The organism is Veillonella sp. S13054-11, from assembly GCF_002959795.1.
Lineage (GTDB): Bacteria > Bacillota > Negativicutes > Veillonellales > Veillonellaceae > Veillonella > Veillonella parvula_E.
On sequence record NZ_PPCY01000005.1, the window covers coordinates 115,344 to 173,014 of the forward strand.

At 40.7% G+C, this 57,671-nt stretch carries 60 protein-coding genes and 8 tRNA genes (2 of these 68 cut by a window edge); 7 read left to right on the forward strand and 61 right to left on the reverse strand.

Going from position 1 to position 57,671, the window contains the following annotated elements; genetic code table 11:
* The 28 genes from VPHSUH08_RS05950 to VPHSUH08_RS06085 all read right to left on the reverse strand — a co-directional run.
* Positions 1 to 347, reverse strand: the 5' portion of a protein-coding gene (locus VPHSUH08_RS05950) for an adenylate kinase (RefSeq protein ID WP_004695145.1). 217 nt of this gene lie to the left of the window's left edge; 347 of the gene's 564 nt are visible here — the first part of the coding sequence; it begins with the start codon at positions 345 to 347; its stop codon lies off the left edge, out of view.
* Between the two features lie 12 nt (positions 348 to 359).
* Positions 360 to 1,622 carry a preprotein translocase subunit SecY gene (gene secY / locus VPHSUH08_RS05955; protein ID WP_012864761.1) on the reverse strand — a complete coding sequence of 421 codons (1,263 nt, stop codon included), beginning with the start codon at positions 1,620 to 1,622 and terminating at the stop codon, positions 360 to 362.
* Between the two features lies 1 nt (position 1,623).
* Entirely contained in the window at positions 1,624 to 2,070 is a 447-nt protein-coding gene (rplO, locus tag VPHSUH08_RS05960) for a 50S ribosomal protein L15 (RefSeq protein ID WP_004695141.1), read from the reverse strand.
* 22 nt (positions 2,071 to 2,092) lie between these two features.
* Complete coding sequence (rpmD, locus tag VPHSUH08_RS05965) at positions 2,093 to 2,272, reverse strand: 50S ribosomal protein L30 (RefSeq protein WP_004695138.1); 180 nt, start codon at positions 2,270 to 2,272, stop codon at positions 2,093 to 2,095.
* A gap of 14 nt (positions 2,273 to 2,286) precedes the next feature.
* Positions 2,287 to 2,790 (reverse strand): 30S ribosomal protein S5, encoded by a 504-nt coding sequence (gene rpsE, locus VPHSUH08_RS05970; RefSeq protein ID WP_004695136.1) that lies wholly within the window; start codon positions 2,788 to 2,790, stop codon positions 2,287 to 2,289.
* A gap of 18 nt (positions 2,791 to 2,808) precedes the next feature.
* Complete coding sequence (gene rplR / locus VPHSUH08_RS05975) at positions 2,809 to 3,189, reverse strand: 50S ribosomal protein L18 (protein WP_005385510.1); 381 nt, start codon at positions 3,187 to 3,189, stop codon at positions 2,809 to 2,811.
* A gap of 17 nt (positions 3,190 to 3,206) precedes the next feature.
* The gene (gene rplF, locus VPHSUH08_RS05980) at positions 3,207 to 3,752 is read right to left on the reverse strand and encodes a 50S ribosomal protein L6 (protein WP_004695131.1); all 546 of its coding nucleotides are present in this window, start codon (positions 3,750 to 3,752) and stop codon (positions 3,207 to 3,209) included.
* A gap of 24 nt (positions 3,753 to 3,776) precedes the next feature.
* A complete protein-coding gene (rpsH, locus tag VPHSUH08_RS05985) occupies positions 3,777 to 4,163 on the reverse strand; it encodes a 30S ribosomal protein S8 (protein ID WP_004695128.1) in 387 nt (128 codons plus the stop codon).
* A gap of 27 nt (positions 4,164 to 4,190) precedes the next feature.
* Entirely contained in the window at positions 4,191 to 4,460 is a 270-nt protein-coding gene (gene rpsN / locus VPHSUH08_RS05990; protein ID WP_004695122.1) for a 30S ribosomal protein S14, read from the reverse strand.
* 16 nt (positions 4,461 to 4,476) lie between these two features.
* Positions 4,477 to 5,016 (reverse strand): 50S ribosomal protein L5, encoded by a 540-nt coding sequence (gene rplE / locus VPHSUH08_RS05995; protein ID WP_004695119.1) that lies wholly within the window; start codon positions 5,014 to 5,016, stop codon positions 4,477 to 4,479.
* Between the two features lie 23 nt (positions 5,017 to 5,039).
* Entirely contained in the window at positions 5,040 to 5,360 is a 321-nt protein-coding gene (rplX, locus tag VPHSUH08_RS06000) for a 50S ribosomal protein L24 (protein ID WP_004695118.1), read from the reverse strand.
* 18 nt (positions 5,361 to 5,378) lie between these two features.
* The gene (rplN, locus tag VPHSUH08_RS06005) at positions 5,379 to 5,747 is read right to left on the reverse strand and encodes a 50S ribosomal protein L14 (RefSeq protein ID WP_004695117.1); all 369 of its coding nucleotides are present in this window, start codon (positions 5,745 to 5,747) and stop codon (positions 5,379 to 5,381) included.
* A gap of 24 nt (positions 5,748 to 5,771) precedes the next feature.
* Positions 5,772 to 6,032, reverse strand: coding sequence for a 30S ribosomal protein S17 (gene rpsQ, locus VPHSUH08_RS06010; RefSeq protein ID WP_004695116.1), 261 nt, complete (start codon positions 6,030 to 6,032; stop codon positions 5,772 to 5,774).
* A 39-nt stretch (positions 6,033 to 6,071) separates the two neighbouring features.
* Entirely contained in the window at positions 6,072 to 6,275 is a 204-nt protein-coding gene (gene rpmC, locus VPHSUH08_RS06015) for a 50S ribosomal protein L29 (RefSeq protein WP_004695115.1), read from the reverse strand.
* Positions 6,265 to 6,702 carry a 50S ribosomal protein L16 gene (gene rplP, locus VPHSUH08_RS06020; protein ID WP_004695114.1) on the reverse strand — a complete coding sequence of 146 codons (438 nt, stop codon included), beginning with the start codon at positions 6,700 to 6,702 and terminating at the stop codon, positions 6,265 to 6,267. Before rplP ends, rpmC begins: the two co-directional genes overlap by 11 nt.
* Positions 6,702 to 7,370 (reverse strand): 30S ribosomal protein S3, encoded by a 669-nt coding sequence (rpsC, locus tag VPHSUH08_RS06025; RefSeq protein WP_004695113.1) that lies wholly within the window; start codon positions 7,368 to 7,370, stop codon positions 6,702 to 6,704. Before rpsC ends, rplP begins: the two co-directional genes overlap by 1 nt.
* 16 nt (positions 7,371 to 7,386) lie before the next feature.
* Positions 7,387 to 7,722, reverse strand: coding sequence for a 50S ribosomal protein L22 (gene rplV, locus VPHSUH08_RS06030; RefSeq protein ID WP_004695112.1), 336 nt, complete (start codon positions 7,720 to 7,722; stop codon positions 7,387 to 7,389).
* 13 nt (positions 7,723 to 7,735) lie between these two features.
* A complete protein-coding gene (gene rpsS / locus VPHSUH08_RS06035; RefSeq protein WP_004695110.1) occupies positions 7,736 to 8,017 on the reverse strand; it encodes a 30S ribosomal protein S19 in 282 nt (93 codons plus the stop codon).
* A gap of 23 nt (positions 8,018 to 8,040) precedes the next feature.
* On the reverse strand, positions 8,041 to 8,871 hold the full coding sequence (rplB, locus tag VPHSUH08_RS06040) for a 50S ribosomal protein L2 (RefSeq protein ID WP_004695109.1): 831 nt from the start codon (positions 8,869 to 8,871) through the stop codon (positions 8,041 to 8,043).
* A 26-nt stretch (positions 8,872 to 8,897) separates the two neighbouring features.
* Positions 8,898 to 9,182: a 50S ribosomal protein L23 gene (gene rplW / locus VPHSUH08_RS06045; RefSeq protein WP_004695108.1), complete on the reverse strand. Its 285-nt coding sequence runs from the start codon at positions 9,180 to 9,182 to the stop codon at positions 8,898 to 8,900.
* Positions 9,182 to 9,805, reverse strand: a complete 624-nt coding sequence (rplD, locus tag VPHSUH08_RS06050) for a 50S ribosomal protein L4 (RefSeq protein ID WP_004695105.1) — start codon at positions 9,803 to 9,805, stop codon at positions 9,182 to 9,184. Before rplD ends, rplW begins: the two co-directional genes overlap by 1 nt.
* Before the next feature lie 26 nt (positions 9,806 to 9,831).
* Complete coding sequence (gene rplC / locus VPHSUH08_RS06055) at positions 9,832 to 10,473, reverse strand: 50S ribosomal protein L3 (RefSeq protein ID WP_004695102.1); 642 nt, start codon at positions 10,471 to 10,473, stop codon at positions 9,832 to 9,834.
* Between the two features lie 12 nt (positions 10,474 to 10,485).
* Positions 10,486 to 10,797: a 30S ribosomal protein S10 gene (gene rpsJ / locus VPHSUH08_RS06060; protein ID WP_004695100.1), complete on the reverse strand. Its 312-nt coding sequence runs from the start codon at positions 10,795 to 10,797 to the stop codon at positions 10,486 to 10,488.
* Positions 10,798 to 10,977: 180 nt separating this feature from the next.
* The gene (gene tuf, locus VPHSUH08_RS06065) at positions 10,978 to 12,165 is read right to left on the reverse strand and encodes an elongation factor Tu (protein WP_012864763.1); all 1,188 of its coding nucleotides are present in this window, start codon (positions 12,163 to 12,165) and stop codon (positions 10,978 to 10,980) included.
* A gap of 50 nt (positions 12,166 to 12,215) precedes the next feature.
* Entirely contained in the window at positions 12,216 to 14,291 is a 2,076-nt protein-coding gene (gene fusA, locus VPHSUH08_RS06070) for an elongation factor G (RefSeq protein WP_004693557.1), read from the reverse strand.
* A gap of 15 nt (positions 14,292 to 14,306) precedes the next feature.
* Positions 14,307 to 14,777 (reverse strand): 30S ribosomal protein S7, encoded by a 471-nt coding sequence (gene rpsG, locus VPHSUH08_RS06075; protein WP_004693556.1) that lies wholly within the window; start codon positions 14,775 to 14,777, stop codon positions 14,307 to 14,309.
* Positions 14,778 to 14,829: 52 nt separating this feature from the next.
* Positions 14,830 to 15,204, reverse strand: a complete 375-nt coding sequence (gene rpsL, locus VPHSUH08_RS06080; protein WP_004693554.1) for a 30S ribosomal protein S12 — start codon at positions 15,202 to 15,204, stop codon at positions 14,830 to 14,832.
* A 76-nt stretch (positions 15,205 to 15,280) separates the two neighbouring features.
* Positions 15,281 to 15,526 carry a ribosomal L7Ae/L30e/S12e/Gadd45 family protein gene (locus VPHSUH08_RS06085; RefSeq protein ID WP_004693552.1) on the reverse strand — a complete coding sequence of 82 codons (246 nt, stop codon included), beginning with the start codon at positions 15,524 to 15,526 and terminating at the stop codon, positions 15,281 to 15,283.
* Between the two features lie 355 nt (positions 15,527 to 15,881).
* Here VPHSUH08_RS06085 and VPHSUH08_RS06090 point away from each other — a divergent pair, with 355 nt between their 5' ends.
* Complete coding sequence (locus VPHSUH08_RS06090; protein WP_105087011.1) at positions 15,882 to 17,903, forward strand: BCCT family transporter; 2,022 nt, start codon at positions 15,882 to 15,884, stop codon at positions 17,901 to 17,903.
* Between the two features lie 124 nt (positions 17,904 to 18,027).
* Here VPHSUH08_RS06090 and rpoC read toward each other — a convergent pair whose 3' ends face one another.
* The 3 genes from rpoC to VPHSUH08_RS06105 all read right to left on the reverse strand — a co-directional run bounded on the left by rpoC (position 18,028) and on the right by VPHSUH08_RS06105 (position 28,166).
* Positions 18,028 to 22,230, reverse strand: coding sequence for a DNA-directed RNA polymerase subunit beta' (rpoC, locus tag VPHSUH08_RS06095; protein WP_004693548.1), 4,203 nt, complete (start codon positions 22,228 to 22,230; stop codon positions 18,028 to 18,030).
* Between the two features lie 29 nt (positions 22,231 to 22,259).
* Positions 22,260 to 26,420 (reverse strand): DNA-directed RNA polymerase subunit beta, encoded by a 4,161-nt coding sequence (rpoB, locus tag VPHSUH08_RS06100; protein ID WP_060919552.1) that lies wholly within the window; start codon positions 26,418 to 26,420, stop codon positions 22,260 to 22,262.
* A 330-nt stretch (positions 26,421 to 26,750) separates the two neighbouring features.
* On the reverse strand, positions 26,751 to 28,166 hold the full coding sequence (locus tag VPHSUH08_RS06105) for an aspartate ammonia-lyase (protein WP_004696758.1): 1,416 nt from the start codon (positions 28,164 to 28,166) through the stop codon (positions 26,751 to 26,753).
* Between the two features lie 283 nt (positions 28,167 to 28,449).
* On the opposite strand from VPHSUH08_RS06105, the gene VPHSUH08_RS06110 reads away from it, so the two are divergent.
* Positions 28,450 to 30,090 carry a glycosyltransferase family 39 protein gene (locus VPHSUH08_RS06110; protein ID WP_105087012.1) on the forward strand — a complete coding sequence of 547 codons (1,641 nt, stop codon included), beginning with the start codon at positions 28,450 to 28,452 and terminating at the stop codon, positions 30,088 to 30,090.
* Between the two features lie 42 nt (positions 30,091 to 30,132).
* Here the strand turns inward: VPHSUH08_RS06110 and rplL are convergent, their stop codons facing one another.
* The 24 genes from rplL to hcp form a co-directional block, all read right to left on the reverse strand.
* Positions 30,133 to 30,501, reverse strand: coding sequence for a 50S ribosomal protein L7/L12 (gene rplL, locus VPHSUH08_RS06115; protein WP_004693540.1), 369 nt, complete (start codon positions 30,499 to 30,501; stop codon positions 30,133 to 30,135).
* Between the two features lie 70 nt (positions 30,502 to 30,571).
* Positions 30,572 to 31,069, reverse strand: a complete 498-nt coding sequence (gene rplJ / locus VPHSUH08_RS06120) for a 50S ribosomal protein L10 (protein WP_004693539.1) — start codon at positions 31,067 to 31,069, stop codon at positions 30,572 to 30,574.
* A gap of 175 nt (positions 31,070 to 31,244) precedes the next feature.
* Positions 31,245 to 31,955, reverse strand: coding sequence for a 50S ribosomal protein L1 (gene rplA, locus VPHSUH08_RS06125; protein WP_004693536.1), 711 nt, complete (start codon positions 31,953 to 31,955; stop codon positions 31,245 to 31,247).
* A gap of 76 nt (positions 31,956 to 32,031) precedes the next feature.
* A complete protein-coding gene (rplK, locus tag VPHSUH08_RS06130) occupies positions 32,032 to 32,457 on the reverse strand; it encodes a 50S ribosomal protein L11 (protein ID WP_004693535.1) in 426 nt (141 codons plus the stop codon).
* A 101-nt stretch (positions 32,458 to 32,558) separates the two neighbouring features.
* Complete coding sequence (nusG, locus tag VPHSUH08_RS06135; protein ID WP_004696753.1) at positions 32,559 to 33,095, reverse strand: transcription termination/antitermination protein NusG; 537 nt, start codon at positions 33,093 to 33,095, stop codon at positions 32,559 to 32,561.
* A 12-nt stretch (positions 33,096 to 33,107) separates the two neighbouring features.
* Entirely contained in the window at positions 33,108 to 33,329 is a 222-nt protein-coding gene (gene secE / locus VPHSUH08_RS06140) for a preprotein translocase subunit SecE (protein WP_004693531.1), read from the reverse strand.
* 43 nt (positions 33,330 to 33,372) lie between these two features.
* Entirely contained in the window at positions 33,373 to 33,522 is a 150-nt protein-coding gene (gene rpmG, locus VPHSUH08_RS06145) for a 50S ribosomal protein L33 (RefSeq protein ID WP_004693530.1), read from the reverse strand.
* Between the two features lie 272 nt (positions 33,523 to 33,794).
* On the reverse strand, positions 33,795 to 36,032 hold the full coding sequence (locus VPHSUH08_RS06150; protein WP_105087013.1) for a nitric-oxide reductase large subunit: 2,238 nt from the start codon (positions 36,030 to 36,032) through the stop codon (positions 33,795 to 33,797).
* A 335-nt stretch (positions 36,033 to 36,367) separates the two neighbouring features.
* Positions 36,368 to 37,555: an elongation factor Tu gene (gene tuf / locus VPHSUH08_RS06155; protein WP_012864763.1), complete on the reverse strand. Its 1,188-nt coding sequence runs from the start codon at positions 37,553 to 37,555 to the stop codon at positions 36,368 to 36,370.
* A 180-nt stretch (positions 37,556 to 37,735) separates the two neighbouring features.
* Positions 37,736 to 37,812, reverse strand: a tRNA-Met gene (locus VPHSUH08_RS06160).
* 5 nt (positions 37,813 to 37,817) lie between these two features.
* Positions 37,818 to 37,893 (reverse strand) — tRNA-Thr (locus VPHSUH08_RS06165).
* 31 nt (positions 37,894 to 37,924) lie between these two features.
* Positions 37,925 to 38,000 (reverse strand) — tRNA-Met (locus tag VPHSUH08_RS06170).
* Positions 38,001 to 38,005: 5 nt separating this feature from the next.
* Positions 38,006 to 38,090 (reverse strand) — tRNA-Tyr (locus VPHSUH08_RS06175).
* A 10-nt stretch (positions 38,091 to 38,100) separates the two neighbouring features.
* Positions 38,101 to 38,176, reverse strand: a tRNA-Thr gene (locus VPHSUH08_RS06180).
* Between the two features lie 446 nt (positions 38,177 to 38,622).
* Positions 38,623 to 39,087, reverse strand: a complete 465-nt coding sequence (gene brxF, locus VPHSUH08_RS06185; RefSeq protein WP_004695092.1) for a BREX-3 system P-loop-containing protein BrxF — start codon at positions 39,085 to 39,087, stop codon at positions 38,623 to 38,625.
* A gap of 28 nt (positions 39,088 to 39,115) precedes the next feature.
* A complete protein-coding gene (locus tag VPHSUH08_RS06190; RefSeq protein WP_105087014.1) occupies positions 39,116 to 40,537 on the reverse strand; it encodes a hypothetical protein in 1,422 nt (473 codons plus the stop codon).
* Complete coding sequence (gene hypB / locus VPHSUH08_RS06195) at positions 40,534 to 41,187, reverse strand: hydrogenase nickel incorporation protein HypB (RefSeq protein WP_060919012.1); 654 nt, start codon at positions 41,185 to 41,187, stop codon at positions 40,534 to 40,536. Before hypB ends, VPHSUH08_RS06190 begins: the two co-directional genes overlap by 4 nt.
* A 15-nt stretch (positions 41,188 to 41,202) precedes the next feature.
* The gene (locus VPHSUH08_RS06200) at positions 41,203 to 41,544 is read right to left on the reverse strand and encodes a hydrogenase maturation nickel metallochaperone HypA (protein ID WP_008602471.1); all 342 of its coding nucleotides are present in this window, start codon (positions 41,542 to 41,544) and stop codon (positions 41,203 to 41,205) included.
* On the reverse strand, positions 41,537 to 42,364 hold the full coding sequence (locus VPHSUH08_RS06205; protein ID WP_105087015.1) for a bifunctional 5,10-methylenetetrahydrofolate dehydrogenase/5,10-methenyltetrahydrofolate cyclohydrolase: 828 nt from the start codon (positions 42,362 to 42,364) through the stop codon (positions 41,537 to 41,539). The genes VPHSUH08_RS06200 and VPHSUH08_RS06205 overlap by 8 nt, the downstream gene beginning before the upstream one ends.
* 118 nt (positions 42,365 to 42,482) lie before the next feature.
* On the reverse strand, positions 42,483 to 44,450 hold the full coding sequence (locus tag VPHSUH08_RS06210; RefSeq protein ID WP_173015035.1) for a penicillin-binding transpeptidase domain-containing protein: 1,968 nt from the start codon (positions 44,448 to 44,450) through the stop codon (positions 42,483 to 42,485).
* On the reverse strand, positions 44,450 to 45,868 hold the full coding sequence (locus VPHSUH08_RS06215; RefSeq protein WP_060924356.1) for a CCA tRNA nucleotidyltransferase: 1,419 nt from the start codon (positions 45,866 to 45,868) through the stop codon (positions 44,450 to 44,452). Before VPHSUH08_RS06215 ends, VPHSUH08_RS06210 begins: the two co-directional genes overlap by 1 nt.
* Before the next feature lie 68 nt (positions 45,869 to 45,936).
* Positions 45,937 to 46,809 (reverse strand): L-serine ammonia-lyase, iron-sulfur-dependent, subunit alpha, encoded by an 873-nt coding sequence (sdaAA, locus tag VPHSUH08_RS06220; protein WP_005385447.1) that lies wholly within the window; start codon positions 46,807 to 46,809, stop codon positions 45,937 to 45,939.
* Between the two features lie 11 nt (positions 46,810 to 46,820).
* A complete protein-coding gene (gene sdaAB / locus VPHSUH08_RS06225) occupies positions 46,821 to 47,483 on the reverse strand; it encodes an L-serine ammonia-lyase, iron-sulfur-dependent subunit beta (protein WP_005385446.1) in 663 nt (220 codons plus the stop codon).
* A gap of 438 nt (positions 47,484 to 47,921) precedes the next feature.
* Positions 47,922 to 49,487 carry a hydroxylamine reductase gene (gene hcp, locus VPHSUH08_RS06230; protein WP_012864778.1) on the reverse strand — a complete coding sequence of 522 codons (1,566 nt, stop codon included), beginning with the start codon at positions 49,485 to 49,487 and terminating at the stop codon, positions 47,922 to 47,924.
* A gap of 272 nt (positions 49,488 to 49,759) precedes the next feature.
* Here hcp and VPHSUH08_RS06235 point away from each other — a divergent pair, with 272 nt between their 5' ends.
* On the forward strand, positions 49,760 to 50,485 hold the full coding sequence (locus VPHSUH08_RS06235) for a Crp/Fnr family transcriptional regulator (RefSeq protein ID WP_012864779.1): 726 nt from the start codon (positions 49,760 to 49,762) through the stop codon (positions 50,483 to 50,485).
* A 165-nt stretch (positions 50,486 to 50,650) separates the two neighbouring features.
* Here the strand turns inward: VPHSUH08_RS06235 and VPHSUH08_RS06240 are convergent, their stop codons facing one another.
* The 4 genes from VPHSUH08_RS06240 to VPHSUH08_RS06255 form a co-directional block, all read right to left on the reverse strand.
* Entirely contained in the window at positions 50,651 to 52,390 is a 1,740-nt protein-coding gene (locus VPHSUH08_RS06240; RefSeq protein WP_105087016.1) for an LPO_1073/Vpar_1526 family protein, read from the reverse strand.
* Between the two features lie 9 nt (positions 52,391 to 52,399).
* Entirely contained in the window at positions 52,400 to 52,951 is a 552-nt protein-coding gene (locus VPHSUH08_RS06245; RefSeq protein WP_004695074.1) for a TIGR01440 family protein, read from the reverse strand.
* Positions 52,952 to 53,122: 171 nt separating this feature from the next.
* Entirely contained in the window at positions 53,123 to 53,683 is a 561-nt protein-coding gene (locus VPHSUH08_RS06250) for a Fe-S-containing hydro-lyase (RefSeq protein ID WP_004695073.1), read from the reverse strand.
* Between the two features lie 19 nt (positions 53,684 to 53,702).
* Positions 53,703 to 54,545, reverse strand: a complete 843-nt coding sequence (locus VPHSUH08_RS06255; protein WP_004695072.1) for a fumarate hydratase — start codon at positions 54,543 to 54,545, stop codon at positions 53,703 to 53,705.
* Between the two features lie 740 nt (positions 54,546 to 55,285).
* Between VPHSUH08_RS06255 and VPHSUH08_RS06260 the strand changes: the two genes are divergently transcribed.
* The 4 genes from VPHSUH08_RS06260 (at position 55,286) to VPHSUH08_RS06275 (ending at position 56,538) form a co-directional block, all read left to right on the forward strand.
* Positions 55,286 to 55,361 (forward strand) — tRNA-Asn (locus VPHSUH08_RS06260).
* 5 nt (positions 55,362 to 55,366) lie between these two features.
* A tRNA-Glu gene (locus tag VPHSUH08_RS06265) sits at positions 55,367 to 55,441 on the forward strand.
* Positions 55,442 to 55,444: 3 nt separating this feature from the next.
* Positions 55,445 to 55,520 (forward strand) — tRNA-Val (locus VPHSUH08_RS06270).
* A gap of 109 nt (positions 55,521 to 55,629) precedes the next feature.
* On the forward strand, positions 55,630 to 56,538 hold the full coding sequence (locus tag VPHSUH08_RS06275) for a hypothetical protein (RefSeq protein WP_105087017.1): 909 nt from the start codon (positions 55,630 to 55,632) through the stop codon (positions 56,536 to 56,538).
* Positions 56,539 to 56,585: 47 nt separating this feature from the next.
* Here VPHSUH08_RS06275 and atpC read toward each other — a convergent pair whose 3' ends face one another.
* Both atpC and atpD read right to left on the reverse strand, forming a co-directional pair.
* Positions 56,586 to 56,993 (reverse strand): ATP synthase F1 subunit epsilon, encoded by a 408-nt coding sequence (gene atpC / locus VPHSUH08_RS06280; protein WP_024060190.1) that lies wholly within the window; start codon positions 56,991 to 56,993, stop codon positions 56,586 to 56,588.
* A gap of 3 nt (positions 56,994 to 56,996) precedes the next feature.
* On the reverse strand, positions 56,997 to 57,671 hold the final stretch of the coding sequence (gene atpD, locus VPHSUH08_RS06285) for a F0F1 ATP synthase subunit beta (RefSeq protein ID WP_105087018.1). It continues 750 nt past the right edge of the window; only the last 675 of its 1,425 coding nucleotides appear in the window; the start codon falls outside the window, past its right edge; it ends in the stop codon at positions 56,997 to 56,999.

Consider the following 57,671-nt stretch of genomic DNA (forward strand, 5'->3'; position numbering starts at 1 on the left):
GGAACGTTTAAATTAAGTACAGCGTCCAAAGAAATTCCTAATTCTTTAAGGATTGCATCCAAGGATACAGCTTGCGCTGTAGTTCTTGGAAATCCATCAAGAATAAATCCAGATTTGCAGTCATCTTTCACCAAGCGATCACGTACGATACCAACAGTTACACTGTCTGGTACCAATTGACCAGCATCGATGTATTTCTTAGCCTCAACTCCAAGAGGTGTTTCGTTCTTAATCGCAGCGCGGAACATATCACCTGTTGAAATTTGGGGAATACCGTATTTTTCAATAAGTCGAGCTGCCTGAGTGCCTTTACCAGCACCAGGAGGTCCCATTAATAAAATATACATATCGTTTCCCTCCTATTTCACAAAGCCTTTATAGTGGCGTGTTACCATGAGCGACTCAATTTGTTGCATTGTATCAAGTGCTACACCTACAACGATAAGAAGAGCCGTACCACCAAAGTATACGCCTTGGACGCCGGTTATACTACCGAGGAAATTCGGTATAATAGCAACGACAGCTAAGAATACAGCGCCAGCCAAAGTGATCTTGGTCATCACGTTATCCACATAATCAGCAGTTGGTTTACCCGCACGAATACCTGGGATAAAACCACCGTATTTTTTCATATTATCTGCCATATCTGTAATGTTGATAGAGATTGCAGTATAGAAATACGTAAAGATAAAGATCAATATCGCATACAATGCCGTTTGTAACGGCGTCCCCCATGTAAATAAATCAGCAACTTTATGAACAAATTCATTGTCAATAAATTGTGCAATTGTTACAGGGAACATCAACACAGATGACGCAAAGATAATTGGGATTACACCTGCCTGATTGACTTTCAACGGCAAGAATGTAGAGTGACCACCGTACATTTTACGCCCTACTACGCGTTTTGCGTATTGGATAGGAATGCGACGTTGGCCTTGTGTAACTGCCACTACGACAGCGATCATCGCAAGTGCAATTACAGCAAATAAGAATGCTTGGAACATGTTAATGGTTCCGTTTTGGATATATTGATAAATAGTTTCGAGACCATCTGGCAATCGAGCTACGATACCAGCAAAGATGATCAAGGAAATACCATTACCTATACCATATGCTGTGATTTGCTCACCAATCCACATCAACAAACATGTGCCTGCTGTGAGGATGATGGCCACAACGAATACGCTAAGGAAATCATTATTTACCAAAGCGTTGTTTGCTCTAAGAGCAAATGCCATACCAGCGGCTTGTACAAAGCCAAGGACTACGGTGCCATAACGAGTTACCTTCGCTATTTTCTTACGCCCGTCTTCACCATCTTTACTCCATGCTTCAAACTGAGGAACTACAGACTGAAGCAGTTGCATGATGATGGAAGCATTAATGTAAGGGGTAATACTCATCGCAAAGATAGAGAACTTACTTAGCGCACCACCAGCAAACAAGTCTAATAGACCAAATAGGTTACCGGATGTAAACAAGGATTCGATAACAGATGCATCTACACCTGGTACTGGGATGTGAATGCCGGCTCTAAACACAGCAAACATCATCAATGTGTACAAAATCTTGTTACGTAACTCAGTAATCTTAAAGATGTTCGAGAGGCTATCTAGCACCCTAGATCACCTCAACTTTTCCGCCTGCTGCTGTGATTTTTTCTTCAGCAGCTTTAGTGAAGCCATTAGCGATAACAGTCAAGTTTTTAGTTTCCAATGTGCCGTTACCTAAAATACGAATACCATCGCGTACATTTTTCAAAATGCCAGCTTCAATAAGAGCTACTGGATCAACTGTTGCACCATCTTCAAAGCGATTTAATTGTGCTACGTTAACTTCAGCATATTGTTTAGCAAAAACGCTGTTGTTGAAACCGCGTTTTGGTAAACGACGATAAAGAGGCATTTGGCCGCCTTCAAAACCGGAGCGAACGCCACCGCCAGAACGGGAGTTTTGACCTTTTTGACCACGACCAGATGTTTTACCCAAGCCAGAACCTAAACCACGGCCTACACGAGTACGAGTTTTTTTAGAACCAGCTGCTGGTTGTAATTCATGAAGTTTCATTCAGTGCACCTCCTTATCAGTATTAAACTTCTTCAACTTTTACTAAATGTCTAACTTTATGAAGCATACCTTCGATTTGAGGTGTTACTTCTTTTACGACTTGAGAATTAGTTTTTTTCAAGCCCAAAGCTTTAACTGTCGCGCGTTGATCTTCAGGACGACCGATTAAGCTTCTTGTTAATGTTACTTTAACTTGTGCCATTTCTTGTCTCCTTATTACGCGTTATAGATTTCTTCAACGGTTTTACCACGAAGCTCAGCAACTTCGCTAGCGCGTTTCAAATCTTTCAAACCTTCGATTGTAGCGCGAACCATATTGTTAGGGTTAGAAGAGCCCAAAGATTTAGTCAAGATGTTACGAACACCTACTAATTCCAATACGGCACGAACAGGGCCACCAGCGATAACGCCAGTACCTTCAGCAGCTGGTTTCAAGAATACGCGGCCTGCACCGAATACGCCTGTTACGCTGTGAGGGATTGTACCATTTTTAATAGCTACGTTTACAATATTTTTCTTAGCATCATCGATACCTTTGCGAATTGCTTCTGGTACTTCCGCTGCTTTACCTAAGCCAACGCCTACATAACCGTTGCCATCACCAACAACTACAAGAGCGCTGAAGGAAAAACGACGACCGCCTTTAACTACTTTGGCTACGCGGTTGATGAATACTACTCTTTCTTTAAGATCAAGACTGGTGTAGTCAATTCTCGCCATGTCTATAGTTCCTCCTTCTTAGAATTTTAAGCCTGCTTCACGAGCACCTTCTGCAAGGGCTGCTACGCGGCCGTGGTAAATGTAACCACCACGGTCAAACACTACAGTGTCAATGCCTTTAGCGATAGCTTTTTTAGCAACTGCTTCACCAACAGCTTTAGCAGCAGCTACGTTACCACCATAGGATAAGTTCAAATCTTTATCTAAAGAGCTAGCAGCAACCAAAGTTGTACCTGCTACGTCATCGATTACTTGTGCGTAAATGTTGCTCAAAGAACGGTAAACGTTCAAACGTGGGCAAGTTGCCGTACCAGAGATGTGACGGCGAATACGAAGATGACGTTTTGCTCGAGCGATATTTCTACTAGATTTACGAGGCAAGATATTCACTCCTTTCATTCATATAGATGATATTACTATTTACCTTTTGCACCAGCTTTACCAGCTTTGCGACGAACAACTTCGCCTTCATAGCGGATACCTTTACCTTTGTAAGGTTCAGGTTTTCTCCATTTACGGATATCAGCTGCTACTGCACCTACAACTTCTTTGTCTGCACCAGACACAACGATTTTGTTAGGAGCTGGAACGTCGATTGTAATACCAGCTGGAGCTTCCATTTCTACTGGATGAGAGAAGCCAAGTGTAAGAGCTAATTTATTGCCTTGTTTAGCCGCTCTGTAACCAACACCGTTGATTTCAAGAGTTTTTGTAAATCCTTCAGATACGCCTGTTACCATATTAGCAACAAGAGCGCGAGTCAAACCGTGAAGGGAACGATGATTTTTATCGTCGGAAGGACGAGTTACTGTGATTGTGTTACCTTCTACAGTGATATTCATATCTGGATGCAAATCGCGAGATAATTCACCTTTAGGGCCTTTTACGTTCATATGATGGTTATCATATGTAACAGTAACGCCTGCAGGGATCTCGATAGGCATTCTACCGATACGTGACATTATTTCTACCTCCTATTGCTACTATTACCAAACGTATGCGATTACTTCGCCACCAAGACCTTCTTTACGAGCTTGTTTGTCGCTCATAACGCCTTTGGACGTAGAAATAACTGCGATACCCAAACCACCAAGTACACGAGGAAGTTCTTCCTTTTTCGCGTAAACACGTAAACCTGGTTTGGAAATACGTTTAATTCCTGTAATAACTTTCTCGTTATTGGAACCATATTTCAAAGTTACTTTTAAAGTGTTTTCTTCTTTTTCAACGTTCTTTACAAAGCCTTCTTGTAAAAGGATGTCAAGAACGGCTGCTTTCATTCTAGATGCAGGAATGTTTACCGTTTCATGAAGTGCAGCGTTTGCATTACGGATGCGCGTAAGCATATCCGCGATAGGATCGGTCATTACCATAATCTAAAAACCTCCTCTCGTCTAATATTACCAGCTGGCTTTTTTAACACCAGGAATTTGTCCTTTGTACGCCAATTCACGGAACGCAATACGGCTGATACCGAATTTACGCATATAGCCGTGAGGACGACCAGTTAAGTTGCAACGGTTGTGCAAGCGTGTTGGGGATGCATTTGCTGGTAATTTGGATAAGCCTTCATAATCACCTGCTGCTTTTAACGCTTCACGTTTAGCTGCATATTTTTCAACGATTTTAGCGCGTTTCTTTTCGCGTTCAATCATAGATTTTTTAGCCATCTATATGTTCCTCCTATTATTTTTCAAAAGGCATACCGAATTGAGTCAACAATTCACGAGCTTCTTCATCTGTCTTAGCACTTGTTACGATAATGATATCCATACCAGTAACACGTTCTACCTGATCATATTCGATTTCAGGGAAGATGAGCTGTTCTTTAAGACCCAAAGCGTAGTTACCACGGCCATCGAATGCAGTAGCGCTGATACCGCGGAAGTCACGTACACGAGGTAATGCCGCATTGATCAATCTATCAAGGAATTCATACATGCGTTCGCCACGAAGAGTAACTTTTGTACCCAACGCCATGCCTTCACGAACTTTGAAGTTCGCAATGGATTTTTTAGCTTTTGTGATAACAGGTTTTTGACCAGCAATAATAGTCAAGTCATTAACTGCTGCTTCCAATGCTTTTGCATTGCCTACTGCATCACCTACGCCGATGTTGATAACGATTTTTTCCAATTTAGGAATTTCCATTACATTGCCGTATTGGAATTTTTCTTGCATACTCTTTTTGATTTCAGAGTTGTATTGTTCAAACAAACGAGACATTTATGTAGCTCCTCCTTTCCTGATTATTTAAGTACTGTACCGGATTTAACAGTAGCGCGAACGAATTTACCGTCCTTGCCTTCTACCTTTTTGATACGAGTAGCTGTTTTAGTTTCTGGGTCGACAACCATTACGTTAGAAACATGAATGCCAGCTTCTTTAGTAACGATGCCGCCTTGTGGGTTAGCTTGGGAAGGTTTTGTGTGACGTTTTACAGTGTTAACGCCTTCAACAAATACGCGTTCTTTTTTAGGTTCAGTTGCGATAACTGTACCTTGCTTACCTTTATCTTTACCGGAGATAACAACAACTGTATCGCCTTTTTTGATTTGTAGCTTAGCCATATGCTGCGTTCCTCCTTCTTATAATACTTCTGGAGCCAAAGAAACGATTTTCATGAAGTCTTTTTCACGAAGTTCTCTAGCTACAGGTCCAAAGATACGAGTACCACGAGGGGTCTTGTCATCTTTAATAACTACTGCTGCGTTTTCATCGAAACGAATATAGGAACCGTCTTGACGGCGGATACCTTTTTTAGAACGAACAATAACAGCTTTAACTACGTCGCCTTTCTTGACAACGCCACCGGGTGATGCATCTTTTACAGAAGCAACGATTACGTCACCGATATTGCCGAATTTGCGATAAGAACCGCCCATGACTTGGATGCACATAATACGTTTAGCACCAGTGTTGTCGGCAACATTCAAAATTGTTTGTTGCTGGATCATCGTCTATTCCTCCTTACATCACTCTTATTTTTGTCTTTCAAGAATTTCAACAACTCTCCAACATTTATCTTTAGAAAGTGGACGAGTTTCTACAATTTTAACTGTATCGCCAATTTGACACTCATTATTTTCATCATGAGCTTTGAAGCGTTTTGTGCTAACCATTGGCTTGTTATATAATGCGTGAGGTACTTTACGTTCAACAGCAACAACAACAGTTTTGTCCATTTTGTCGCTAACAACTTTACCTACGCGGACTTTACGTACGTTTCTTTCTTCTGCCACGATTTTAAGCCTCCTTTTCAAACTTTAACAAATCTGTTATTATGCGTTTTCAGATTTAAGTTCAACTTCACGTTGTACAGTTTTAATACGAGCGATTGTCTTCTTAACTTCACGAATGCGCATAGGATTTTCTAATTGACCTGTTGCAAGCTGAAAACGGAGGTTAAATAACTCTTCCTTAAGACCGGAAACTTTTTGTTCCATTTCGGCAGCGCTCATATTGCGAATGTCATTAACCTTCATTTACGTCACCACCCAATTCTTTACCCTTAACAACAAATTTGCATTTGATTGGAAGTTTATGGCTTGCAAGACGCATAGCTTCACGAGCTGTAGCTTCTGGCACACCGTCCATTTCAAACATTACACGACCTGGTTTAACCACTGCTACCCAGTATTCAGGAGAACCTTTACCGGAACCCATACGAGTACCAGCTGGTTTAGCTGTGATTGGTTTGTCAGGGAAAATTTTAATCCATACTTTACCACCACGTTTGATATAACGAGTCATAGCAATACGGGCAGCTTCGATTTGACGGTTAGTGATCCAAGATGGTTCGCATGCTACCAAGCCGAACTCACCATGAGACACTGTATTACCGCGCATAGCACGACCTTTCATACGGCCGCGGAATTGCTTACGATGTTTTACGCGCTTTGGAATAAGCATTACTTGCCACCTTCTTCCTTCTTAGCAGGTGCTTGTTTTGCTTCTGGCAAAACTTCACCTTTGTAAATCCATACTTTAATGCCGATACAACCATATGTTGTATGAGCTTCAGCAGTACCGTAGTCGATGTCTGCACGAAGTGTATGCAAAGGAATAGAACCTTCACGATAGGATTCGCTACGAGCGATTTCAGCACCGCCAAGACGACCGCTTACCATGATTTTAATACCTTTTGCACCTAAGCGCATTGTACGACCTACAGCTTGTTTCATTGCACGACGGAAGCCGATACGACGTTCCAATTGGCCCGCAATGTTTTCAGCAACTAATGTTGCATCCATGTCTGCTTGTTTAATTTCTGCAATGTTAACGTCCACTTGTTTATCAGTGAAACGAGTCATTGCTTTTTTGATATCTTCGATACCAGCACCACCACGACCGATAACCATACCTGGTTTCGCAGTGTGGATAGTCAATTTAATACGTTTATTTGTACGCTCGATTTCAATGCGGGAAATACCAGCAATGAAAAGGGTTTCTTTCAAGAAGTTACGAATTTTTACGTCTTCATGAAGATTAGCAGCGAAATCTTTATCTGCATACCATTTTGCGTCCCAATCTTTTACGATACCGACACGCAAACCGTGTGGATTAACTTTTTGACCCACTCTGTTTCCCTCCTTCTTAAGCTCTTTCTTTAACTACTACTGTTACGTGGCTAGTACGTTTCAAAATTTTGAAAGCTTGACCACGGGAACGAGGATGAATGCGTTTTAATGTAGGGCCTTGATCAACGAAGATCTCGGATACGTAAAGATTGTCAACATTCATATCGAAATTATGTTCAGCGTTTGCGATTGCAGAACGCATAACTTTTTCTACTACATCAGCGCCAACTTTCGGAGTGAACTTCAAGATGGCAAATGCTTCGCCGATGTTTTTACCGCGCACTAAATCTGCAACGATACGGATTTTACGAGGCGCGATTCGGATATGTCTAGCGATTGCTTTTGCTTCCATGTATTATTTCCTCCTATTTTTTGCCTGTAGATTTTTCGTCCTTACCATGACCTCTATAAGTACGTGTAGGAGCGAACTCACCTAATTTATGACCTACCATATCTTCTGTAATGAATACAGGTACATGTTTGCGACCATCATGCACAGCAATTGTGTGGCCTACAAAACTTGGGATAATAGTAGAGGCACGGGACCAGGTTTTTACAACTTTCTTTTCGTTAGTTTCGTTTAAAGCTTCAACTTTCTTAAGCAAATGATCTGCTACGAAAGGGCCTTTTTTAATAGATCTGGACACTATTTTATCTCCTTTCCTTTATCCTATTTTGTACGACGTTTAATGATTAAGCTGTTAGAAGCTTTTTTCTTGTCGCGAGTTTTAACACCATGTGCTGGTTTGCCCCAAGGTGTAACAGGATGTTTACGACCAACAGGAGATTTACCTTCACCACCACCATGTGGATGGTCACAAGGGTTCATTACAACACCACGGTTGCCAGGGCGAACACCCATCCAACGATGACGACCAGCTTTACCGATTACAAGGTTGCTGTGGTCAGCGTTACCAACAACACCAATTGTTGCACGGCACTCTTGACGAACACGACGCATTTCACCAGATGGTAAACGAAGAATAGCGTAGCCATTATCTTTACCCATCAATTGAGCAGATGTACCAGCGGAACGAACGATTTGACCACCTTTACCGATTTTCAATTCGATATTGTGGATTTGTGTACCGTCTGGAATATTAGCCAATGGTAAGCAGTTACCAGGTTTAATATCGGACTCAGGACCGGAGAATACAACGTCACCAACTTTTAGACCGTTAGGAGCTAAAATGTAGCGTTTTTCACCATCAGCGTAGTTAAGCAAAGCGATACGAGAAGAACGGTTAGGATCATACTCGATTGTTGCTACTTTAGCTGGAATATTATCTTTAGTACGTTTGAAGTCAATAATACGGTATTGACGTTTGTGACCGCCACCTTGGTGACGAACTGTCATTTTACCAGTATTGTTACGACCACCTTTTTGAGAAATCTTAGCGAGCAAGGATTTTTCTGGTTTGCTTGCTGTGATTTCGTCGAAGGCGGATACTGTCATAAACCGGCGACCAGCGGAGTACGGTTTAAATGATTTAATTGCCATTAGTGGGCCTCCTTACAACTAGACTCTTAGACACCTTCAAAGAATTCAATGGATTCGCCAGCTTTTAAGGTTACGATAGCTTTTTTATAATCGCTACGTTTACCTTGTGTACGACCCATGCGTTTAGTCTTACCTAAAACACGAATAGTAGCTACTTTTTCTACTTTTACATTGAAGATTTTTTCAACTGCTTGACGGATTTGCACTTTATTTGCAGTCAAAGGCACACGGAAAGTGTATTTTCCTTCTTCCATAAGCATAGTGGATTTTTCGGTAATAACCGGGCGGATTAGTACATCATGTAATTGCATTATCCGAGCACCTCCTCGATTTTTGCGACAGCGCCTTTAGTAATGAAGAGCTTATCGTAATGAAGAAGATCGAAAATGTTCATACCTTCGCAAGCCAAAGCTTTAACACCTTGGATATTACGAGCGGAACGTTCAACATTTACATCACCTTCAGTGATGAACAATACTTTTGCATCACCAACGTTGAAGCTGTTAATAATGTTCAACACTTCTTTTGTTTTAGGAGCTGCTAATGTGATTTCTTCCAAAACGTATAATTCGCTATTATTCACTTTATCGCTAAGAGCAGATTTAACTGCTAAACGTCTAGCCTTACGAGGCATAGCTTTGTAATAGCTGCGAGGTTGTGGACCAAATGTAGTACCACCACCGATCCAGATTGGGGAACGGCTGGAGCCTGCACGAGCACGGCCAGTACCTTTTTGTTTCCAAGGTTTGCGGCCACCGCCACGAACCATACCTCTAGTTTTTGTTGCATGTGTGCCGAGACGTTCGTTAGACAATTGACGAACTACGGCTTGATGCATTACGGCTTCGTTAACTTCAACGCCGAATACTGCATCGTTTAACTGTATTTCACCGACTTTAACGCCGGATTGATTATATGTTGCTACTGTAGGCATTACATAATCCTCCTTTCGACAAATGATTATTTAACAGGTTTAACCGTGTTGCGAACCATAACCAAGCTACCTTTAGCGCCTGGGATACCACCTTTAACCAATAAAAGGTTACGTTCAGCATCAACTTTCACAACGGATAAGCGTTGTACGGTAACTCTGTAACCACCCATTTGTCCAGGGAGTTTTTTACCTTTGTATACCTTACCGCCGCCACCGGAGATCATAGGACCGATGGAACCAGGTTCACGGTGAGATTTAGAACCATGAGTTTCAGGACCACGGGAGAAGTTATGGCGTTTAATTGTGCCAGCAAAACCCTTACCTTTACCTGTACCCACTACGTCCACCAATTCACCTTCTGCGAAGATATCAGCTGCCAGAGTTTGGCCTACTGTGTAGTCAGCTGCATTAGCTACGCGAACTTCGCGAAGATATTTCACTGGAGCTACGCCAGCTTTGTCGAACTGACCTTTTACAGGTTTTGTTAAATGTTTTTCTTTAATGGAACCGTAACCAATTTGTACTGCTTCGTAGCCGTCTGTTTCTACAGTCTTTACGCGCACTACAACGCTTGGGGTAGTTTCCACTACTGTTACAGGAACTAATTGGCCTTCAGCTGTGAAGACTTGTGTCATTCCTAATTTTTTACCCAAAATAGCTTTAGACATTATCGCACCTCCTTATAGTTTTATTTCAATAGATACACCAGCTGGTAAATCTAAACGAGTGATAGCATCTACTGTTTTCGAATTTGGTTCAAGAATATCGATTAAGCGTTTATGTGTACGCATTTCGAATTGTTCACGAGAATCTTTGTTTACGTGTACAGAACGAAGAATTGTGAAGATATTCTTTTCTGTTGGCAATGGAATCGGACCAGATACCATAGCGCCATTTCTTTTTGCAGTGTCTACGATCTTAGCAGCGCTTTGATCGAGAGCTTTGTGGTCGTATGCCTTAAGGCGAATACGGATTTTTTGCTGTTTAGCCATTATTAATAATTCCTCCTGTCGTCCATTTCGTGAATGGGCTGCTCCATAGAAATTCTCCTCCGCAGAGGCAACCTTCTACTTCATAGTTTAAAAACACAACACGAGAGCGGCATTATCTGCCGCTCTGAGTGCTGCATGTATTGTGCTCAACGCATTCTACGATGAGCATAAAAGGTTAAATTAACCTTCGATTTCTGTTACTACGCCAGCGCCTACTGTATGGCCACCTTCGCGGATCGCAAAGCGAAGACCTTCTTCGATAGCGATTGGAGTAATCAATTCGATTTCCATTGTTACGTTATCGCCAGGCATACACATTTCTACACCTTCAGGAAGGTTTACAACACCTGTTACGTCTGTTGTACGGAAGTAGAATTGTGGACGGTAGTTGGAGAAGAATGGAGTATGACGGCCACCTTCTTCTTTAGTCAATACGTATACTTCTGCTTTGAATTTTGTGTGTGGGTTGATGGAGCCTGGTTTAGCCAATACTTGACCACGTTCGATGTCTTTACGATCAACACCACGAAGCAATGCACCTACGTTGTCACCTGCTACTGCAGAATCCAACACTTTACGGAACATTTCAAGACCTGTTACTACATATTGTTCAGCTTTTTCTTTCAAGCCTACTACTTCAACAGTATCACCAACGTTTACTTGACCACGTTCAACACGGCCAGTTGCTACTGTACCACGACCAGTGATTGTGAAAACGTCTTCCACAGGCATCAAGAATGGTTTATCAGTATCACGAACTGGTGTTGGGATGTAGGAGTCTACAGCGTCCATCAATTCGTCAATTTTAGCTACATATTGAGCGTCGCCTTCCAAAGCTTTCAACGCGGAACCTACAACGATAGGTACTTCGTCGCCAGGGAATTCGTAGGAAGAAAGAAGTTCACGAACTTCCATTTCTACCAATTCGATCAATTCTTCATCGTCAACCATGTCAGCTTTGTTCAAGAATACTACGATTGCAGGAACACCAACTTGGCGAGCCAACAAGATGTGTTCGCGAGTTTGAGGCATAGGGCCGTCAGCTGCGGATACAACCAAGATAGCGCCGTCCATTTGAGCCGCACCAGTAATCATGTTTTTAACATAGTCAGCATGGCCTGGGCAGTCAACGTGTGCATAGTGACGGTTAGCAGTTTCATACTCAACGTGTGCAGTGTTGATTGTGATACCGCGTTCACGTTCTTCTGGAGCTTTATCGATCATGCTGTAATCTTGGAAGTCAGCTTGACCTTTTTCAGCCAATACTTTAGTGATTGCAGCAGTCAAAGTAGTTTTACCATGGTCAACGTGACCGATTGTACCGATGTTAACATGCGGTTTCGTACGTTCAAATTTTTCTTTTGCCATTTTAAATTATCCTCCGAGGAAAATAGTAATTCTATTAATCTAATATGAGATTAACCGTTTTTCTTTGCTTGAATTTCTTCAGCAATTTTCTTAGGAACTTCTTCGTAATGATCGAATGTCATGGAGTAGTTACCACGGCCTTGCGTTTTGGAACGAAGGTCAGTTGCGTAACCGAACATTTCGCTCAATGGAACATATGCTTTGATATGTTGGGAACCATTACGAGCTTCCATGCCGTCCATGCGACCACGACGAGAGTTCAAGTCACCGATAACGTCGCCCATATATTCTTCAGGAACGTCTACTTCTACAGCCATGTATGGTTCAAGCAATGCAGGATCTGCTTTGCGAGCACCTTCTTTGAAGCCCATAGAACCAGCAATTTTGAAGGCCATTTCGTTGGAGTCAACGTCATGGTAGGAACCATCAAATACGATAACTTTAACATCAACCATAGGGTACCCAGCGATAACACCGGATTCCATAGCTTCTTTAACACCGCTTTCAACAGGTCCGATGTATTCACGAGGAATCGCACCACCTACAACCTTGTTTTCAAACTCGAAGCCAGCACCTGGTTCTTGAGGAATCAATTCCAACCAGCAGTGACCATATTGACCACGACCACCAGATTGACGTACGAATTTACCTTCAGCCTTAACAGCTTTACGGATAGTTTCGCGGTATGCTACTTGAGGTTTACCTACGTTACAATCTACTTTGAATTCACGGTTCATACGGTCAACGATGATATCCAAGTGAAGTTCGCCCATACCGGAGATAATAGTTTGACCTGTTTCTTCATCAGTACGAACTTTGAAAGTAGGATCTTCTTCTGCCAAACGAGCAAGAGCTGTACCCATTTTTTCTTGGTCAGCTTTTGTTTTAGGTTCAACAGCAACGGAGATAACTGGTTCAGGGAATTCCATGGACTCAAGAATTACAGGAGATTTTTCATCACACAATGTGTCGCCTGTAGTAGTATCCTTTAAGCCAACCGCCGCAGCGATGTCACCAGAATATACGCGTTCGATTTCTTTACGGGAGTTAGCGTGCATTTGAAGAATACGACCGATACGTTCTTTTTTACCTTTAGTGGAGTTGAAAACGTAGGAGCCAGATTCCAATGTACCGGAGTACACACGGAAGAACGCTAATTTACCAACATAAGGGTCAGCCATGATTTTGAATGCCAACGCAGAGAATGGTTCTTCATCGGAAGAAGGACGAGTTGTTTCTTCTTCAGTACCAGGAACAACACCCTTAATAGGTGGGATATCGATTGGAGCTGGCATGTAATCGATAACAGCATCCAATAACATTTGAACACCTTTATTTTTATAGGAAGAACCGCAAAGAACTGGGAATAATTGGTTAGCAATAACAGCTTTACGCAATGCCGCTTTCAATTCTTCCACAGAAATTTCTTCGCCTTCCAAATATTTCATCATGATATCATCATCTGTTTCAGCGATAGCATCGATCATCATTTCGCGACGAGCTTCTGCTACTTCTTGATATTCAGCAGGGATATCAGTGATTTCATATTCTTTACCGTCATCGGATTTATAAATTTCCGCTTTCATAGTCATCAAGTCAATGATGCCTTCAAAAGTATCTTCAGCACCGATTGGTACTTGAATAGCTACGGAATTTGCACCCAAACGAGCTTTCATCATGTCAACTACGTTGAAGAAGTCAGCACCTACAGTATCCATCTTATTTACATAAGCGATACGAGGTACGCCGTAGTTAGAAGCCTGACGCCATACTGTTTCGGATTGAGGTTCAACGCCACCTTTAGCACTGAACACCGCAACAGAACCGTCAAGTACACGTAGAGAACGTTCTACTTCTACAGTAAAGTCAACGTGACCAGGAGTATCGATGATATTGATACGATGTTCTTTCCATTGACAAGTTGTTGCAGCAGAAGTGATTGTGATACCACGTTCTTGCTCTTGCTCCATCCAGTCCATCGTAGCAGCGCCTTCATGTACTTCGCCGATCTTGTGAACGATACCTGTATAGTAGAGGATACGTTCTGTAGTTGTTGTTTTACCAGCATCGATGTGAGCCATGATACCGATATTACGAGTTTTTGCTAAGGAAAACTCTCTTGCCACAGTTGTCACCTCTTATTACCAACGATAATGAGCAAATGCTTTATTAGCTTCTGCCATTTTATGAGTATCTTCTTTTTTCTTGATTGCAGCGCCTGCATTGTTGAAAGCGTCCATCAATTCGCCTGCCAAACGTTCTTTCATAGTGCGTTCACCACGAAGACGAGCATAATTTACAACCCAACGAATACCGAGGGTTTGACGGCGATCAGCACGAACTTCAACTGGCACTTGATAGTTCGCACCACCGATACGGCGAGCACGCACTTCAAGTACAGGCATAACATTTTTCAATGCTTGATCAAAAACTTCCATTGGGTCTTGACCCATTTTGGAACGAATAATTTCGAATGCATCATATACGATAGTTTCAGCAATGCCTTTTTTACCATCGTACATAACTTTGTTAATGAAACGTGTTACTAATTTGCTGTTGTACACCGGATCTGGAAGTACATCACGTTTCGGAACAGGGCCTTTTCTTGGCATGTTCAATTCCTCCTTTATAATGATGTGTGTTAATTTCGTTTAATGGCTAAAATTATTTTTTAGCTTTTTTCGCGCCGTATTTGGAACGACTTTGCATACGATTTTGTACGCCAGCTGTATCCAATGCACCACGAACGATGTGATAACGCACACCTGGAAGGTCTTTTACACGACCGCCTCTGATAAGTACAACACTGTGTTCTTGTAAATTGTGACCAATGCCTGGGATGTAAGCAGTTACTTCAATAGCGTTTGTCAAACGTACACGGGCAACTTTACGAAGCGCGGAGTTTGGTTTCTTTGGAGTAGCTGTGTACACACGAGTACATACACCACGTTTTTGTGGAGATTCTTGAAGGGCAGGAGCTGTAGATTTTTTAGTCAAGCTCATGCGGCCTTTGCGTACTAGCTGATTAATTGTTGGCATTTGGGCACCTCCTTTCCAAATTTGAGATTTATAATTGATCCGTCATAACAAAGTGTTACATCGGATATTACCAAGATTAACGTAGGACGCCTACAGCTGTGGCCCGCACCTTAATGCGACACGCACGACCGAGATCATCCATGGTGTGTTTGTCATTCACAGGTATTCCCTGTTCTTCACAAGCAATCCGTAAAGGCTGTACCACACGTTCATCACTATCACAACCCAGGAACACGTACTTCACAGCACCTTTAGCAATTTGTTTCAACGTTTGCTTGGCACCGATTGTTTTGTTCACCGACTTCAGATGGGCAATGTCCATTGTACTAATTCTCCTTACGAAATTATGCCCATTAGGCATACCTCGCCTAAAGCACTATGTAAGTATATCAATTACAGCAGTCCATGTCAAACAATTTCCAATGTCACACACCGCTCTACAGCTGCATTTTATGTGTACACTCATCCGTGTGTTTCATTCAATCTTAAATTATAAATGAAGAGTGATTTTTTATTCATATATCATTATTTTCATGTATAAATAATCATTCTATGCATTTGCTATTATTTTTTCTTTTACCAATTATGCAAAATTAATATAAACACCATTTTATTATGATATAAATTAATACAGAACAAATATTTGTATTTATAAGTTACTAAAGAAAGGAGATTATATGATTAAACTCATTAAACGTTATTCAAACTTTAATCCCCCTGTAATTATAGGTAGCTTGTCTATCGTCTTAGGGCTGAGCTTATGTGCCCTTCTGATTCCGCAAATTTCTCAAACGATCCTCCAAGGGGTTCGTGATATTATATTTGAAGATTTCAGCTGGTTTTATGTTTTATCCATAAGTCTCTTCTTTATCTTCAATATCTTTCTTGCACTTAGTTCGCTAGGTGACATCAAACTTGGTAGCGACGATGAAGAAGCGGAATTCTCTTATACAGCTTGGCTCGCCATGTTATTTGCGGCAGGTACTGGTGTAGGTCTCATGTTCTTCGGTACTGCTGAACCGCTCTCACATTATCACTCCGCTGTAGGCTTAGTCGATGGTGCTCCTAGCGCCAAGGAAGCGTTATTCCGCTCCATCTTCCACTGGGGCATCAATGCATGGACGGTATACGGAATTATGGCTTTAGCATTAGCGTATTTTGGTTTTCGCTATAAATTGCCATTATCACTACGTTCATGTTTCTATCCGCTGTGGAAGGATAAGATCAATGGCCCACGAGGGCACATTATCGATATCATCGCACTTTGTGTAACTTTATTAGGTATCGTAACCACCTTAGGATTTGGTGCCGCCCAACTAGGTGCAGGGTTCCTATATATTGATATCATCTCCACTAATGACTTTTCCGCACAAACGGTCATCATTATCATCATTATGTCCATTGCCGTTTTATCTGCTGTTACAGGTATTGATAAAGGCGTTAAGCTACTCAGCGAAATCAATATATCTGTTGCATTAGTCTTAATGCTTTTTGTACTATGTGCAGGTCCTACATTACTCCTATTAAATACAATGGTAGAAAACTTTGGATACTATCTATCACATATTTTAGGGCAAAGCTTCTATACATCTATCTATACACCAGAAACCCGTCCATGGTTCTTCAGCTGGACCATACTATTCTGGGCTTGGTGGTTATCTTGGGCACCATTTGTGGGCATGTTCATTGCGCGCATTTCAAAAGGTAGGACTATTCGAGAGTTCATCTTTGGGGTACTCATTATTCCAACTGTATTTACTATCGTTTGGTTTACTATCTTTGGTAATACTGCAATTTATATCGATGAAACAGTAGCAAACGGTGCACTCGGTGCATTAACCGATAAACCAGAACAACTACTCTTTGCATTCCTTGAATATTTACCTTTATCCGGTTTAACTAGTCTTCTATCGATTATCGTATTAGCATTATTTTTTATTACATCTGCCGATTCAGGTATTTATGTGTTAAATAATATTGCGGCCTATGATAAATCCACTTCATCTCCAAAGTGGCAATGCTTGATGTGGGGCTCTGTAATGTCCTTTCTTGCCATCAGTTTGCTCAGCATCGGTGGACTTAATGTACTACAATCGGTAACGCTCATTCTCGCCTTACCATTTGCAGCCTTGATGGTTATCATGTGCTACAGCTTATGGCAAGGATTATTGACAGATACGCAATACTTTAACACAAAACTTTCAACCACATCCATCTACTGGGACAGCAAGAACTGGAAACAAGGTCTTGCCAAGATACTCAACCAAACGCAGTCGGAAGATGTTATTTCCTTTATGAAAACAACAGCATTGCCTGCTATGTATCAGCTCAACAAAGAATTAACAGAAGAGTACGGATTAACTACGAGAATTGACAAACATTTCAATGGTAACGACGCCTCTGTAGAGTTAACCATCGAAAAAGAATCAATGCGCAACTTTACCTACGGCATCAAACTCGTTACGCAAGAGGTATCGGATCATCTCATCGAAGATCCTAACATTCCTCACATTACTGAAAGCACCAACGCAATTCCTATGACATATTTCAGTGACGGGCGCGCCGGATACGATGCGCAGTATATGACACGGGAGGATATCATTACCGATATCATTCGACAGTACGAACGATATCTTACTTTATCGGATGACGTCGGTTATGACATCATGTCTCATGACGCGAAAGAAACAGCTGAATAGAAACCAATAATACCTATAACAAAAGGGTGCACCTCGCAGGTGCACCCTTTTTATTATGTCGCACAATATCAACTATGCAACAAGTCTATACAATTAATACAGCTTAACGGCTGGTCCAAAGTAATTAATCTTCAGACATAACCTCTTCCGTAATATCAATGATTTCAGGTGTATTTTTTACAACTTCAATCTTACGGTAACGACTCATGCCTGTACCCGCAGGAATCAACTTACCGATAATTACGTTTTCTTTCAAGCCCAATAATGGATCGATTTTACCCTTGATAGCAGCGTCGGTAAGAACACGTGTTGTTTCTTGGAAGGACGCAGCGGACAAGAAGGAGTCCGTTGCCAAAGCGGCTTTCGTAATACCCAATAGTGTGCGTTTGCCTGTAGCATTTTCACGACCATTGAGAGTAAGACGACGGTTTTCTTCGTCAAAGGTATTAACGTCCACCATATCCCCTGGAAGCATATCCGCATCGCCAGCTGTTTCAATTTTAACTTTATGAAGCATTTGACGAACGATAACTTCGATATGTTTATCGTTAATTTCTACACCTTGGGATTTGTATACTTTTTGTACTTCGTATACGAGATAACGTTGAGTTGCTTCAGTACCCATGACGCGCATGATGTCATGAGGATTGATAGAACCTTCTGTCAAACGAGCGCCCAAGGATACCACGTCACCGTCTTTAACGATAATGCGCGAACCGTAAGGAATGAGGTAATCAAGTTCAATACCATCTTCACCAGTGATAAAGATAGTGTTCGTACCTTTCTTACCTTCATTAGGTACAACGCGAACTGTACCTTCATTTTCAGCGATGATAGCATTACGTTTTGGTTTACGAGCTTCGAACAATTCTTCGACACGTGGCAAACCTTGTGTAATATCGTCACCTGCGACACCCCCAGTATGGAATGTACGCATTGTCAACTGAGTACCCGGTTCACCGATGGATTGTGCTGCAATGATACCTACCGCTTCACCAACTTGAACTTGGTTGCCAGTTCCTAGATCACGACCATAACACTTGCGACATACGCCATATGGGCTACGGCAAGTCAATACAGAACGGATTTTTACTGTTTCATAATGTTTTACAACTTCATCAGCTAACGCCTCTGTGATTTCACCATTAAGAGGAACGATGACTTCGCCAGTTTCTTTGTTAACTAATTCTTCAGCTGCAATACGACCTACGATACGGTCTTTTAATGGCTCGATAACACCAGTGCCTTCAACGATAGCTTCCACTTCAATACCATGGATTTCATTGTTCCGCACTTGTACTTCTTTTACATCGGAGTTAAGGATAGCTTCGATGCCTTCTTCAGTAAGACGTGTATCAGCTGGGAAGATTTCTACCCCTTCGCTGTCAACGATTGCTTGTACAGTATCCTTGTTCAACATATTTTGAACCATAGTTTCTTTCAATGTTGCACGGATGCTATCGTCGCTTTCACCAAGAATAATTTTTTGAACCAAGTTAGTATGGTTAATATCGCTATCAGAGCCCAAATGTGCACCGCGCAATGCGATAGATGTAACACCGGCTTCAGCAATATCTGCCAAGCATTGTTCATCCAAGATAGTTTCAGCTGGTACAACAAGTTCCCCTGTTTCAGCATTCACAACATCTTTATCTAAAACGCGACCAATAAGTTTATCTTTAAGCAATTCTAATGCTTGACGTGGGGATGTAGCCAAGCGAGCACGTTCACGAACGAGATCGATACCTACAACGTCACAATCGTCCTCACGAACGATTACGTCTTGAGATACGTCAACGAGACGACGTGTCAAGTAACCAGAGTCAGCTGTACGAAGCGCTGTATCGGCCAAACCTTTACGAGCACCATGAGAGGATGTAAAGTAATCCAATACAGTCAAGCCTTCTTTAAAGTTTGCTTTAATTGGCAAGTCAATGATTCGACCAGATGGATCGGCCATCAAACCACGCATACCAGCAAGCTGACGAATTTGTTGTTTATTACCGCGGGCACCAGAGATAGCCATCATGTAAACAGGGTTAAAGCCGTCTTTATCGCACGCCATATTATCCATCATCGCATCGGTAACATCTTCTGTTGCCTTTGTCCATAATTGGATAGTTTTACGATAACGTTCTTCTTCTGTAATAAGACCACGGCGGTACATACGAGATACTTTTTCTACCTCTTGTTCCGCTGTATCTAACAAGCTAGTTTTAACTTCTGGTACTTTAATATCAGCAATAGCTACAGTCATACCTGCGCGACGAGCGAAGGAGTAACCCAAGGACTTGATGCGGTCCAATAATTCTGCTGTTTTTTCATTACCAAACAATTGGAAACATTGATCAACCAATTTACCAACTGTTTTCTTATCCATAACCTTACCTAAAGAGTAAGTGCCATCTTCACGTTTCTCGTACTGCCACAATTCTGGGAATAAAGCATTGTTGAAGATCAAGCGACCTGCTGTTGTTTCTACACGGCCATGATCAGGTAAACGGATATAAAGAATATCTTGCAAACCAATGATATGAGACTCATAGGCAAGCATAACTTCATCATAGGTAGCAAATGTTTTTGCTTTATCACGAGTATCTTCGCGTACAACTGTTAGGTAGTATGTACCTAAGATCATATCTTGAGAAGGTACTGCTACTGGCTTGCCGTCCTTAGTAGACAAAATATTATGGCTAGAAAGCATCAATGTACGAGCTTCCGCTTGTGCTTCTACGGACAATGGTAAGTGACACGCCATTTGGTCACCGTCAAAGTCGGCATTGAAGGCTGTACATACTAATGGATGCAATTTGATAGCACGACCTTCCCAAAGGATTGGTTCGAAGGCTTGGATACCAAGTCTATGCAATGTAGGGGCACGGTTCAAGAGAACTGGATGTTCTTTAATTACCTCTTCCAAGGATTCCCACACGCCAGGGCCAATTCTTTCAACTTGGCGTTTAGCAGCCTTGATGTTGGATGCTTGACCGCGTTCTACCAAACGTTTCATAACGAATGGTTTGAACAATTCTAATGCCATTTCTTTTGGCAAACCACATTGGTGCATTTTAAGTTCAGGACCTACTACGATTACGGAACGACCGGAGTAGTCAACACGTTTACCGAGCAAGTTTTGACGGAAACGACCTTGTTTACCTTTAAGCATGTCGGACAAGGATTTCAATGGGCGGTTACCAGGACCTGTAACAGGACGACCGCGACGGCCATTATCAATCAATGCATCAACCGCTTCTTGAAGCATGCGTTTTTCGTTGCGCACGATGATATCAGGAGCACCCAAGTCGAGTAAACGTTTCAAACGGTTGTTACGATTGATAACACGACGGTATAAATCGTTGAGGTCAGATGTAGCAAAACGGCCACCATCTAATTGAACCATAGGACGCAATTCAGGTGGGATTACAGGAACGATGTCCATAATCATCCATTCTGGACGGTTCCCAGATTGACGGAATGCTTCTACTACTTCCAAACGACGAACTGCACGGATTTTACGTTGACCACTAGCAGTGTTCAACTCTTCGCGCAATTCGGCATTCAATGCTTCAAGATCAAGTTCTGATAAGAGAGCTTTTACCGCTTCAGCACCCATGTCGATACATGCGAAGAGAACCTCTTCAGCAGCGCCTAACTCATAGCGTTCTTCGCGAGTTAATTCTTCGTATTCCTTATCAGCTTCTGGTATTGTTGCATCATCACGAAGAGCCGCATTATAGCGCTCTTTGCGTTGTGCTTCACGAACAATAGCTAAACGTTCATTACGTTGAGCCACTGTTTCGATTACGACGGATTTACCACCGATAGTATAACCGTCTTCATTAAATTGAGCTTCGTATTCGCGGTATTCTTGCTCGGACAACAATTGACGTTTTGTCAATGGTGTACCAGCTGGATCTACTACGATGTAGGAAGCAAAGTATAATACGCGTTCCAAAGAACGTGGTGATATGTCAAGGATAAGACCCATACGGGATGGGATTCCTTTGAAGTACCAAATGTGAGATACAGGAGTAGCCAATTGAATATGGCCCATACGTTCACGACGTACTTTCGCACGGGTAACCTCTACACCACATTTGTCGCAGACTACGCCCTTATGGCGGATGCGTTTATATTTGCCGCAGTGACATTCCCAGTCCTTTGTTGGTCCAAAAATGCGTTCACAGAATAGACCATCACGTTCTGGCTTCAACGTACGGTAGTTAATTGTTTCAGGTTTCTTAACTTCCCCATGAGACCAGGATAAAATCTGCTCTGGAGAGGCTAAACCGATTCGCATGGAATCGAATTCATTTACGTCTAGCACTACTATCGCTCCCTTCCTTATAGATAGTTTTAGTCTTCATCGTTAGAGGAGTCGCCCATTGGGTACGCCAATTGGCTAAGGATATCATCTTCACCGCCATTATCAGCTGGTAAGTCTTCCTCTTCCTCTACTTCTGGTTCTACTACAGTTACTTCATCAGTTTCTACAGCACTGCCTTCCATAACTTCTTCAATACCAGTTTCTACCACCTCATCTTCGTCCTCAAGTTCTTTCATAACAACTTCTTCTTGATCTTCGTTCAAGATTTTTACATCGAGACCGATACTTTGAAGTTCTTTAAGCAATACCTTGAAGGACTCAGGTACACCTGGTTCAGGGATGTTTTCGCCTTTAACGATTTTTTCGTATGCTTTCACACGACCAACAACGTCGTCAGACTTAACAGTTAATAGCTCTTGAAGGGTATAGGCTGCGCCATATGCTTCTAGAGCCCAAACTTCCATTTCCCCGAAACGTTGGCCACCGAACTGAGCTTTACCGCCCAAAGGTTGTTGTGTAACAAGGGAGTACGGACCTGTAGAACGAGCATGGATTTTGTCATCAACCAAATGATGGAGTTTAAGCATGTAAACGTAACCAACAGTAACGCGGTTATCCATCGGTTCACCAGTACGACCATCATATAGAACAGTTTTACCATCATCAGGACGACCTGCAATCGCCAATGTTTCGAATACGTCCTTTTCGTGAGCACCATCAAATACAGGTGTAGCAATATGAATACCTGCTACATCTGGTTTTGGCATGCCATATTTGTCAAAATCATAGCCAAGGCTTTCCAACTCTTTGCGAATTTCAACGCGTTTTTCTTCAGCAGAGTGAATGTTGTTAAGAGTATTCTTGACTTTGCTAATTGCCTCTAATTCTTCTACAAGCGCAGGATCCATTTCAGGAGCCTCTTCTTCAGAATCAAAGAATTCTACATGAAGTGCATTGTATTTAGCTTCAATAGCTTTAAGCTCTTGGTAACGAGCTTCGCCACCCATAGCATCCAATTTCTTTTGCGCTGCTGCTTCTACATGTTTTAAAATTTTAGTTTTCAAAGCAATGATTTGCTCATTTTCTTCGAAATGATTTACCGTAACATCTTCCGCAACTTTCGCTTCCAATACCTCAATTTGAGCATAAAGATCGCGGATTGCATCGATTTGTTCCCAGTAAGATGCATCAGTACGGGCTTCTTTCAACACGTTTTGAATGTGAAGGTCTGTAGCTTTGATTTTCATACCTAAGCCTTGAACAGCCCACCCCAAGTGAGTTTCAAGAACCTGACCGATGTTCATACGAGAAGGTACGCCCAATGGGTTCAATACGATTTGTACTGGAGTACCATCTGGAAGGAATGGCATATCTTCTTTTCTCATAACGCGAGAAACGACACCTTTGTTACCATGACGGCCCGCCATTTTATCGCCTTCATGAATCTTACGTTTTTGAGCGATATATACGCGAACAAGTTTATTTACGCCTGGTTGTAATTCGTCGCCATTTTCACGGGTGAAGACTTTTACATCTACGACTTTACCAGATTCGCCATGAGGCACGCGCAAGGAAGTATCACGAACTTCACGTTCTTTGTCACCAAAAATAGCACGCAACAAACGTTCTTCTGGAGTAAGCTCAGTTTCACCTTTTGGTGTAGCTTTACCTACAAGGATATCGCCAGGATGTACTTCTGCACCAATACAGATAATACCATCTTCGTCTAAGTTTTTAAGTGTGTCGTCACCTGTATTAGGCAACTCACGAGTAATTTCTTCAGCGCCTAATTTGGTATCACGAGCATCACATTCGTATTCTTCAATATGAATGGATGTATAGATATCTTCTTTGCAGAGTTCTTCACTAAGCAAGATAGCATCTTCATAGTTATAACCTTCCCAAGGCATGAACGCTACAAGAACGTTATAACCTAATGCCAATTCGCCGCCATCTGTAGCAGGACCATCAGCCAATACTTGGCCTTTTACAACATGGTCGCCACGATTAACGATTGGTTTTTGGTTAAAGCATGTGGATTGGTTAGAACGAAGGAATTTATTCAAATGGTATGTATCAACACGACCATCGCTATCGCGAAGAACGTGGATTTCATTACCCCAACAACGTACAACTTTACCCGCTTCACGCGCCAATACGCAAACACCAGAGTCAGTAGCTGCTGTATATTCCATACCTGTACCAACAAGTGGTGCTTGAGCGCGCAAAAGTGGTACCGCTTGACGTTGCATGTTCGCGCCCATCAAGGCACGGTTAGCATCATCATTTTCAAGGAATGGAATCATAGCTGTACCAATAGATACAACTTCTTTTGGACTAACGTCCATATAGTCAACCTTATCTGGTGTAACTTCCAATACATCATGACCACGACGACAAGCAACATGTTCAGTTGTGAAGTACCCCTCTGCATCAAGCGGAGAGTTTGCTTGGGCAATTGTCATGCCTTCTTCTTCATCAGCGGTCATGTATACTACGCTATCAGATACGCGCACTTTAACAACTTTATCAGCATCCTTGCCTTTACCATACACTTTTTCTACTTTACGGTATGGTGCTTCGATGAAGCCAAATTCGTTTACCTTTGCATAGTTGGACAAGGAGTTAATCAAGCCAATGTTTGGACCTTCTGGAGTTTCAATAGGACACATACGACCATAGTGAGAATGATGCACGTCACGAACTTCGAAACCTGCACGCTCACGAGACAAGCCGCCAGGGCCAAGGGCAGAAAGACGACGTTTGTGAGTCAATTCCGCCAATGGGTTTGTTTGGTCCATGAACTGAGACAATTGAGAAGAACCAAAGAATTCTTTGATAGCTGCCACTACAGGGCGAATATTGATCAACGCTTGAGGCGTAATGGATTCAGTTTCTTGAATTGTCATGCGCTCACGAACAACACGTTCCATACGAGTTAAACCGATGCGGAATTGGTTTTGCAACAATTCGCCTACGCAACGAAGGCGACGGTTACCCAAGTGGTCGATATCATCTGTATGACCTGCACCATCCATAAGGTTGAGCAAGTAAGAAATGTTAGCGATCATGTCTTCACGTGTTACTGTACGGTGATCATATGGTAAGTTGCAGTTATTACAGATAACTTTAGACTCTACACCATCATTATTTACGATATAGAATTCAGCAAAACCTTCACCATCGAAAACATGGCTATTAGCAACGATATCAAGTTGTTCTTCCCCAACTTGTACGCCTGCATCAAGGATAATTTCGCCAGTTTCTGGATCTACAATTGGTTGAGCTAATGTTTGACCCAACATACGTTGGCGCCAGCCAAGTTTTTTGTTCAATTTATAACGACCAACGCGCGCTAAGTCATAACGGCGTGCATCGAAGAACAAGTTATCGAACAAGTTACGAGCAGACTCTACAGTCGGAGGCTCGCCTGGACGTAATTTTTTATAGATTTCAACCAATGCTTCATCAGCAGATTGAGTTGTATCTTTTTCTAATGTACGAACGATGCGTTCATCATATACTGGTAAACCATCCTCATCAGTTTTACCATTCCAGAAAAGGTCGAGGATACTTTCATTCGTATCCCAACCTAATGCACGTACCAATACAGTAGCTGGTAATTTACGGTTACGGTCAATACGGACAGCTACCACTTCACTAGCATCTGTTTCAAGTTCAATCCATGCACCACGGTTAGGAATAACTGTGGAATCATACAAACGGTTACCCATTGTATCGATTTCTTTATTGTAGTAAACGCCTGGAGAACGTACCAATTGGGATACGATAACACGTTCTGCACCATTGATGATGAAAGTACCTGTATCCGTCATCAATGGGAAATCGCCCATGAATACTTCTTGTTCTTTAATGTCCATATTTTCTGGATCATTATTTACCAAGCGAATATTTACACGAAGTGGTGCTGCGTAAGTAGCATCACGGTTTTTACATTCATTAATATCATACTTAGGTTCACCTAAGCTGAAACCCTCAAAAGAAAGTACTAGATTACCTGAATTGTCTTTAATCGGAGAAATATCGTTGAAAATATTTTGTAAACCACTCTCCAAGAACCACTCATACGATTTACGTTGAATGTCCAATAAATGCGGCATCTTGATAACTTCGTTAATTTTAGCGTACGTATAACGAGTTCGTTTGCCTACCTGTTCAGGTTTGAACATATTTGCTTTCACCCCTATCAAAACACACTGGTCTACCATTTTCTATAACGGCATGAAAAAGACATCTTACAGGTCTCAGTTTTCCTGCTCGGGCAACGTCAAATAAAGCAAGGTCCATTTCATTTTTAAAATAACCTTGCTTCCCATTAACCAAGCACAACCTTGGAAGAAAACCTCATCACTATTTGTGTTATAGTTTTTACATCCAAAAGCAGAAAACGCTACTTTTGCAATATATAATTTTATCAGTATTAAAAAAGACTGTCAACCAAAAGGGTTGACAGTCTTTTATTTTCATGCTTTATTCATGTATCAAAAGAGAACCATAAATTAGTTGCCTTTTTGTTTTAAAAGATTCGCACCAGCGATACCAGGGCGAGTCATTTCTTTAGGAGAAAGAATATGATTAATTTCATCCTCAGTCAATAAACCTTGATCCAAGATGATATCGCGAATAGCTCGACCTGTTTCATACGCTTCTTTCGCCAATGCAGAAGCTGTTTCATAGCCAAGATGTGGCAACAATGCTGTTACGATACCAACGGAACGATTCAACCAGTACTCGCATTGTTCACGGTCTACTTCAAGATCAACAAGCAATTTATCAACGAATGTATTTACACCGTTTTTAAGGTAGCAAAGGTTATTGAACAAGTTGTATGCCAATACAGGTTCCATAACATTTAACTCGAATTGACCATTTTCTACAGCTAATGTAATAGTAAGGTCATTACCGATAACTTGGTAACACACTTGATTCAATACTTCAGCGATAACAGGATTTACTTTTCCTGGCATGATAGAGGATCCTGGTTGACGGGCAGGCAATTTTAATTCACCAATGCCACAGCGAGGTCCAGATGCCATTAAGCGGAAATCATTTGCCATCTTAATCAACACAAGTGCAGTTACCTTCAAACCGCTAGAGATATCAGCAAATACATCTGTATTGTTTGTGGCATCGATTAAGTTCTCCGCAGTATAGAACGGTTCGCCTACTACTTCGCTTAATTCGTACGCTACATCATGAATATAATTAGGTTCAGCATTAAGACCTGTACCAACTGCAGTAGCACCCATGTTGATTACATGTGCCCCTTCAACGGCAGATTTAATGCGTTTAATACCACGACGAATACCAGATGCATAAGCGCCCATCTCTTGGCCCAATGTAATAGGCACCGCATCTTGTAAATGAGTACGCCCCATTTTTAAAATTTCACTATATTCTTCAGCTTTTTTCTCAAGCTCATCAACAAGACGTTGCAAAGCTTCAAGTAACGGTTTAGATTTCAAAATTGCACAAACTTTAATCGCTGTTGGGAAAGCGTCATTTGTAGATTGTGCCATGTTACAGTGATTGTTAGGGCTTACAATATCATAGCTACCTTTTGGATGACCTAAAATTTCACAAGCACGATTTGCCAACACTTCGTTCATATTCATATTCACAGAAGTGCCAGCACCACCTTGAATTGGATCAACTGGAAATTGGTCAGCAAATTCACCTGCAATAACTTCATCAGCTGCTTGAACAATCGCTTTACCGATAGATACATTGAGACGACCTGTTTTCATATTAGCTAAAGCAGATGCTTTTTTTACCATTGCTAGAGCTTTAATAAAATCTTGGTCTAAATGTTTCCCTGTAATATGGAAGTTTTCTAAGGCACGAATCGTTTGCACACCATAATATAACTCATCCGCTACTTCTAATTCACCTAGGAAATCATGTTCTTTTCTCATAATAGATCCTCTTTCCACTATTTCATATATTAGATGATAGTTTAATGAAACGGTTTTATCTTATGCGCTCATTATAGCATGTATTTTGTATACATAAAAGTTATTTCATGTATTCCGAATAAACAATATTCTATACAATATATTATTTCATAAATAATTATTTTTTTGTAACTATCACTATATTATCTCCATATTTATAAGTGCTCTGTTTTTATCTTTGATTGGTTTAAATATTACACGCCCTATAGTACAATAATATAAACTATATAAGTAAGGAGTAACTATGATTAACAATCACATGCTGCGCATAGGTGCGCTCTTTTTATTAACCGTTTTGAGCTACGGCTTTTATAATGCCTATTTGCCAATCACTGATCCGGTGGAGTCCAACTATGTTCTCTCCGCCATCACCATGCTAAAACATAACTCATGGATATCCCCTATGATATACGATCACGTATGGTACGATAAACCGCCGCTCACCTATTGGGCGCTTATGATTACGTACAAACTATTTGGCATATCTGACTTTACGTCTCGTATACCGAATACGCTTGTTGCGGGAGCCAGCGTGGCCCTAATGTACCATATAATTTACCGCATATCTAAAAATACTTTTGCTAGTGTACTCTGTGCTATTCTATTAATGAGTACACTTCAGTTTTGGTACATATCTCATGCAATTATAACCGACGGATTTCTACTTCTCTTCACCTTAGCTATATTTGGATATAGCTATTTAGCTTTTACCAATAATGACAAGTCAGCTATGGTGAAAGCTTACATTGCTGCTGCCTTAGCTGTAATTACCAAAGGACCTATAGGCATCATCTTGCCCGGTCTAATATTACTCATTTATATATGCGCTCGCTATATAGTCCATAGAAAAGATGAAAGTTATCAGCTTTCAAAGGATATTAAATTACTATTTAATCCCTTAGGACTATTAGCCTTTATAGCGATAGCTAGCCCTTGGTATATCGCTATGTATTCCATTCACGGTGAGCAGTTTATTTCTGGATTCTTAGGTCTACACAATGTAGATCGAGCTCTTATATCTGAGCATCCTAAATTTAATGTATGGTATTACTATCTATTAATTGTACCCCTTTCACTATTACCATGGACACCTGTAATAGTCTATCATTTAAAAGATCTTAACTGGAAAGATGATTTTGATCTATTAGGTATTATATGGTTTATAGTTATAGTTCTATTCTACTCTCTAGTAGCTACAAAGTATCTAACCTACACATTACCTGCCATTATCCCTTGTATAATATGGGCGGCTGTAAAAATTTGTGAATTAATTACTGACAAAGAAACCGGTGAATTTACTCAATCATTCAAAAAGTTTAATTATTTAATTACCCTACCACTAGGTATTTACTACATGATTTTTACATTTGCTACAGCTTTTGATCAAAGTCTTGATAGTAAACCATTAATCGTTGGTTCCTTTATTATAGTATGTATAATTTTAATCGGTCGATACTACATAACATCATTTTTCAAACTAGCAATATATGCTTTAATTCCACTAATTACGTTGTACTCGGCTATTACGATTACAGTACCACCAATATTGTTTAATCAGTCTGGTTTACAGTTCAAAACGTTCATCGAAGATACATCAAAACCAATATATGTATATGGCAATTACTATACTTCCATTGTATATTACATGGACACTACACCTACCCAAGTTTTCGTAGATACAACTGATGATTCTATATGGACCGAAGGCAAAACATTAATGCCTACCATAACTAAGGAAACATTTTTAAGTAATACATCAAATAATCGCGGTGCCTATGTCATCGTTCCTAAAAAATATGATAAGGATTTCTCTAATACATTACCGTATCCAAAAGCCAAATTAGTTAACAAAACAAAACTCGCATCAATTTATAAACTCCAATAGAAAAAGGCGTACCCATAGGGTACGCCTTTAATATGTCCAGAATTATTTCAATTCTACGGATGCGCCAGCTTCTTCCAATTGAGCTTTCAAAGCTTCAGCAGCTTCAGCAGCTACGCCTTCTTTTACAGGTGCAGGAGCGCCATCAACGATAGCTTTAGCTTCTTTCAAGCCAAGACCAGTTGCTTCACGAACAACTTTGATTACGTTGATTTTGGATGCGCCAGCATCTTTCAAGATTACGTCGAAGGAATCTTTAGCAGCGCCGCCTTCAGCACCACCAGCAGCTGCTACAGCTACAGGAGCTGCTGCAGTTACGCCAAATTCTTCTTCGATTGCTTTTACAAGATCATTAAGTTCAAGGATTGTTGCTTCTTTCAATTCAGCAACGATGTTTTCAATGTTCAATGCCATTTTAGATTTCCTCCATAAATTAGTTTATAGTGCCAGCCTCAAGCGGCCAACGAATACTTTGCAAAAAATATTATTCTGCAGGTTTTGCTTCTGCAACAGCTTTGACAGCGTATGCAACATTGCGAACAGGAGCTTGCAATACGGAAAGCAACATGGAAAGCATACCTTCGCGATTTGGAAGAGATGCAATTGCTTTAATGCCTGCAGCGTCCATAACTTCGCCTTCAACGATACCAGCTTTAACTGTTACAACTTCTTTTTCAGTTGCTTTGATGAATTGTTCGATTACACGAGCAGGTGCAACAGCATCATCTTTAGAAGTAGCCAACGCAGTTGGGCCTTCTAAATGCTCAGCGAAACCTTCAAGATTCAATTCGTTTGCAGCGATACGAGTCAAAGTATTTTTGATTACTTTGTATTCAACACCTTCAGCCAACATTTTGCGACGAAGATCAGTTGCTTGCGCAACAGTTAAACCAGAGTAACCAATCAATACAGCACCTTTTGCTTCAGAAAGAGTTTCTTTCATTTGAGCAACGATTGCTTTTTTTGATTCAGTGACAGCCATTAGATTACCTCCTTGTAGATTTTTTTGGTGCTCTATGTACTATCTTAGCGTAAAAACGACCCCATCGCACGCGATGAGGTCGTAACTAGTCCTAGGTTGTTCTAGTGTCAGCCTCAGCGGGCGGATTTTCATCCATTATACATACCAGCCGTCTACAGCTAAGAGACATATTTAATTATTGCTCTTTAGAAACAGTGCTCAATTTGAACACGTTCAAAGGTACACCAGGGCCCATTGTAGCGGACAAGGTTACAGATTTAATGTATTGACCTTTAGCTGCTACAGGTTTAGCCTTGATAATAGTATCAACGATTGTACGGTAGTTGTCAAGTAATTTTTCTTCATCGAAAGATGCTTTACCGATAGAACAAGAGATAATACCTGCTTTATCAGTACGGTATTCGATTTTACCAGCTTTGATTTCATTTACTGCACGAGCAACGTCTGGAGTTACTGTACCAACTTTAGGGTTTGGCATCAAGCCTTTAGGACCCAAGATTTTACCAAGACGGCCAACTTGACCCATCATGTCTGGTGTAGCAACTACTACGTCGAAGTCGCTCCAACCACCTTGGATTTTAGCTACTAACTCTTCAGAACCTACGAAATCTGCACCAGCTTCTTCAGCTGCCTTAATATTGTCGCCTTTTGCGAATACAAGAACGCGTTTAGTTTTGCCAGTACCATGAGGCAATACTACTGCACCACGAACTTGTTGATCAGCGTATTTAGGGTCGACATTCAAGTTGAAAGCAATTTCAACTGTTTCATCGAAATTTGCAGTTGCAGTTTTCTTAACCAACTCAATTGCTTCTACTGGTTCGTAGAATTTACCAGCTTCAATAAGTTTTACTGCTTCAGCGTATTTCTTACCTACTTTTGCCATTATAATATCCTCCTTATGTGGTCAAACGGGAATTCCCTCCCACCGATTTGCGCCTTATGCGCAAGTCGTACGCTTATTAGTCAACGATTTCAATGCCCATGCTGCGAGCAGTACCTTCCACCATGCGCATACCTTGTTCTACGGTATTAGCATTCAAGTCAGGCATTTTCAATTCAGCAATTTCACGAACTTTATCGCGACCTACTTTTGCTACTTTATCACGGTTAGGTACACCAGAACCTTTTGGAATACCTGCAGCTTTTTTCAACAATACTGCAGCTGGTGGAGTCTTAGTGATGAAGTCGAAGCTACGATCTTCATATACGTTAATAACTACTGGAATAATTAAGCCAGCTTGTTTAGCAGTACGTTCGTTGAATTCTTTTGTGAAAGCAACGATATTAACACCTGCTTGACCTAGTGCAGGACCAACTGGTGGTGCTGGAGTAGCTTTAGCGGCTTCAATTTGTAGTTTTACTTGTTTAACTAATTTCTTAGCCATGGGTAATTAAACCTCCTATGCTTATACTGTGGTGGTAACGGATATACATCCTCCCACTGGCAACCAAAATCGATTGCTCTTTTTAGAGTTATATTTATATATTAAAGAGCTTTCTCAACTTGAGAGAACTCTACCTCTACCTCGGTATCTCGATTGAACATTTCCACACTAAGTTTCAATGTTCCTTTTTCAGGGTTAAGTTCGGTAATAACACCTAGTTTATCTTCAAAGGCACCGGACGTAATGCGAACCGTTTCACCAACTTCTACATCAACGTTAATGGTTGGTTTCTTATCCAAGCCCTGAGACTTAAGTATATGTTCTACTTCGGAATCAGAAAGTGGAACTGGTTTTGTAGCAGAGCCAACGAAACCTGTAACACCTGGCGTGTTGCGTACAACATACCAAGAACGGTCATTAACTTCCATTTCCACCAATACATACCCAGGAAATATCTTACGTTTTACTACTTTTTTAACCCCATCTTTTTCATCTATTTCGTCTTCAAGAGGCACCAAAATTCGGCTAATCACATCTTGTAGCCCCATAGATTGAACTTTAAGTTCAAGAGTGGTTTTTACTTTATTTTCGTAGCCTGAATAGGTATGAATTACATACCACTTCTTATCTGCTTCCATGTAATGGCCCCCTTATCCAACAAAGTGCAACAACGTATTAAAAAGTTGGGCGAAGAGTCCATCAAGCACAGAAATAATCAAAGCGATGAATATGGTCACTAAAAATACTACTATTGTGTAATTGATAAGCTCTTTTTTTGTTGGCCAGACTACTTTTTTTAGTTCAGCTTTCACACCGCGGAAGAATTTTCCAAATCCACCACGCTGCTGCACTGCTGAGTTAGACTTTGCCATTGTGTTTCACATCCTCAAATCAACAGGTAATGAATGATAAGAATTATTTTGTTTCACGGTGTAATGTATGTTTACCGCAGAATTTGCAATATTTCATCATTTCAATACGATCAGGATTGTTCTTTTTATTCTTGTTCGTTTGATAGTTGCGTTGTTTGCAATCTGTGCAAGCTAAAGTAATGGCATTACGCATCCGGATACACCTCGCTTTATATTTACTAATCTGTCTCTTGTACTCGAAAACGCTCGACTACATACTAAAAAACTATATCATACGTAGCAAGCGATGTCAAGAAATTAAGCAACTCAAAAAAGCCAGGCACGTATGCCTGACATGGATAGTATAACAGACAATGGCGCCCCTTGTCTACCCAAAGAACGCCATGTCATATTAGCTTATAGTTAGCTTATATATATATTATATTTAATATTATAATTACATATTTACTATTATTGCTTCGTTTATTACTGTTTCTTTGTGAAAGTTACTTTCACGATTTGCCAGAAGAAGGCCAATGCCCCCAATATCATGATGGTATCGCCAACCATGCGAAGCCAACGCAAATTTTGTAACAATGGTTGTTGCATAAAGTCTTCACTGCGAGCGAGCCATAAGCCTTGTGTAACACTTGCCCAACTTTGAATCAAGCCAATTGGCAATAGACTGATAAGAACCATTAACGCAAGGCCCCAATTCAATGCCCAGAAACCGAATTTCATCAACTTGTCGTTAAATTCCACTTCAGGTCGAATATAACGAGCGATGAGGAATACAAAGCCTAAACTCAAGAACCCGTATACGCCGAACAACGCCGTATGAGCATGAACAGCTGTCGTATTTAGACCTTGAATATAGAACAAGGAAACCGGCATATTAATTAAGAAGCCGAAGATGCCTGCACCCACCAAGTTCCAGAAGGATACGGCAATGAAGCAGTATACAGGCCATTTTAGTCGATGCATCCAAGGAGCACTATGAAGGCGTGTATAATTTTCAAACGCTTCATATCCCAAGAGTACAAGAGGCACTACTTCCAACGCGGAGAACGATGCCCCTGTGGCCACGATAGTCGATGTAACACCGGTGAAATAAAGATGATGGAATGTACCAGGGATACCGCCGATAAGGTAAATGGCACCGGACGAAATCGCTGCTATGGTACCTGCACGGTAAGATACGAGACCAAGTGTTACGAAAATAAAGGCCATCAACGTAGTAGAGAATACTTCAAAGAATCCTTCTACCCAAAGGTGAATAACCCACCAGCGCCAGTATTCCATGATTGCCAAGTGGCTGTGTTCTCCGTAGAAAAGACCTGGTCCATAGAAAATACCGACCATCACAACGGAGAAAATAAAGGCAGCAATAAGGTTTTTATCCCCTTTATTTTTGAAAGCACCAATGATGCTGCGCACCATGAGTACAAGCCAAAATAGAATGCCGATATATTCAATCCATTGCCATACGCGCCCCAACTCGATAAACTCATATCCTTGGTGACCCAAGTAGAAGTTTAGAGACGCCGGAATCTCATGAGCAACACCTAAATATGTACCTGTAAAGGAACCCACTACCAACACAACGAGTGCCCAGAACAAAATATCCACGCCTAATTTTTGGAACTTAGGATCTTTACCGCCATTAATAATCGGCGCCAAGAATAAACCGGCACTCAAGAATGCCATTGCAATCCAGAACAAGGATGCTTGAATATGCCAAGTACGAGCAATAGAATATGGAAAATACTGCGCCAATGGAATGCCATAGAAAGCCTGCCCTTCCACAGTATAATGCGCAATGATACCGCCCATACCAAGTTGTAGTAAAAATAATGCCAAAATTGTAAATAAATATTTTCCCAAAGACCGTTGAGACGGTGTTAGATTCAATTTGGATATCGGATCTTCCGCAGGCGGTGTTAATTCATGTTCATCGCTTTTACGACCAAATGCCCACATCCATACGACAATACCAATACCACAAAGTAAGATAATAACACTCACCACAGACCAAACTACGCTTTCCGGTGTCGGATTATGATCTAACAATGGCTCGTGAGGCCAATTGTTGGTGTATGTTGCATCTGTACCAGGACGTTGAGTCGATGCCATCCACGTAGTCCAGAAGAAGAATCGTGCCATATCAATACGATCTTTTAATTCTGGCAACGTATTGTCTTTCATCGCAAAATGATCGCGTGTTTCGGACAATTTAGGGTTATCACCATAAAGTTCAATAAAATATTGTCCGGTTAAATTCATCGCTGTAATACGTTCCGGTGAAAGCACAACAGTTCCATCTTCACGAACAGCACTGTTAAAGTACTCTGCTTTAACTGCTTCTTTAACAGCCGCTTTCTGCACATCACCTAACTGTTCATAAAGAACACCAAAAGCTTCTTGAGACTTGATATCAAGCATTACGGACACTTCTTTGTGCAACCAATCAGCTGTCCAGTCCGGGGCTTGATATGCGCCATGACCTAGTACGGTCCCTACAGATTGACCACCTGTAGATTGCCAAGCCGATTGACCATGTAAGATATCATCCTTAGTGAACAAAACCTGTCCATCTTGAGATACATACGCGGTTGGTACCGGTGGCGCTTGATGATATACATCAGTACCCAAATAGCCAAGAATAGAGAATCCAATAATAAGAACTGCTACTACGGCTATCCAATACTTTTTGTATTCGCCCATCACATTACCTCCTTTTCTATAAAAGCACAAAAAGAGAGCCTATGCTCTCCTCATATATAATATACACTAATTTTATAAATAAAGTTGTATCTAAGGTTACAATATATTAAAATTTCTTCTCAATTTGTATCAATAGTATGATTATCCTTTGAAGCCTGAATACAACGTATATGTCACATTACAAAATCATCATTGTTTCAATATATTAGCGATTCAATTCTATACTCTTAATCATCAATATATACAAAATAAAAGGGACCCATTGGGTCCCTTTTATTGAATCTAAAATTCAATTATATAGCTAATGTATCGATACATTGAGCTATAAACTTGTATTAACCTTCGATTTCTGTTACTACGCCAGCGCCTACTGTATGGCCACCTTCGCGGATCGCAAAGCGAAGACCTTCTTCGATAGCGATTGGAGTAATCAATTCGATTTCCATTGTTACGTTATCGCCAGGCATACACATTTCTACACCTTCAGGAAGGTTTACAACACCTGTTACGTCTGTTGTACGGAAGTAGAATTGTGGACGGTAATTGGAGAAGAATGGAGTATGACGACCACCTTCTTCTTTAGTCAATACGTATACTTCTGCTTTGAATTTTGTGTGTGGGTTGATGGAACCTGGTTTAGCCAATACTTGACCACGTTCGATGTCTTTACGGTCAACACCACGAAGCAATGCACCTACGTTGTCACCTGCTACTGCAGAATCCAACACTTTACGGAACATTTCAAGACCAGTTACTACGTATTGTTCAGCTTTTTCTTTCAAGCCTACTACTTCAACTGTATCACCAACGTTTACTTGACCACGTTCAACACGGCCAGTTGCTACTGTACCACGACCAGTGATTGTGAAAACGTCTTCCACAGGCATCAAGAAAGGTTTATCAGTGTCACGAACTGGTGTTGGGATGTAGGAGTCTACAGCATCCATCAATTCGTCAATTTTAGCTACATATTGAGCGTCGCCTTCCAAAGCTTTCAATGCGGAACCTACAACGATAGGTACTTCGTCGCCAGGGAATTCGTAGGAAGAAAGAAGTTCACGAACTTCCATTTCTACCAATTCGATCAATTCTTCATCGTCAACCATGTCAGCTTTGTTCAAGAATACTACGATTGCAGGAACACCAACTTGGCGAGCCAACAAGATGTGTTCGCGAGTTTGAGGCATAGGGCCGTCAGCTGCGGATACAACCAAGATAGCGCCGTCCATTTGAGCCGCACCAGTAATCATGTTTTTAACATAGTCAGCATGGCCTGGGCAGTCAACGTGTGCATAGTGACGGTTAGCAGTTTCATACTCAACGTGTGCAGTGTTGATTGTGATACCGCGTTCACGTTCTTCTGGAGCTTTATCGATCATGCTGTAATCTTGGAAGTCAGCTTGACCTTTTTCAGCCAATACTTTAGTGATTGCAGCAGTCAAAGTAGTTTTACCATGGTCAACGTGACCGATTGTACCGATGTTAACATGCGGTTTCGTACGTTCAAATTTTTCTTTTGCCATTAGGATTATATCCTCCTTCACAAAAACAAATTACATTCTAGTATTAATATAATATATTAACCCTAATTTATCAATGGAATATAAGATTTCCTTACCTATTATTATACCATATATACAAAGTCTTAGAATAGCATGTCATATGTAAAGAAATAAAAAAATCCCCACCAAGGTGAGGTTTAATGGTGGCGGCACACGGATTTGAACCGCGGACACACCGGGTATGAACCGATTGCTCTAGCCAACTGAGCTATGCCGCCATGTATGGAGCTAGTGACCGGGATTGAACCGGTGACCTTATCCTTACCAAGGATACGCTCTGCCGACTGAGCTACACCAGCACAATGAACGATCATTTCACTGTGGTTTTTATGGTTGCGGGGACAGGACTTGAACCTGCGACCTTCGGGTTATGAGCCCGACGAGCTACCAACTGCTCCACCCCGCTATGAATGGTGGAGGGAGAAGGATTCGAACCTTCGAAGTCGAAGACGGCAGATTTACAGTCTGCTCCCTTTGGCCGCTCGGGAATCCCTCCATAAATAAAATGGAGCTGGCGATAGGAATTGAACCCACAACCTGCTGATTACAAGTCAGCTGCTCTACCTATTGAGCTACGCCAGCATCATTACGACAAGATGAATTGTATCACCTAGCACACTAAGTGTCAAGAACATTTAAAAACTTTTTTGAAGTTTTTCGTTCACTGTGGTCACTCTTAGTGCTTAATCATAATAACATGAAACGATACCCTATGCAAGTATTTTGTCAAAAAAAATTTATATTTTATCAATCCTCTATAAAATGCCTCGTTTTCAGTATATATCCAGTAATCAACTTTTATTTACTAGTATATTCTTTATATACCTTTACATAGTTTCATTCCTTACCAGTCCATGTCTGCTAACATCCATATTTCAGGTTTACTAAAATCAAATAATAGGAAATTACAAAACTATATTTTTTACCTAATAACTGTAATTATATAACTAAAAAAGGAGATAGCCCGCTATCTCCTTCTATACATCTATAGTTTTCCCTATATTCAACCAATATGTTCAAACATACATTTAGTCGATTGCAATAACATGATCTGGATGTGCAATACTAACTACAGCATGTTTAGGATTATTGTTATGTTCTAAGTACAACTGATCCCCTTCAATATGTCCACGCCAGCCAACGACAATAGGATACTTCTTACTAATAGTTTTTAACAACTCAAATGGTTTTAGATTTAAGATAGGTGCAAAGAATACATTAATGCCATCTAGCAAGACTACTTCCGTATCGCTACGGCTAAGAGCACGGCAAATAACTTCTTCCGCTAATTGAGGCCGTTCATCACGAGGCACGAGCAAAAACTCTTCCTCGATGAGTTGCTTAGCTTCCAAGTATTTCCAGCCCTTCTGCTCAGACAATTCACGAATTAGCAAACTTTTACCAGAACCTGGACCACCAACGATAAACAATATACGTTCATCATCACCTTGAATCTTTTCCCAACGTTCTTTTACATCTTGTACAGTAACCATACCCTTTGCCTCCTCGCTGTGACCTATCCTATTTTACAGGACGGTCAGATAACATAACGGATTTGATATATTGGTTTTTATCATCTAGGGCAAACTGTAAATAAGAGTTGCTTGCCGCTGGATTTTTATATTCATATACGGTAGACGTCCCCGCCTTTGTTGTAGATTCAACAATACGAGTTGGCATACCATACACAAAGAGCAATAAATATTTGGTATCACCCATCGCGATTCCACGACGTGTAGGCGTATACACATTTAATAATACGCGATTGATAAGATCTTTTTTATCTACACTCACACCGTATTCATTATAGCCAATAAATGTGGAGCCAAACAATATGCCTTGATGTTTCCAATCATTATTAGGATCATTAACAAAATGGTCATTCAACTTGAAACCACGCAATACAAAATCATCAGCCGTAAGTGTACCAGCTTCAAAATCATACACTTCAGCTTTCGGCAATCCAAACCTAGGCCATACTTGTCCACTAATAATGTCTACAGCCTCTATATTGCTTTGTTTAATGGTGAAAGCAATATATTCTTTTTGCTGACCAAGCATAGATTGTTGTTGGCTATTACTATTTGTATTCTCTACAGGACTCTTAAACTCCTTTTTTTGAGGCAATGAATTTTCGGAATGCCCCTCATAAAGGAAAATATACGTCTCATTTTTCTTATCACGCCACATCGCATTAGGACTGCCATAGGCAAATATCAATTCCATCCGTGTGCTACCAGGACCAATGTCACGTACTGTATTAGCGCCTTTTTTCGTACTATGAATATTTGTAATAGTATTTGGTTCAAAGAAGTAAGTCGCCCCTTGACCGCGCAATTGATTGTTAACCAACAATTCTTGAGCAGGTCCAGTATATACAGTTACTGCTACATCTTTCATGTAATACGTAGTAAAGTTATCACGTACCTCAGTTTTTTCTACATCTTTTGGGACTTCAAACTGATTCCCCAATCGGTATGTGCCAATAGCATAGTCATCTTGAGAACCTAAAGGCGGTAAACTGTTTGCCGTATAAGACTTACCAATATCAGCTAAATTATTCTGAGTGATACTCGGCAAAGGACCTTCGTTCTCACTAGCCGCTTGCCAGAATTGTATAGAATCACCAAATTCAGTTACAGCCATTTGCTCTGCGAGCCATCCAGTTTTAGAACCTTCCTGTTTCGTTTTTGGGTCTAGCTTAACAACTCTAACTGGTGCATTATCAAGGTAAGACAAGCTATCAACCTCACCAGTTCCATCTACACTACCATCATTGCTCGCATTAGCGGAATCTTGAGCTACAACGTTAGTGTCATCAGTAGTTTCTACTGCAACTGGATTAAAAGTGGAAATGGCAGGCTCTGCTGCATAACTGATTGTAGTAGCACACAAACCCACAAGGAGGGCCGCTACAATACGGCTCTTCATAGAATAGTTCATCGATTATTCTCCAACTGTGCACGCAACCAATTCAACCATGGTTCAAGACCGTTGTGGGCGGTGCAACTTACTTCAAAAATTTCTCCATTTGGATTTAAATTACGGATATCTTGTATTGCCTGCTCCTTTTTGAAAGGCACATAGGGCAATAAATCAATCTTGTTAATAAGGATGGCCTTAGACTCTTTAAAGATTAACGGATACTTAAGGGGCTTATCTTCACCTTCGGTAACAGATAAAACCGTTACTTTCATGCTTTCACCAATCTCAAATTCCGCAGGGCACACTAAATTGCCTACATTTTCGATAATAATCATATCGAGGTCATCAAGATTCAGATCACCTAAGGCATCTTGAATCATCTGTGCATCGAGATGGCACCCACCAACCGTATTAATCTGGATAACAGGCACACCCAACTCATGAATGCGCTTGGCATCCTTTGCCGTAAATAAATCGCCTTCAATAACGGCTAAGCGATACTCCTTTTTTAAATCTTGTAGGGTTGCCTCCAAAAGGGAAGTCTTACCTGCCCCAGGTGAACCTAACAGATTAAATACAAATATATTCTTTTCCTTAAACAACTGTTGTAAAGCCTCTGCAATAGCATCGTTTTTTGCCAGTACATTAGTTTTAACTTGAACTTGCATGCCCTAACCTTTCTATCAATCGATATCCATAGAGGTCACTTGTAACTCACGACCGCCTATAGTTTGTACGAAATGGCTGTCACAATAAGGACAAATAAACGTATAATTTTTTACAGAAAATATTTTATCACAATCTAAACACTTTCCTTCAATAGGAATAGTATTGATTTCTATGCGTGAGCCTTCCGCAGGGGTTCCCTTTGTAATGGCTTCCCAACAAAATAACAATGAATCAGGTTCTACCCCACTCATTAACCCTAAGTCTAGTTGAATAGAATGAATGACTGTCGCATCGTGTTGACGTAAGGTATCGAGCGCTACATCAAGAATACCTTCTGCTATAGACATCTCATGCATGGTATGCCTCGTATACCGCTTCTAACATCATTGTCGTTGTTACGGATCCAACACCTCCTGGCACAGGAGTAATGGCAGATGCAATATCTTTTACCGCATCATAATCAACATCACCTACAGTTTTGCCGTCCAGTTCATTAATACCTACATCAATAACAACAGCACCAGGCTTAATCATATTAGCAGTAATCATATGAGCACGACCAGCCGCAGCAATAATAATATCACCACGCTTTACTTGCTCTACTAGATCAGAAGTTCTAGAATGGCACATTGTAACAGTACCATGTGCAGCGAGTGCCATAAGCGCTACAGGTTTACCGATAACTTGGCTACGACCGACTACAACCACATGTTTTCCTTCTAAAGGAATATTATAGTGATTTAAAATAGCTATACAAGCCTTAGCCGTACAAGGAGCAAAGCCACCCTTACCAGCTGTTACTAAACCGATGTTATATGTTGTAAGACCATCAATATCTTTTTTAGGATCTAACATATCGATAAGAGTTTCTGTATCAATGTGTTTAGGCATTGGCATTAGCGGTAAAATTCCATGAATAGATGCATCAGTATTTAATTCATGCAACGCCGCTACTACTTCATCTTGTGTTGCCGTTTCAGGCAATTGCTTTAGCACAAAACCATAGCCAAAGTTCTTGGCTGTCTTTTCCATAAATGTAGCGTACATATGAGCACCGTGGTCTTCACCAACGAGTAATACTGCCATAGTAATTACAGAGTCGCCAACTGCTGCAACTTTTTCTTGTAAAATCGCCTTGTGAGCGTCTGCTACTGCTTTACCGCGTAATTCGATCATAAGTATCTCCATTCATTCAAACTATCTATAAAATAAGGTGCCTCCGGAGAGGCACCTAAGTCTCTTATTCTATTATATAACGAACTGTCTATAATTTCTAATTATGACCGAATTCGTTTTATCTACGGAAATGAACAGTAATTGCTGTACCAGCCTGAACAGTTGTACCGCTACTTTCATCTTGAGATGTAGCCGTACCAGTTCCATCCGGTTTAAAGGCAAGTCCCGCCTTATGTAACCAATCACGCACTTCACCATAGGTAAAACCAGTAAAGTTAGGCAATGTAACAGAACCATCACTTCCCGGTTTTGGTTCAGGTAATGTATTAGCAGCTTTAACAGCTACTGGTGTACTTTCTTTAACATACGGACTCATTTGGTAATACCGTACAAGTTGAGATACGATGTCCTTAAATACAGGGGCTACAATTTGACTACCATAATAAGAACCCTTTTGTGGGTCATCAATAACGACAAGAACTACAAATTTTGGATCCTCTACAGGGCCAAAGCCAATAAAGGACGCAATGTATTGTCCGTCGAGATAACCGCCATGTTTGGTATCTAGTTTTTGCGCCGTACCAGTTTTACCGCCGAAGTGATAACCTTCTACCATCGCTTTTGTACCGCCACCTTCGGATACTTCTTTTTCTAGAATATCTACAATGGTTTTAGCGGTTTCCGCCGGAACTGGTTGTCCCACAACAGATGTTTCAGTCGTACTTGTAACATCGCCTTGAGAGTTACTATAAGACTTGATGATATGTGGTTTCATCATAGCCCCACCATTAGAAAGTGCACCAAAGGCGCGAACCATTTGTAATGGTGTAACCGCAATACCTTGACCGATGGACATAGTCGCAACGTCTAGCTTACTCATATCCTCTGGATTATACAAAATACCTGCTCCTTCACCAGGCAATTCAATACCTGTTTCAGAGCCAAAGCCATAATCACGTATATATTTCGAGAGAATATCTGCACCTGTTAATGTACCAATTTCAGCCATACCAGTATTAATAGAGTACTTCAAAATATCTAGCAAACGAACAGGACCATATCCCTCACCATTCCAGTTTCTAATGATATGTCCATTGGCAGCGAAGGCCCCTTTATCGTTATACACAGTGTCTAACTTCCATTTGCCTGCTGCAAGAGCTGCAGATGCAATGATAGGTTTGAATGTAGAGCCTGGTTCATATAAATTGGTAACCGCAATATTTTTGAAAGCCTCTTCACCACTTTGGTTGTAGTTATTAGGATCATAACTTGGACGATTGGCCATCGCTAATATTTCACCGTTCTTTGGATCCATAACGATAACGCTGGCATGCTTAGCTCCTGTATCAACCATCGCCTTATCAAGAGCGCGTTCTGCAATAAATTGAATTGTTGCATCGATGGTTAAGGTTACGCTTTTACCCTTATCTGGTAAAAATTTAGATAATACGGAACCAAAGATGGCATTCCCTTTATTATCAGTAGCTACAATTTCTTGTTGTACGCCCCCCTTTAATTCGTCATCAAGAACCATTTCTAGACCATCAAGACCTTTATCATCAGTGCCGACAAAGCCTAATACTTGTGCCGCTAAGACACCATTTGGATAATAGCGCTTAGATTCTTCAACGAAATTGAGGCCTGCAATATTATTATCCTTAATAACTTGTTGTACCGCTTTTGATTTGTCTGCATCCATCATACGATTCAACCAGACAAAGGCGGTATCCTCTTGCAAAGCTTTCACAATATTCTCTTTTGACATCGTTACATACGGTGAGATGAGATCCGCAATCTCTTGAGGAGACTGTTTAATCATCTTCGGATCCGCATATAAAGATTTTGTAACTACACTCATCGCCAAAGGCTTGCCATTACGGTCATAGATTGTACCGCGCGGCGATTGTAATTTTCTATCTACTTGAACTTGTAATAAGTTTTTCTTCTCTAGGTCAAAGGTATCAAAGACCTGTAACTGTGCTAAACGTCCGATAAGGACGAAGGCAACGGTCATGAGTATGGCAAGGCACCACGTAGTGCGACTCCAATCACTCATGCGTAATAACGCTTTATTTAATAACTTCATCATTTCTCCACTGGACGGCGTAACTTATGGTCTAATGCATCATATAATGCATCTGGTTCATTGGGAATCACCCCATTTTGTACCTGACCTAATAAATACTGCAATCCTTCCCCCACTTTTTTCCCTGCAAGCTTAATAACTCGTTCGTCATAATTTAAATCCTTTGTATGGATAGGCATCTCTAGGCTAAGATCTGCCATACATTCACCAAAGGCTAAGGTACCATCAGTCGATGCATAAGGCTTCCCACAGCCTAACACATCGGCAGCACAAACCTTAGATAATTGTTCCCATGCAATTCGCATAATTTGACTATCTCGAAACTCACCGCTGCGAGCCTCTTTACGGATCCACTTCTTCTCATTAGCTTCCCCATTTTGTACAAAATAGTGAAAGCGCATATGATTTTTTACAATCCAAGCTACACGGCGCACAAAAGCCTTAGGGTAACCTAAACGAGTAAGCAAGGTTTCTGTCATTTCAGCACCTAATGTATCATGGCCACGATCCGTCAAACGTCCGTTAATAACAGCTCGTACCGCCGGCATCCCCTTTGCTACATCGTGTAACAGTGCACCCCAACGCAATATTAAATCTGGTTCTGTATGAGATACAACGGCTAATGTATGATACCAACCATCAAATTCGTGAAAGTCTTTTTCTTGTGGTAAATTCACAAGATGGTATAGCTCTGGTAAAATAGGCACTTCACGAGCGATGCCATTTTCTACAACGCGACAAGAGCACTCGGCCAAGCGAGATTGTACTAATACATCAAGGCCCTTAGCCACAGCGGGCTCTAACATGAGTCGGTCCAGTTCACTACGGACTCTCTCAAGAGATAACCCAGGCACACGATAAAATGCCTTTGGCATAGCTTCTAATAAGTCTTCGGTAGGTAAGAAATCTAGCTTTGCCACAAAGCGGCATGCTCTAAATAATCGCAATGCGTCTTCTTCAAAGCGTTGCTGTGCATTGCCAATGGTTCGCAATGTCTTATGCTTGATATCTCGACGTCCACCTACTAGGTCTATGACCTCACCAAAACGATTCATCGCCATGCCATTGACCGTAAAGTCGCGACGCAACACGTCTTCCTCCAAGGTATCGGCATAAGCGACTTCTTCTGGTCGATGACTATCCGCTCCATATCGTTCAGTGCGATACGTTGCAATTTCATATTGCTTTCCTTCTAGTGTAGCTACTACTACACCAAAGGATTTTCCTACTAAGTCTGTCGTTTGAATATCTTGACCGCGTAGGACTTCAATTACCGTATCAGGGCGTGCAGACGTCACAATATCAAAGTCATGAGGCTTTTGATGCATCAAAATATCACGCACTGCTCCGCCAATGATATAGGCTTCATAACCTGCTTCTTCTAATACAGTCAATATTCGATTGGCTTGTTCCATCATGCACACTCCTTTCTGAACTAGTCTAACCTTTATTTTACTACAAATGAAAGCATGAAAAAAGTGCAATCCTATAAGGATTGCACTCGTTCTGCAATAGCTGTACCTGTCGGTGTTACCGCAAGGCCACCATCACTTGTTTCACGCAATGCGGCTGGCATAGCGCGACCAATATTATTCATCGCTTCAATAACTTCATCTGGTGGAATTTGACTTTCAATATTCATCAACGCCAATTCAGATGCAGTAATGGCATGAACTGCATAGAAACCATTACGTTTAACGCACGGTACCTCTACAAGCCCTGCTACTGGATCACAGGCAAGGCCTAATAAGTTTTTCATGCACAATGCAATAGCATGTCCTACTTGACGAGGCGTACCACCCATCATTTCTACAATGGCACCGGCAGCCATACAAGCGGCCGTACCAATTTCTGCTTGGCATCCGCCAACGGCACCGGCCACACAAGCGCGATTCGCTACGACATTGCCAATGCCAGAGGCAGCCAAGAAGCCCTTTACCATAGTTGCTCTATCTAGCTTGTAATGGTCCGCTACTGCTTTCACCGCACCAGGCATAACACCACAAGATCCAGCCGTAGGGCACGCAACAATGCGGAACATCTTTGCATTTGCTTCATTAACAGCAATAGCATAGGTCATAGCTTTGTACGCAATATCACTCATAAATCTTGGTGTTTGTCCATTAAGCTGTGCTGCCTGGCCACCGGACATACCAGACGCTGTTTTTTCTGCATAGTCTATACCATCTTGAATAGAACCTTCAAAGATGTCTAAACGATGCTCTATTTCACGAATAACCGCTTCTTCACTGCGGTCATAATTTTCTAATTCATAACGCAGTACTACTTCACCAAAGGAAATGTTATTTTCCTCAGCTAAGCGAATAATATCTGCAATTGTATCGTATGCATAACTCATCATTCGCCCTCCTATAACGCTTCAAAGGTCATCACATCTTGAATGCCTGGACACTCGCGCATAAACTGAACTGTAATAGGATTTACTACTGTATCTGTAGTAATGACCATCACTGCATCCTTGTGCTTACCCTTCCGAAACACGCGCATGGTAGCGATATTAATATCGGACTCACTCAATGCTTGGCTCACCAAAGAGATAGCGCCAGGTCTATCTTCATGGAATACAACAAGAGTAAACTCATCGCCAGTAATAGACATATCATTGCCATCTACTTCGGTAATCATAATTTGACCGCCACCAAGAGAACGACCAATCACAGTCATATGACGATTATGTTCATCGTACATATCAAAACGAACTACATTAGGATGACCTACATCAAGCGGAGACTCGATAAAGTTATACTCCATGCCCTCTTTTTCAGCTAATTTATGAGCAACACGAATATTCGTATCATCCTCTTTAAAACCTAATAATCCCCCAATCAAGGCACGGTCTGTACCATGGCCTTTATAGGTCTTAGCAAAAGAGCCATATAAGGTTAAATCTACCTTTTTAGGTGTGGAACGGAATATGCACCGCGCCATCTTACCTAGCCGCGCAGCACCAGCTGTATGCGAACTAGACGGGCCAATCATAACAGGCCCTATAATATCAAAAATACTATTCATACACGCCTCTATATACACATAAATAATGTGAGAAAATCTTACTTTACCTATAGTATAACAATCGATATTGATTAATGTCTATATGCACATTAGAGGCATTTTTGTTTGTCTACAGAGGACTACTATTCTTGTGAAAGCTGTTCTAAAACTTTGTATATTGATGGGACGCATCCATATCTACAGTTATAAAAAGGAAAGACTATACTTATGCAGCGACATCAGGTCACGAGGAGCAAAGAAGTATAGTCTTTCCTTTTTAACTAAGTTGTGGATACAAAACTGGGCCCCATCAATATACAAACACTCGATAGATAGCTTTCACAATAATAGTAAAAAAACGCACCTAAGGATAACCCTAGGTGCGTTATTTATAACAACAGTCCTAAATCATAAAAGAGAGGGGACGTAGGACTGTGGTTAACAGATTAATAGATCCTATTAACCCAAGATAGCTTTCATGTCAGCTTCTGGAGTTGTAATTGGATGTAATTGGAATTTTTCTACCAAAATGTTCAATACATTGCTGGAGAAGAATTTAGGTAAGGAAGGTCCGATGTAAATGTTACGGATACCCAATGCCAACAATGTTAACAAGATACATACCGCTTTTTGTTCGTACCAGGACAATACCAATGTCAATGGCAAGTCGTTTACATCACATTCAAATGCACCAGCTAAAGCTACTGCTACTTGAATAGCGGAGTAAGCATCGTTACATTGACCCATATCAAGGATACGAGGGATACCACCGATTTCGCCGATGTTCATGTCGTTGAAACGGAATTTACCACAAGCCAATGTCAATACTACAGTATCATTTGGAGTTTGTTTAACGAATTCAGTGTAGTAGTTACGGCCAACTTTAGCACCGTCACAACCACCTACCAAGAAGAAGTGTTTAATAGCGCCAGCTTTTACAGCGTCGATTACTTTATCAGCAATACCCAATACTGTGCCATGACCGAAACCAGTAGTTACTTCATGACCACCGTTGATACCAGTGAATTCTTGAGCTTCTTTGTAGCCGCCCAATTCGATAGCACGGTTGATAACGGCGGAGAAGTCTTTAGTACCATCTTCTTTTTCTTCGATATGTGCACAACCATCGAAACCTACCATATCTGTAGTGAAGATATTAGCTTTGTAGTTTTCTTTTGGTGGCATAATGCAGTTTGTAGTGAACAAGAATGCGCCAGGAACATCAACAAATTCTTTTTGTTGGTTTTGCCATGCTGTACCGAAATTACCTTTCAATTGAGGATGTTTCTTCAATTCAGGATAAGCGTGGCAAGGCAACATTTCACCGTGAGTATAGATGTTTACACCTTTACCGTCAGTTTGTTCCAATAATTGTTTCAAGTCATGAAGGTCATGACCGGTTACAACGATGAAAGGACCTGGTTCTACAGTCAAAGGAACTGTAGTCGGTACAGGTGTACCATATGTTTCAGTATTAGCTTTATCAAGAACAGCCATACATTTCAAGTTGATATGACCGAATTCCATCAAAAGATCAAGCCATTCTTCAGCGCTGTGATCTTTAGCGAATTCTACCATACCTTTAACGAACCAAGCATCAACATCAGCATCGTGGAAGCCAAGGCGAGCAGCATGCCATGCGTATGCAGCCATACCACGCATACCTAACAATAATGTAGAACGAAGGGATACGATGTCTTCTTCACCTTTCCACAATTGTTCCCAATCAAAGTTTTGTTGAGCGCTGTCCACTTTTGCATGGTAAGCATTCACTTCGTCAATGAATTCTTGAACGCGGTCTTCAGAGAAGTTTACGTTTGTTACACACATGAACAAACCGCGCATAATATAATCGATACCTTCTTTAGTATGACCCTTTACGTCTAAAGCGCGAGCCAAGCCAACTAAGGCAGCAGTTAATTCGTCTTGTAAGTTAGCAACTGGTGCAGTTTTACCACATACACCTTGTACAGTACAGCCACCTGGTGCTGCAGATTGTTCGCATTGATAACAGAACATACTCATTTAAAAATCCTCCTTTGCGAGACTTCCTCGCAGTCAAGCTAGATAATATAAAACCTATACATTACACTGATATTTTATCAGTTGTCTGATTGATTACATTTGAAAGTATAACGTAAAGATGATACAATTTCTGTAGCTTGAGCAACAAATAAAAACTTTTTCAAAAATTTTCCTGACTTCTCTTATGGAACAGGTAGACCATTTAGTCTTATACTTTTATTATACAATAATCATTTTTAATTGCTATAGACTTTATCACACCGGAGGTGCTTATGAAACAAATACTTTCAAACGATATCATTAATCAATATATGCCCACCCTCGTGAAATGTCCTTTATTCAATACATTAGGAGAGCCAGAGCTGCGTAGCTATTTAAATAATGCCAAAGTTATCATCCATAGTTACAAAAAAAATGATTTTATAGCCCTCGCTGGAGATCCTATGGAGGGTATTGGTGTCATCCTTGAAGGCAGCGCTTTACTGACTCGTGAAAATGTAATGGGGCAACGGGTTATTATGGCAAACTTAGAGCAATCAGATATTTTTGGAGAAGCACTACTATTTAGCAAACAGCCTTTATGGCCTGCTACCATTAAAGCAACAAAAGCAACTAAAATTATGTTTATTCCGCTTGAAACCTTTATTAAAACATTACCGGATTGTCATCAATGCCAAACTAAAATCCTATCTAATCTATTAGAGGATTTATCTGAAAAAGCAATTCTATTAACCAGAAAAGTCCATTACCTCACATTAAAAGGGATGCGCGAAAAGATTTTTGCGTACTTAACAGATATTTATAAACGTCAGCATTCTAACACAATTCAATTACCCCACAACCGCGAACAAATGGCTGAGGTTCTCAATGTATCTCGCACAGCCCTTAGCCGTGAACTAGGGCGCCTCCGCGATGAAGGTCTCATTGATATTACAGGGCGCACCGTAACAATTAAAAACATTGAAGACATTGAAGAATTCGGCTTTAACACCTTTTAATACTTAATGGCTATTAAATTTAACAAACTAAAAAGTCTCTCAAGATTATCTTGAGAGACTTTTTTATTACACGACTCATAAAGTATATAACAGTTTTAAGTATATACCCATATTAATAACTATATTATATAATTTTTCAAACTATATAGTGCTTAAAATTATACATTAGAACCAATGAGACAAATCAAATTCTTCACCAATGGTTGCTTTCACATGAGCACGGCCTAAGTAAAGGCCTAACAATGTTAAGCTAATTTTAGACATTGGCGTGCTATCAAAGACATCAGCTAAGTCCAATAGAACCGGTGAAATATCATCCATAATATCACGCGCCTCTTGGCCCCTGAAAGCAGTAGGTTTGCTCTTCATCAGAGCTAAAAGATCACGTTGAACCATAGCATTAGAAATTCGTGTTTGTCTAAAGAATTGTGGTGCCAAAGACTCATCTACCAAGGCTAATTTATAAAGATTGGAGTTCAAGCTACGCACCACATAACGTGGATCTACACCATGACCATCTGTAGCACGGAAGAGTTCTTCCTTAGAAAAACCACGATAGTTAAATACAAACGGATATGAATTAGACAACACTTGGCATAAAGTGATAGGCTCTTGTTCTTCTTGTGTACAGCGTAAATAGTCTAGCTGGCGATAGAAGGAATCATTTCGAGGCAAATCAGAGATGAATGGCTCAATATATTTTTCCACATAATGTTGGAAATGAATCAATCCATAGTTATTAGAGTTTCTAGAATATTGTAACAACAATGTTAAGGCCATAACTTGGAAGTGACCTAAAGTTAAATGAGGTAATACACGTAATGCATCAAAAGCTACGAGGTATGGCGTACTAGATTTAGGAGATTGAACCACATCTAGAAAAGCACCTAACGCAGCGGACTTCATCCACTCTGTATTTGTAGCGGCATATGCCTTTTGCATACTCATCAACGCTTCTTGAATAACAATATTCTCTAGTAATGCATTCACTTCAACAATTTTTGTAATATTGAGAGCTACTAAAGCATCTCTTGTAATAGATTCTACATAGTGTTGCGTATCACCATGTAACACCCCAAAGGAATGAACAAATGGTGCTATAGCCAACTCAACGCATTTATCCTCATGAGCCGCTTTTGCCCATTGACCATGCGGTTCCTCCTCTTCAGTTAAACTTGTTGCCGCCAATTGTGCTTCAATTTCAGAAGCATCAAACAAACGCGTTTCATCTAATACCGATGGGCCTTCCGCGGTTTGTATTTCGTTCGCACCACCTATCATCTGCGTAGCATCTATGCTATCCGCTTCATCAGCTTCAAAGGCTTCCACAGATTCACCCATAGCAATTGTATCTTCAACAGAGTTTGCGTTATTGAGAAGTTCATCTGTAACAACATCGAGGACAATAGTTTTATCCACCAACGGAGTAACACCTTGATTAGCTTGATTAGCTTGCTTAAGATCTGATACGGCTGTCATCACAATGGTTTCATCCCCTATTGGTGTTCCATTATCCGAACCTAATGCTAACGCATATTCTCCCTCTGAAACATGACTTGAATTAGACTTTAGAGTACTTCTTCTATTATAAGAGGTATCTATAGGATCAACCAGAGGTTCAGCCGGTTCTCGCTCTTCACCGACCACCGTTTCAACTGTATCCGGAATTGATGCAGTATATACATTAGTCCCACTCGTATGTGTGATTGTTACATTGCCCTCTTGCGACTCCGTTGCAAATATAACATCATTATGCGCTTTAGGATTATTTTTATTATTTATGTTTTTATAGGATTTTTCTTTTGCCTTACTTTCACCATCACCACCGCTAAATACAGCATAGCAAACAGCAAAGAATCCCAATGCCACGACGGCTAATACAAAATACGGTATTAGGTTTGACATACTATCCCCCTACATCAATGCTTCATTATATGCAGCACGCTCACCGCCAATGCTCTTCGGACGAACACGACAAGCGGTCACATGTGCTTTCCCAATTTCTTTCACACAAAGACGTACAGGCACTGCAACGTGTTTCATGTGCATACCAATGAAAGTATCTCCAATATCGATGCCTACATCAGCTTGAATAAATTCAACCATCACAGGATCATCAAAATGTTCGTACGCCATCACAGCCAGGGCACCACCCGCATGACGTTGAGGAACAACATTAACTTCCTCCTCCCATGTCATAGCGCTACGGTCCATAACAAGTGCACGATTAATATGTTCACAACATTGAATCGCCAAGTTAAGTCCTTTAGCCTTAACAGCATTGTATATTTCATCAAATACGACCTGAGCCACATCAAGGTGAGAGTCAGTGCCGATTTTTTTACCTACAATTTCGCTAGTGGAACAGCCAACAACGAATAATTGACCTTCGCGAACCTTTGCTAAATCAAGTAATTCAGCCATCGCGTTGCGAGTTGACTGACGAATAGTTTCTACAGAAGTCATGTTATCGCCTCACTCAAATTGAATGTATAAAATCTATATGTATATTATCATAAAACCGACAGAATCGGTAGACTAAACTCTACACGTAACGGATGAACATCTTATGATTATGGCTTAACAACAAAAAGAGGCTTGCTTTAGCAAGCCTCTTTCAATCACTCAATGGTGATATTAGATTTTTCTGTAAGGTTTTTGGCCTAATTCGTAGAAGTTATTACCTTCAGTATCGCCAACTACGATGCAAGGGAAATCTTCAACAGTCAATTCAGCCAAAGCTTCTGGTCCAAGTTCACCATAAGCAAGTACTTCATATTTTTTGATGGATTTTGCAATCAATGCTGCCGCGCCACCAACTGCTGCGAAGTATGTGCAACCATTTTTCTTCATGGATTCAACTACTTCTGGTTTACGGGAACCTTTACCAATCATGCCTTTGATACCTTGATCAAGCATTGTTGGTGTGTAAGCATCCATACGACCGGAAGTTGTAGGACCAGCGGAACCAATTGGATCACCAGGTTTTGCAGGTGTTGGTCCAAGATAATAAACAAACTTATTTGTCCAGTCGATTGGCAATTTTTCACCACGCGCTAAAGCTTCAGTCATAACTTTATGAGCAGCGTCACGAGCGGAGTAAATTTTACCAGTAATAAGAACGCTATCACCAACTTTTAATTTGCGGGAAAACTCTTCATTATATTCTTCAGTATTAATGCGAATTGATTCAGCCATTGTTTTTACCTCCTATCGATTAAAGTACTACGTGAGCATGACGAGCAGCATGGCACATAATAGTAACTGCAACAGGAAGACCTGCGATGTGAGTTGCACCCCATTCGATGTTTACACCGATACAAGTTGTAGTGCCACCCAATTGTGGTCCAATACCAGTTTTGTTAACCATTTCCATGATTTCTTCTTCTAATTTTGCATAGTCTGCATCTTTATGAGGTACACTAATGTCACGAAGCAACGCTTTTTTGGACATAACAGCTGCTTGGTCCATAGTACCGCCAATACCAATGCCGAGTACGATTGGAGGGCATGGGTTAGGGCCTGCATGTTTTACGATTTCAAGGACTGCATTTTTAACGCCTTCCACACCATCAGCAGGTACGAGCATAGCTACATCGGATTTATTTTCAGAACCGAAACCTTTTAATTCTACTTGAATATCTACTTTATCGCCAGGAACGATTTCAGTGTAGATGATTGCAGGTGTGTTATTTTGTGTATTTTTACGGTTGAACAATGGTTCAGCTACAACGGATTTACGAAGATAACCTTCAACATAACCAGCTGCAACGCCAGCATTGATAGCTTCTGTAAGATCACCACCAACGAAATGAACATCTTGACCAACTTTTAAGAATACCATAGTCATACCAGTATCTTGGCAGTATGGACGATCTTCAGCATCGGCAATTTCTGCATTTTTAATAATTTGATCAAGAACGATACGACCTACTGAAGACTCTTCTGTTTCACGGCCTTTTTTCAAACCTTCATAGATGTCTTTTGGCAAGTGGTAAGCTGCGTCCATACACATTTGACGGACTGTTTTTGTGATTTCAGATACTTGAATCTCGCGCAAGATAATCCCTCCTCAGGAAAATAGTTGAATATTAATTCTAATACCGATGAGATAAAATAAAATTCTCAAACATATGAAAGAATATCTATCTCAAACCGATGAGATTAACTCTATACATAAATCGTAGCACACAATATAAGGGGATTCAACGTCTCACCTATACAGTTTTCTCAATGCTTTTCCAGTTTTTGAGAATTGTTTTCATGAATATTTTTGTATATATTTCGGTTTTTCAATAGCCTATATAGACTTTATTCTCCAGTCACTAAAAAAGCCCCATTTTGTGATAAAAGTCATAGTCTATCACATATCAATAAGATTTTAATATCTTACATTTTTACCTACTTTCTTATATATAAATTTGGTTTAAAATGAACCACAAACATAGACTATATCTAATAAGATAAATACACTTTTGTCTTAACTGATACTACTTTTCAACTAAATCTTTTAAACTTTTCTATAATGCATATGTATACCGATTATCTTCAATATACTTATATTGCTAACTCCCATTTATTTGGAGCCATACAATCACCTTAGAACGCAGTAAATATCTATAGTTAATAAGCTCTATAGATTTTATTAATTTTAATGACTCTCTCATCAAAATTATTAATAACTAATTTTATTTATAAAGTTATGTCTTTTAGTCATAATTGACAATATCTATTTTATAGTGTTCTAAAAAAAATGCTTGCTTTTATAATTAAACTAACATATAATAACAATCGTACCATTCCTCGATAGCTCAGTCGGTAGAGCAATCGGCTGTTAACCGATCGGTCGTAGGTTCGAGTCCTACTCGAGGAGCCATTATTGGCCCGTTGGTCAAGCGGTTAAGACACCGCCCTTTCACGGCGGTATCCCGGGTTCGATTCCCGGACGGGTCACCACATGGACGATTAGCTCAGCTGGGAGAGCGCCTGCCTTACAAGCAGGATGTCGGCAGTTCGATCCTGTCATCGTCCACCAGACTAAAGAAGCAAGCTATTAAGCTTGCTTCTTTTTTTTGTATATATGATATAATAATATAAATTGTATAATTTGTAATTTTAAAAGAGCTTTATTAAGAGGAGGAATTATGTTACATAACTTCGGACTCTATAAACGTCCACTACTTACAGTACTTGCTGTACTACTCACAACTGCATTTACAACAGCCAGTGCCGCTATGATCGATTTGAGTCAATTAACACCAAATACAACACAACCTGTAGCTCTTAGCACTATACAAAGTAGCACAAGTAATGAAGCTCCTACATTAGCCCCTGAAACGAATATGGAGCCTGTCATAAAAGTGGCTGCCACACCAACATCTACACCGATTTCTGGAGCTCCGGAAAAAGCCACAATTAATACTTCTAGTACAAGTCATGATGGACACTTAGAAAACTTTCCGAGCCGTAAAGTTACTATTGTTGTACCAGCAAATTTGCGCAATGAAAACACAGCTCAATTTGGTCGCTACATGACAGATCGCTTATCAAATACACTTAAATATCCTTACTATGATACAACCATCGTAAGTACTAACACACCAACTGCAGAAATTAAAGCCGCTGATCTTGCTCAAATTGCAGAGGCCCAAAATTCTGAAATCGTTATTATGCCTGTACCATTACAAGACGTATATGTACAAGTTAATACTATTAATAGCCCAGATCCGTATAATAAGGATAATCATGAAATTTATATCGCCGCAAAGGTTAATGCCCTTTTATACTATTATGATGTAAACGATAAGATAATCCATACTGTTCGTACGGGCTTCAACCAAACTGATGACTCTTTGACTATGCCAACACATAAATCAGTTTGGAACAAAGTTATGACTATATTACTTGATAAATTACCATATAAACGAATTCCAACAGACCGTGACCGTTACCAAGCACCTGGTATCAATTCTGAGGCACCTGTTGTACTAGATTTTCAAGTAGAACAACCTAAGAATACTGCGTACTCCTTAAAAGGTGTGAGCGTTTTATAATCAAAATTAGAAAGATAAAAAGGCTAGCCAGCTGGCTAGCCTTTTTCTTATAACATTTTTGTAACATGCAAGCGCAATAAGGCACGTTGCAATGCTGCTTCCGCTCTTTCTACATCAATATCAGGTGTAGGATTTGATAACCGACCTTCAGCACGCTCTTTAGCTCGACGAGCACGTTCCACATCAATGGATGTTGGATCTTGACAGTCAGGGGTTACAATACTCACCTTATTATGTTCAATTTCACAGAAGCCCCCAAATACAGCATATTCACGAGATGTTCCATCTGGTTGATCAATGCGTAAAGGTGCCAAGTCTAATGCGATAATCATAGGTGCATGGTTTGGCAAAATACCAAAAGCACCATCGATAGCTTTACCTACAAAGAATGTAGATTTGCCTTCGAATACAATCGCATCAGGTGTAATTATCTGTAGGGTCATAGGTTCCGCCATGGATTATTCCCCCTTCTCTTGCATTTCCTTTGCTTTTTGAACGGCTTCATCTATGGTACCAACCATGTAGAATGCACCTTCTGGCAATTCATCATGTTTACCATCCAAGATTTCTCTGAAGCCTCTCAATGTTTCGGACAATGGCACATATTTACCAGGAGAACCGGTAAATACTTCTGCTACGAAGAATGGTTGACTCAAGAAACGTTGAATCTTACGAGCGCGAGATACAGTGAGTTTATCTTCGTCAGACAATTCTTCCATACCGAGGATTGCGATAATATCTTGAAGATCGCGATATTTTTGCAATACTTCTTGTACTCCACGAGCTACTGCGTAGTGCTCTTCACCAAGTACATGTGGGTCCAAAATACGGCTTGTAGAGTCCAGAGGATCCACCGCTGGATAGATACCAAGTTCCGCAATGGAACGAGACAATACTGTTGTCGCATCCAAGTGAGCGAATGTCGCTGCTGGAGCCGGGTCAGTCAAGTCATCGGCAGGTACATATACAGCTTGTACGGAGGTAATAGAGCCTTCTTTTGTAGATGTAATACGCTCTTGCAATGCCCCTACGTCATTAGCCAATGTAGGTTGGTAACCTACGGCAGATGGCATACGACCTAAGAGGGCGGATACTTCGGACCCCGCTTGAATAAAGCGGAAGATGTTATCAAT

Coding starts and splice junctions, on each gene's coding strand:
- rplO (WP_004695141.1), bottom strand. CDS start 2,070: ATGAAACTTCATGAATTACAACCAGCAGCTGGTTCTAAAAAAACTCGT.
- rpmD (WP_004695138.1), bottom strand. CDS start 2,272: ATGGCACAAGTTAAAGTAACATTAACAAGAAGCTTAATCGGTCGTCCT.
- rpsE (WP_004695136.1), bottom strand. CDS start 2,790: ATGGCGAGAATTGACTACACCAGTCTTGATCTTAAAGAAAGAGTAGTA.
- rplR (WP_005385510.1), bottom strand. CDS start 3,189: ATGAAAGGAGTGAATATCTTGCCTCGTAAATCTAGTAGAAATATCGCT.
- rplF (WP_004695131.1), bottom strand. CDS start 3,752: ATGTCACGTATCGGTAGAATGCCTATCGAGATCCCTGCAGGCGTTACT.
- rpsH (WP_004695128.1), bottom strand. CDS start 4,163: ATGGTAATGACCGATCCTATCGCGGATATGCTTACGCGCATCCGTAAT.
- rpsN (WP_004695122.1), bottom strand. CDS start 4,460: ATGGCTAAAAAATCTATGATTGAACGCGAAAAGAAACGCGCTAAAATC.
- rplE (WP_004695119.1), bottom strand. CDS start 5,016: ATGTCTCGTTTGTTTGAACAATACAACTCTGAAATCAAAAAGAGTATG.
- rplX (WP_004695118.1), bottom strand. CDS start 5,360: ATGGCTAAGCTACAAATCAAAAAAGGCGATACAGTTGTTGTTATCTCC.
- rplN (WP_004695117.1), bottom strand. CDS start 5,747: ATGATCCAGCAACAAACAATTTTGAATGTTGCCGACAACACTGGTGCT.
- rpmC (WP_004695115.1), bottom strand. CDS start 6,275: ATGAAGGTTAATGACATTCGCAATATGAGCGCTGCCGAAATGGAACAA.
- rplP (WP_004695114.1), bottom strand. CDS start 6,702: ATGCTTATTCCAAAGCGCGTAAAACATCGTAAGCAATTCCGCGGCCGT.
- rplV (WP_004695112.1), bottom strand. CDS start 7,722: ATGGAAGCAAAAGCAATCGCTAGACATATCCGAATCGCGCCTCGTAAA.
- rplB (WP_004695109.1), bottom strand. CDS start 8,871: ATGGCAATTAAATCATTTAAACCGTACTCCGCTGGTCGCCGGTTTATG.
- rplW (WP_004695108.1), bottom strand. CDS start 9,182: ATGCAATTACATGATGTACTAATCCGCCCGGTTATTACCGAAAAATCC.
- rplD (WP_004695105.1), bottom strand. CDS start 9,805: ATGCCTACAGTAGCAACATATAATCAATCCGGCGTTAAAGTCGGTGAA.
- rplC (WP_004695102.1), bottom strand. CDS start 10,473: ATGTCTAAAGCTATTTTGGGTAAAAAATTAGGAATGACACAAGTCTTC.
- rpsJ (WP_004695100.1), bottom strand. CDS start 10,797: ATGGCTAAACAGCAAAAAATCCGTATTCGCCTTAAGGCATACGACCAC.
- tuf (WP_012864763.1), bottom strand. CDS start 12,165: ATGGCAAAAGAAAAATTTGAACGTACGAAACCGCATGTTAACATCGGT.
- rpsG (WP_004693556.1), bottom strand. CDS start 14,777: ATGCCAAGAAAAGGCCCTGTTCCGAAACGTGATGTACTTCCAGATCCG.
- rpsL (WP_004693554.1), bottom strand. CDS start 15,204: ATGCCAACAATTAATCAGCTAGTACGCAAAGGCCGCATGAGCTTGACT.
- VPHSUH08_RS06085 (WP_004693552.1), bottom strand. CDS start 15,526: ATGGACATTGCCCATCTGAAGTCGGTGAACAAAACAATCGGTGCCAAG.
- VPHSUH08_RS06090 (WP_105087011.1), top strand. CDS start 15,882: ATGATTAAACTCATTAAACGTTATTCAAACTTTAATCCCCCTGTAATT.
- rpoB (WP_060919552.1), bottom strand. CDS start 26,420: ATGTTCAAACCTGAACAGGTAGGCAAACGAACTCGTTATACGTACGCT.
- VPHSUH08_RS06105 (WP_004696758.1), bottom strand. CDS start 28,166: ATGAGAAAAGAACATGATTTCCTAGGTGAATTAGAAGTAGCGGATGAG.
- VPHSUH08_RS06110 (WP_105087012.1), top strand. CDS start 28,450: ATGATTAACAATCACATGCTGCGCATAGGTGCGCTCTTTTTATTAACC.
- rplL (WP_004693540.1), bottom strand. CDS start 30,501: ATGGCATTGAACATTGAAAACATCGTTGCTGAATTGAAAGAAGCAACA.
- rplJ (WP_004693539.1), bottom strand. CDS start 31,069: ATGGCTGTCACTGAATCAAAAAAAGCAATCGTTGCTCAAATGAAAGAA.
- rplA (WP_004693536.1), bottom strand. CDS start 31,955: ATGGCAAAAGTAGGTAAGAAATACGCTGAAGCAGTAAAACTTATTGAA.
- rplK (WP_004693535.1), bottom strand. CDS start 32,457: ATGGCTAAGAAATTAGTTAAACAAGTAAAACTACAAATTGAAGCCGCT.
- nusG (WP_004696753.1), bottom strand. CDS start 33,095: ATGGAAGCAGATAAGAAGTGGTATGTAATTCATACCTATTCAGGCTAC.
- secE (WP_004693531.1), bottom strand. CDS start 33,329: ATGGCAAAGTCTAACTCAGCAGTGCAGCAGCGTGGTGGATTTGGAAAA.
- rpmG (WP_004693530.1), bottom strand. CDS start 33,522: ATGCGTAATGCCATTACTTTAGCTTGCACAGATTGCAAACAACGCAAC.
- VPHSUH08_RS06150 (WP_105087013.1), bottom strand. CDS start 36,032: ATGGGCGAATACAAAAAGTATTGGATAGCCGTAGTAGCAGTTCTTATT.
- tuf (WP_012864763.1), bottom strand. CDS start 37,555: ATGGCAAAAGAAAAATTTGAACGTACGAAACCGCATGTTAACATCGGT.
- brxF (WP_004695092.1), bottom strand. CDS start 39,087: ATGGTTACTGTACAAGATGTAAAAGAACGTTGGGAAAAGATTCAAGGT.
- VPHSUH08_RS06190 (WP_105087014.1), bottom strand. CDS start 40,537: ATGAACTATTCTATGAAGAGCCGTATTGTAGCGGCCCTCCTTGTGGGT.
- hypB (WP_060919012.1), bottom strand. CDS start 41,187: ATGCAAGTTCAAGTTAAAACTAATGTACTGGCAAAAAACGATGCTATT.
- VPHSUH08_RS06200 (WP_008602471.1), bottom strand. CDS start 41,544: ATGCATGAGATGTCTATAGCAGAAGGTATTCTTGATGTAGCGCTCGAT.
- VPHSUH08_RS06205 (WP_105087015.1), bottom strand. CDS start 42,364: ATGATCGAATTACGCGGTAAAGCAGTAGCAGACGCTCACAAGGCGATT.
- VPHSUH08_RS06210 (WP_173015035.1), bottom strand. CDS start 44,450: ATGAAGTTATTAAATAAAGCGTTATTACGCATGAGTGATTGGAGTCGC.
- VPHSUH08_RS06215 (WP_060924356.1), bottom strand. CDS start 45,868: ATGATGGAACAAGCCAATCGAATATTGACTGTATTAGAAGAAGCAGGT.
- sdaAA (WP_005385447.1), bottom strand. CDS start 46,809: ATGAGTTATGCATACGATACAATTGCAGATATTATTCGCTTAGCTGAG.
- sdaAB (WP_005385446.1), bottom strand. CDS start 47,483: ATGAATAGTATTTTTGATATTATAGGGCCTGTTATGATTGGCCCGTCT.
- hcp (WP_012864778.1), bottom strand. CDS start 49,487: ATGAGTATGTTCTGTTATCAATGCGAACAATCTGCAGCACCAGGTGGC.
- VPHSUH08_RS06235 (WP_012864779.1), top strand. CDS start 49,760: ATGAAACAAATACTTTCAAACGATATCATTAATCAATATATGCCCACC.
- VPHSUH08_RS06240 (WP_105087016.1), bottom strand. CDS start 52,390: ATGTCAAACCTAATACCGTATTTTGTATTAGCCGTCGTGGCATTGGGA.
- VPHSUH08_RS06245 (WP_004695074.1), bottom strand. CDS start 52,951: ATGACTTCTGTAGAAACTATTCGTCAGTCAACTCGCAACGCGATGGCT.
- VPHSUH08_RS06250 (WP_004695073.1), bottom strand. CDS start 53,683: ATGGCTGAATCAATTCGCATTAATACTGAAGAATATAATGAAGAGTTT.
- VPHSUH08_RS06275 (WP_105087017.1), top strand. CDS start 55,630: ATGTTACATAACTTCGGACTCTATAAACGTCCACTACTTACAGTACTT.
- atpC (WP_024060190.1), bottom strand. CDS start 56,993: ATGGCGGAACCTATGACCCTACAGATAATTACACCTGATGCGATTGTA.